At 58.7% G+C, this 56,866-nt stretch carries 52 protein-coding genes and 1 pseudogene (1 of these 53 cut by a window edge); 24 read left to right on the plus strand and 29 right to left on the minus strand.

The annotated features are described in order from the left end of the window. Positions 1-113: 113 nt before the first annotated feature. The gene (locus ACVWVQ_RS06325; RefSeq protein ID WP_457507475.1) at positions 114-2,447 is read right to left on the minus strand and encodes a transglycosylase domain-containing protein; all 2,334 of its coding nucleotides are present in this window, start codon (positions 2,445-2,447) and stop codon (positions 114-116) included. Between the two features lie 3 nt (positions 2,448-2,450). Further along, positions 2,451-4,340, minus strand: coding sequence for a serine/threonine-protein kinase (locus ACVWVQ_RS06330; RefSeq protein ID WP_457507477.1), 1,890 nt, complete (start codon positions 4,338-4,340; stop codon positions 2,451-2,453). Between the two features lie 131 nt (positions 4,341-4,471). On the opposite strand from ACVWVQ_RS06330, the gene ACVWVQ_RS06335 reads away from it, so the two are divergent. Then, a complete protein-coding gene (locus ACVWVQ_RS06335; RefSeq protein WP_457507479.1) occupies positions 4,472-5,389 on the plus strand; it encodes a histone deacetylase family protein in 918 nt (305 codons plus the stop codon). Between the two features lie 11 nt (positions 5,390-5,400). Here ACVWVQ_RS06335 and ACVWVQ_RS06340 read toward each other — a convergent pair whose 3' ends face one another. The 12 genes from ACVWVQ_RS06340 to ACVWVQ_RS06395 form a co-directional block, all read right to left on the minus strand. After that, complete coding sequence (locus tag ACVWVQ_RS06340) at positions 5,401-6,120, minus strand: PP2C family protein-serine/threonine phosphatase (RefSeq protein ID WP_414389052.1); 720 nt, start codon at positions 6,118-6,120, stop codon at positions 5,401-5,403. Further along, complete coding sequence (locus ACVWVQ_RS06345) at positions 6,120-7,862, minus strand: ABC1 kinase family protein (RefSeq protein WP_457507481.1); 1,743 nt, start codon at positions 7,860-7,862, stop codon at positions 6,120-6,122. Before ACVWVQ_RS06345 ends, ACVWVQ_RS06340 begins: the two co-directional genes overlap by 1 nt. After that, positions 7,859-8,170 carry a DUF6825 family protein gene (locus ACVWVQ_RS06350; protein WP_414329408.1) on the minus strand — a complete coding sequence of 104 codons (312 nt, stop codon included), beginning with the start codon at positions 8,168-8,170 and terminating at the stop codon, positions 7,859-7,861. Before ACVWVQ_RS06350 ends, ACVWVQ_RS06345 begins: the two co-directional genes overlap by 4 nt. Positions 8,171-8,312: 142 nt before the next feature. Then, positions 8,313-9,038, minus strand: coding sequence for a phycobilisome rod-core linker polypeptide (locus ACVWVQ_RS06355; protein WP_414406383.1), 726 nt, complete (start codon positions 9,036-9,038; stop codon positions 8,313-8,315). Between the two features lie 57 nt (positions 9,039-9,095). Then, positions 9,096-9,737 carry a HEAT repeat domain-containing protein gene (locus tag ACVWVQ_RS06360; RefSeq protein WP_071818190.1) on the minus strand — a complete coding sequence of 214 codons (642 nt, stop codon included), beginning with the start codon at positions 9,735-9,737 and terminating at the stop codon, positions 9,096-9,098. A 64-nt stretch (positions 9,738-9,801) separates the two neighbouring features. Further along, entirely contained in the window at positions 9,802-10,572 is a 771-nt protein-coding gene (locus tag ACVWVQ_RS06365) for a HEAT repeat domain-containing protein (protein WP_414329024.1), read from the minus strand. 73 nt (positions 10,573-10,645) lie between these two features. Next, positions 10,646-10,915 (minus strand): phycobilisome linker polypeptide, encoded by a 270-nt coding sequence (locus tag ACVWVQ_RS06370; RefSeq protein ID WP_011432575.1) that lies wholly within the window; start codon positions 10,913-10,915, stop codon positions 10,646-10,648. A 315-nt stretch (positions 10,916-11,230) separates the two neighbouring features. Then, on the minus strand, positions 11,231-11,719 hold the full coding sequence (locus ACVWVQ_RS06375; protein ID WP_011432574.1) for a globin family protein: 489 nt from the start codon (positions 11,717-11,719) through the stop codon (positions 11,231-11,233). A 145-nt stretch (positions 11,720-11,864) separates the two neighbouring features. Further along, positions 11,865-12,383, minus strand: a complete 519-nt coding sequence (locus ACVWVQ_RS06380; RefSeq protein WP_011432573.1) for a phycocyanin subunit beta — start codon at positions 12,381-12,383, stop codon at positions 11,865-11,867. 459 nt (positions 12,384-12,842) lie between these two features. After that, on the minus strand, positions 12,843-13,658 hold the full coding sequence (gene trpA, locus ACVWVQ_RS06385) for a tryptophan synthase subunit alpha (protein WP_457507484.1): 816 nt from the start codon (positions 13,656-13,658) through the stop codon (positions 12,843-12,845). A gap of 61 nt (positions 13,659-13,719) precedes the next feature. Then, on the minus strand, positions 13,720-15,135 hold the full coding sequence (locus tag ACVWVQ_RS06390; RefSeq protein WP_457507486.1) for an ABC transporter substrate-binding protein: 1,416 nt from the start codon (positions 15,133-15,135) through the stop codon (positions 13,720-13,722). Between the two features lie 138 nt (positions 15,136-15,273). Next, positions 15,274-15,489, minus strand: coding sequence for a hypothetical protein (locus ACVWVQ_RS06395; protein ID WP_011430147.1), 216 nt, complete (start codon positions 15,487-15,489; stop codon positions 15,274-15,276). 28 nt (positions 15,490-15,517) lie between these two features. On the opposite strand from ACVWVQ_RS06395, the gene ACVWVQ_RS06400 reads away from it, so the two are divergent. Then, a complete protein-coding gene (locus tag ACVWVQ_RS06400; RefSeq protein WP_011432568.1) occupies positions 15,518-16,366 on the plus strand; it encodes a class I SAM-dependent methyltransferase in 849 nt (282 codons plus the stop codon). An 8-nt stretch (positions 16,367-16,374) separates the two neighbouring features. Here the strand turns inward: ACVWVQ_RS06400 and ACVWVQ_RS06405 are convergent, their stop codons facing one another. Next, positions 16,375-17,163 carry an amino acid ABC transporter ATP-binding protein gene (locus ACVWVQ_RS06405; RefSeq protein ID WP_011432567.1) on the minus strand — a complete coding sequence of 263 codons (789 nt, stop codon included), beginning with the start codon at positions 17,161-17,163 and terminating at the stop codon, positions 16,375-16,377. 256 nt (positions 17,164-17,419) lie between these two features. Between ACVWVQ_RS06405 and ACVWVQ_RS06410 the strand changes: the two genes are divergently transcribed. The 9 genes from ACVWVQ_RS06410 (at position 17,420) to ACVWVQ_RS06450 (ending at position 27,710) form a co-directional block, all read left to right on the plus strand. Beyond that, a complete protein-coding gene (locus ACVWVQ_RS06410; protein WP_457393176.1) occupies positions 17,420-18,457 on the plus strand; it encodes an amino acid ABC transporter substrate-binding protein in 1,038 nt (345 codons plus the stop codon). Between the two features lie 98 nt (positions 18,458-18,555). Then, positions 18,556-19,728: an amino acid ABC transporter permease gene (locus tag ACVWVQ_RS06415; protein ID WP_457507489.1), complete on the plus strand. Its 1,173-nt coding sequence runs from the start codon at positions 18,556-18,558 to the stop codon at positions 19,726-19,728. Between the two features lie 3 nt (positions 19,729-19,731). Beyond that, positions 19,732-20,937: an amino acid ABC transporter permease gene (locus tag ACVWVQ_RS06420; RefSeq protein ID WP_457507491.1), complete on the plus strand. Its 1,206-nt coding sequence runs from the start codon at positions 19,732-19,734 to the stop codon at positions 20,935-20,937. A 162-nt stretch (positions 20,938-21,099) separates the two neighbouring features. After that, entirely contained in the window at positions 21,100-21,882 is a 783-nt protein-coding gene (tatC, locus tag ACVWVQ_RS06425) for a twin-arginine translocase subunit TatC (protein WP_011432564.1), read from the plus strand. A 22-nt stretch (positions 21,883-21,904) separates the two neighbouring features. Then, entirely contained in the window at positions 21,905-22,486 is a 582-nt protein-coding gene (locus ACVWVQ_RS06430) for a nucleotidyltransferase family protein (protein WP_457507543.1), read from the plus strand. Beyond that, positions 22,440-23,921 (plus strand): NAD(P)/FAD-dependent oxidoreductase, encoded by a 1,482-nt coding sequence (locus ACVWVQ_RS06435; protein WP_457507493.1) that lies wholly within the window; start codon positions 22,440-22,442, stop codon positions 23,919-23,921. Before ACVWVQ_RS06430 ends, ACVWVQ_RS06435 begins: the two co-directional genes overlap by 47 nt. Positions 23,922-24,004: 83 nt before the next feature. Next, complete coding sequence (locus tag ACVWVQ_RS06440; RefSeq protein ID WP_457507495.1) at positions 24,005-24,895, plus strand: LmeA family phospholipid-binding protein; 891 nt, start codon at positions 24,005-24,007, stop codon at positions 24,893-24,895. Between the two features lie 224 nt (positions 24,896-25,119). Continuing rightward, positions 25,120-26,715 carry a hypothetical protein gene (locus tag ACVWVQ_RS06445; RefSeq protein WP_457507497.1) on the plus strand — a complete coding sequence of 532 codons (1,596 nt, stop codon included), beginning with the start codon at positions 25,120-25,122 and terminating at the stop codon, positions 26,713-26,715. Positions 26,716-26,792: 77 nt separating this feature from the next. Continuing rightward, positions 26,793-27,710 carry a methylenetetrahydrofolate reductase gene (locus ACVWVQ_RS06450; RefSeq protein WP_457387718.1) on the plus strand — a complete coding sequence of 306 codons (918 nt, stop codon included), beginning with the start codon at positions 26,793-26,795 and terminating at the stop codon, positions 27,708-27,710. Here the strand turns inward: ACVWVQ_RS06450 and dapB are convergent. The 6 genes from dapB to rpsL form a co-directional block, all read right to left on the minus strand. Further along, positions 27,707-28,567 carry a 4-hydroxy-tetrahydrodipicolinate reductase gene (gene dapB, locus ACVWVQ_RS06455; RefSeq protein ID WP_457507545.1) on the minus strand — a complete coding sequence of 287 codons (861 nt, stop codon included), beginning with the start codon at positions 28,565-28,567 and terminating at the stop codon, positions 27,707-27,709. The two genes, ACVWVQ_RS06450 and dapB, sit on opposite strands and share 4 nt — an antisense overlap. A 121-nt stretch (positions 28,568-28,688) precedes the next feature. Then, on the minus strand, positions 28,689-29,006 hold the full coding sequence (gene rpsJ, locus ACVWVQ_RS06460; RefSeq protein WP_011432557.1) for a 30S ribosomal protein S10: 318 nt from the start codon (positions 29,004-29,006) through the stop codon (positions 28,689-28,691). A 124-nt stretch (positions 29,007-29,130) separates the two neighbouring features. Further along, the gene (gene tuf / locus ACVWVQ_RS06465; RefSeq protein WP_457507499.1) at positions 29,131-30,360 is read right to left on the minus strand and encodes an elongation factor Tu; all 1,230 of its coding nucleotides are present in this window, start codon (positions 30,358-30,360) and stop codon (positions 29,131-29,133) included. A gap of 31 nt (positions 30,361-30,391) precedes the next feature. Further along, positions 30,392-32,515, minus strand: a complete 2,124-nt coding sequence (gene fusA, locus ACVWVQ_RS06470; protein WP_011432555.1) for an elongation factor G — start codon at positions 32,513-32,515, stop codon at positions 30,392-30,394. A 151-nt stretch (positions 32,516-32,666) separates the two neighbouring features. Next, the gene (gene rpsG / locus ACVWVQ_RS06475; RefSeq protein ID WP_011432554.1) at positions 32,667-33,137 is read right to left on the minus strand and encodes a 30S ribosomal protein S7; all 471 of its coding nucleotides are present in this window, start codon (positions 33,135-33,137) and stop codon (positions 32,667-32,669) included. 83 nt (positions 33,138-33,220) lie between these two features. Further along, positions 33,221-33,628, minus strand: coding sequence for a 30S ribosomal protein S12 (rpsL, locus tag ACVWVQ_RS06480; RefSeq protein ID WP_011432553.1), 408 nt, complete (start codon positions 33,626-33,628; stop codon positions 33,221-33,223). Between the two features lie 209 nt (positions 33,629-33,837). On the opposite strand from rpsL, the gene ACVWVQ_RS06485 reads away from it, so the two are divergent. Next, complete coding sequence (locus ACVWVQ_RS06485; RefSeq protein ID WP_457507501.1) at positions 33,838-34,530, plus strand: ComF family protein; 693 nt, start codon at positions 33,838-33,840, stop codon at positions 34,528-34,530. Here ACVWVQ_RS06485 and ACVWVQ_RS06490 read toward each other — a convergent pair. The 3 genes from ACVWVQ_RS06490 to ACVWVQ_RS06500 form a co-directional block, all read right to left on the minus strand. After that, complete coding sequence (locus tag ACVWVQ_RS06490) at positions 34,508-35,533, minus strand: HD-GYP domain-containing protein (protein ID WP_457507503.1); 1,026 nt, start codon at positions 35,531-35,533, stop codon at positions 34,508-34,510. The genes ACVWVQ_RS06485 and ACVWVQ_RS06490 overlap by 23 nt on opposite strands. Before the next feature lie 194 nt (positions 35,534-35,727). After that, positions 35,728-36,666: a prohibitin family protein gene (locus ACVWVQ_RS06495; RefSeq protein ID WP_457507505.1), complete on the minus strand. Its 939-nt coding sequence runs from the start codon at positions 36,664-36,666 to the stop codon at positions 35,728-35,730. A gap of 40 nt (positions 36,667-36,706) precedes the next feature. After that, entirely contained in the window at positions 36,707-37,510 is an 804-nt protein-coding gene (locus ACVWVQ_RS06500) for a prohibitin family protein (protein WP_457507507.1), read from the minus strand. A gap of 236 nt (positions 37,511-37,746) precedes the next feature. Here ACVWVQ_RS06500 and ACVWVQ_RS06505 point away from each other — a divergent pair, with 236 nt between their 5' ends. Beyond that, entirely contained in the window at positions 37,747-38,022 is a 276-nt protein-coding gene (locus ACVWVQ_RS06505; protein ID WP_457387723.1) for a hypothetical protein, read from the plus strand. Positions 38,023-38,041: 19 nt separating this feature from the next. On the opposite strand, the gene ACVWVQ_RS06510 is transcribed toward ACVWVQ_RS06505, so the two are convergent. Then, complete coding sequence (locus ACVWVQ_RS06510) at positions 38,042-38,674, minus strand: 4Fe-4S single cluster domain-containing protein (RefSeq protein WP_457387724.1); 633 nt, start codon at positions 38,672-38,674, stop codon at positions 38,042-38,044. Positions 38,675-38,844: 170 nt separating this feature from the next. Next, entirely contained in the window at positions 38,845-41,121 is a 2,277-nt protein-coding gene (locus ACVWVQ_RS06515; RefSeq protein WP_457507510.1) for a ComEC/Rec2 family competence protein, read from the minus strand. A gap of 246 nt (positions 41,122-41,367) precedes the next feature. On the opposite strand from ACVWVQ_RS06515, the gene cphA reads away from it, so the two are divergent. The 3 genes from cphA (at position 41,368) to ACVWVQ_RS06530 (ending at position 45,564) form a co-directional block, all read left to right on the plus strand. Continuing rightward, positions 41,368-44,064, plus strand: coding sequence for a cyanophycin synthetase (gene cphA / locus ACVWVQ_RS06520; protein WP_011432546.1), 2,697 nt, complete (start codon positions 41,368-41,370; stop codon positions 44,062-44,064). Positions 44,065-44,386: 322 nt separating this feature from the next. Then, positions 44,387-44,587 (plus strand): hypothetical protein, encoded by a 201-nt coding sequence (locus tag ACVWVQ_RS06525; protein ID WP_011432545.1) that lies wholly within the window; start codon positions 44,387-44,389, stop codon positions 44,585-44,587. Positions 44,588-44,709: 122 nt separating this feature from the next. Continuing rightward, positions 44,710-45,564: a prepilin peptidase gene (locus tag ACVWVQ_RS06530; RefSeq protein ID WP_457507512.1), complete on the plus strand. Its 855-nt coding sequence runs from the start codon at positions 44,710-44,712 to the stop codon at positions 45,562-45,564. Between the two features lie 269 nt (positions 45,565-45,833). Here the strand turns inward: ACVWVQ_RS06530 and ACVWVQ_RS06535 are convergent, their stop codons facing one another. From ACVWVQ_RS06535 to ACVWVQ_RS06545, 3 genes and pseudogenes are all read right to left on the minus strand, one after another. Beyond that, on the minus strand, positions 45,834-46,208 hold the full coding sequence (locus ACVWVQ_RS06535; protein ID WP_457507514.1) for a DUF6883 domain-containing protein: 375 nt from the start codon (positions 46,206-46,208) through the stop codon (positions 45,834-45,836). Positions 46,209-46,310: 102 nt separating this feature from the next. Further along, on the minus strand, positions 46,311-50,297 hold the full coding sequence (locus tag ACVWVQ_RS06540) for a magnesium chelatase subunit H (RefSeq protein WP_457507516.1): 3,987 nt from the start codon (positions 50,295-50,297) through the stop codon (positions 46,311-46,313). Positions 50,298-50,562: 265 nt separating this feature from the next. Next, positions 50,563-50,730, minus strand: a pseudogene (locus ACVWVQ_RS06545) (tyrosine-type recombinase/integrase); the annotation flags it as partial. A gap of 491 nt (positions 50,731-51,221) precedes the next feature. Between ACVWVQ_RS06545 and ACVWVQ_RS06550 the strand changes: the two are divergent. The 8 genes from ACVWVQ_RS06550 to uvrC form a co-directional block, all read left to right on the plus strand. After that, entirely contained in the window at positions 51,222-51,530 is a 309-nt protein-coding gene (locus ACVWVQ_RS06550; RefSeq protein WP_457507518.1) for a hypothetical protein, read from the plus strand. 12 nt (positions 51,531-51,542) lie between these two features. Continuing rightward, the gene (locus ACVWVQ_RS06555; protein ID WP_457402124.1) at positions 51,543-52,382 is read left to right on the plus strand and encodes a VWA domain-containing protein; all 840 of its coding nucleotides are present in this window, start codon (positions 51,543-51,545) and stop codon (positions 52,380-52,382) included. An 11-nt stretch (positions 52,383-52,393) separates the two neighbouring features. Next, positions 52,394-53,158, plus strand: coding sequence for a protein phosphatase 2C domain-containing protein (locus ACVWVQ_RS06560; protein WP_414388693.1), 765 nt, complete (start codon positions 52,394-52,396; stop codon positions 53,156-53,158). Positions 53,159-53,165: 7 nt separating this feature from the next. Further along, complete coding sequence (locus ACVWVQ_RS06565; protein WP_457507520.1) at positions 53,166-54,818, plus strand: hypothetical protein; 1,653 nt, start codon at positions 53,166-53,168, stop codon at positions 54,816-54,818. Between the two features lie 258 nt (positions 54,819-55,076). After that, positions 55,077-55,301 (plus strand): hypothetical protein, encoded by a 225-nt coding sequence (locus tag ACVWVQ_RS06570; protein ID WP_414418970.1) that lies wholly within the window; start codon positions 55,077-55,079, stop codon positions 55,299-55,301. Next, a complete protein-coding gene (locus ACVWVQ_RS06575; RefSeq protein ID WP_414329508.1) occupies positions 55,291-55,626 on the plus strand; it encodes a putative toxin-antitoxin system toxin component, PIN family in 336 nt (111 codons plus the stop codon). Before ACVWVQ_RS06570 ends, ACVWVQ_RS06575 begins: the two co-directional genes overlap by 11 nt. A 203-nt stretch (positions 55,627-55,829) precedes the next feature. After that, a complete protein-coding gene (locus ACVWVQ_RS06580) occupies positions 55,830-56,120 on the plus strand; it encodes a nucleotidyltransferase family protein (RefSeq protein ID WP_414329506.1) in 291 nt (96 codons plus the stop codon). Positions 56,121-56,437: 317 nt separating this feature from the next. Next, positions 56,438-56,866, plus strand: partial view of an excinuclease ABC subunit UvrC gene (gene uvrC, locus ACVWVQ_RS06585; RefSeq protein WP_457507522.1) — the start only. 1,443 nt of this gene lie beyond the right edge of the window; the window shows 429 of its 1,872 coding nt (coding positions 1-429); it begins with the start codon at positions 56,438-56,440; the stop codon falls past the right edge of the window.

A 56,866-nucleotide genomic window follows, 5' to 3' on the forward strand; every position in this document is an offset into this window, starting at 1 on the left:
CCAATATCTTCTGCCATTTGTTTTCATCTAAAAAAACCAACTTCATCCTCTTTCCTCTATAAATTATTCTCTCTATCCTAACATAAGATCAACACAACATAGCCATTTTCGAACTATTGAATGACTTGTCTCATGTAATTTCCCCAAGTTTGAGCGGCTATGCTGCTGCTTCCTCGTGTTGGGCTAGAGTCATCATTGCCCAGCCAAATGCCGGTCACCAGGGGAGGGTTGGGCGTGTAGCCGATAAAGAGCAGATCCTTGTTGGCGGTGGTGGTGCCGGTTTTACCGGCTTCTCCAATGCCGAGCCGGGCAGTAGTACCGGTGCCGGAGCTGATCACCCCTTGCAGTACGGTTGTCATCTGTTGGGCGACGGTTTCTGGTAAGACAAGTCGCTGAGAACGGGGATCCTCCCGACCAGGGTAAATCTCACGGCAGGTGCGAAAGTCGTTGGGGTTGGCGCAATCGCTGCTATCCAAGATGCGGCGGATGGTGTGGGGCCTTGACCAAAGGCCACGATTGGCAAAAGGAGTGAAGGCTGCTGTCAACTCCAGCAAGTTCACCTCCATGGTGCCAATCACCATAGAAGGATAGGGTTGCAACGGCGATTGGATGCCCATTTGCCGGGCCGTCGCCACCACTTGCTCTAGACCTACTTGTTGGGCCAACCGCAGGGCAATCACGTTTTCGGAGAGGATCAGGCCGCGGGCCAAATCCATAGGGGCCGATCCCGAGCGACAGCCCCGAAAGGTGAGGTTGCCCCAGGTGAGGGGCTCGCAAGACAACACTTGGGAGAGAGGGATCCCCTGGGTGAGGGCAGCCGCATACGTGAACACTTTGAAGGTGGAGCCCGGCTGCCTTTGAGCTTGGGTAGCCCGGTTGAAGGGGCTGGCGTTGTAGTCGATCCCGCCCACCAAAGCCAGCACTTCACCGTTGCGGCTGTCGAGACTGACCAAAGCGCCTTGGCTGAAGCCCAAGCGGGATCCGGACTCGCGCACCGTTTGGGCCAGGACTTGCTCTGCCAAACGCTGGTAGGGCAAATGCACCGTGGTTTCGATGATGAAGTTGCCCTCTGCCGAGAGGTCTTGGCCCAAGAGCTGCCGCAGCTCCTGGAAGACGGCACTGTAAAAGTAGGGAGCAACTGTCGAGGTTTGGGAGCGCAAATTGGGGTTGAGGGTGAGGCGACTGCGCCGGGCCCGCCGAATCTCCTCTTCGGGGAAGACTTTCAGCTCGCTCAGGCGATCCAACACCCGATCCCGGCCCCGAACGGCGGCATCATAGTTGGCGACAGGGTTAAAGGCATTGGGCGCGGGCAAAATGGCCGCCAGAGTCGCAGCTTCGGAAAGGCTGAGCTGGCGGCTTGGGATCCCGAAATAGAACTGGGCAGCAGTTTCAAAGCCGTAGATGCCGTTGCCCAGGTAAACATTGTTGAGGTAGAGAGCGAGGATTTCGTCTTTGCTGTAGCGCTGTTCCAGCTTCAGGGCGGCGACGGCCTCCCGCAGCTTGCGCCCGAAGGTGTTGCCGGAGCCGGTGTAGTCCCGCAGCACGGTGCGGGCCAGTTGTTGGCTGATGGAGCTGCCCCCCTGCTGCACTTCCCCCGAGCGCAGGTTCACCCAAAAGGCGCGGGCAATGCCCAGCAGATCCACCCCAAAGTGGGAGTAAAAGCGGTGATCTTCAGCGGCGACCACCACCTTGGGCAAAATCGGCCCAAAAGCTTCCAGGTCGGGCAGCTCCCGGTAGGTGTCCCCCTGATGGCGGCGCAGCTCCGTCTGCTGATCCCCGGCCAGGACGATCAGGGGGTTGCGATCTGCGGAGAGGGGCGGTTCCACTGAGAACTTGCTCCACTCATGGCCGATCCAAATCCTTGCCCCCAGCCCCAAGACTACCATCAGGATGAGGCAGCCACGCACCCCATACACCTGTGGTGGGGGTGGATCCAGCACTTGAATCCAGACGCTCTCCGGATCCCGAGGCGGGCCAAGGCTCAGTTGCTGGCCATGCCGCAAGATCACCCGGCGCACCCGCTCGACACCACCGAAGGGTTTGAGGCGGAAAACGCCGTTGGTCGAGTCTTGATCTTCTAGCTGGTAGCGACCGGCATTCCACCCCAGCCAGTAGAGAATAGGGGGCAACGGGATCCGCCAACCCAGACCGGGCAGGCGCCAATCCGGGCGGGGACGGATGTGGGCGTGGAGATGGCTCACCGCGGGGGCAGGGATGCGAATGGTGGCCACCGTCTGGCTGCGACCGAGAATGTCGGATCCCTTCAGGGCAACCACCTGGGGGGGCTCTCCTGGGCAGGTAATCCGCAGGCGCACCGGGCGCTTGGGGGGAGGAGGTTCGGGGGGTTTGAGGAGAGCCGTAGGCCCGACAGGGAAGGGCCTGGCCAGGGTTTTGAAGAAGCGAGCGACGGTGCCCAACAGCGGCTTTTTGTCTTCAGAAGCAGACATGGCTCAGTCCCCCCGCAATTCGCGCGCACGGCGCAGCAGCTCCTGCATGGTCTGGCCGGGACGAGGGCCGCCTGCTGCTGAATTGAGGTTACGGGCCTTGGGAGGCCGGGCAACGGGGGCAGCCGGGGGTAGGGTGGGAGGGGAGACAGGAGAAGGGGGTGGAGCACCGCTGGGCAGCGTGGGATCCCAGAGGGCCATGTAAAGGTGACCTTGGGCGTTGCGTTCGATCCTGCCGGCCCAGGGGCCAACGCGGAATTGCACTCGCCCAGAACGTCCCTCGCGCACAGCCTGCAGTTCTCGCTGCAGTTGAGCAGGCAAGGGGGCTTGCAGCATATCCTCCAAGAGTCCTTCCACTTGAGGGGTGGGTACGCCATCGGTGACGGTGGCTTCGGTTTGCCGCAGGGCCAGACTGGATGCGTCGTAGAGCAGGCCCAGGTTCACCCCGCCAAGGCGATACAGGTCATACACGGTGTTGGGCCAAGCACCATGCCCCTGCTGGTTGGGGGATCCCAGGCTGGCTCGTACCGTCTCGCGGGAAGTCTCCAGGGGAAAGGCGCGAAACACCGGCTCGCTCCTGTTGTAGGGTTCCAGCTCCGGCGCGGGATCCCGCCGTCCGTTCTGCTCTGAAGCCAAAACAAGGGGCTCAGGGACAAGCTCCCCAGGCATAGGATGGGCATTCTCTGGGGCAATGGGATCTTCCACTGCCGGACGAGATCCTGGCCCGGAAACACGGGGGGCCGAGGGGCGCTGCAGCAACTGTCCCCATTGCCAACTCACCAAAACCCAGCCCAGCAGCCCGCCCATCAGAAAGGGAATCAGGCGCACCCAAAGCAGGGATCCCCCGTTCTCGACCTCCGTGGCCGCCGTCAGGGGCCTGAGCCGCAGAGTACCGGCTGTAACCAAGGACGGCGCAGCGGCAGGGAGACCTCCAGAAAGTGGGCCAGAGGCAGCCTCTTCCGACGAGGCGACTGGGACCTGAGGGGCAATAGATCCCTGTGCTCTGGCTTGAATGTGCTCCAGCTCCGCCAACACATTGGCCACCGACTGCGGGCGGGCGGCAGGATCTTTGGCCAGGCAACCGAGAATCAAGTCAGACAAACCGGCGGGCAGCGCGAACTTCAATCCCAGGTCTTCCAGAGGAATGGGGCGGTGCTTGTGGTGGGCCTGGTACCAGCCCGGGAAAGATTCGGTGGTGGGCTTGAGGGGCATCTGGCCAGACACCATCTGGTACAGCATGATCCCGAAGCTGTAGATGTCGGAACGGGCGTCCAGCGGCAACCCTTCCAGCTGTTCCGGGGAAGAATAGGCCAGCGTTCCCAGGTAGGCATGGGTAAAGCTCAAAGATTCATGGCTGTTGAGCAGCTTGGCAATGCCGAAATCCACCAGCTTCGCCAGTTCCCCAAAACTGCTATCAGGCACTACAATCACGTTGGCCGGCTTCAAATCGCGGTGGATCACCTGCACCCGTTGCCCTTCCATGAGGATCCCCTCGTGGGCTGCTTTCAACCCCAAGCCGATTTGACGGGCCAGCCGGAAGAAGCGCTCCAAAGGCAAAGCCCCTGCGGCCAGAATATCCTTGAGGGTTTGGCCGTTCAGGTATTCCATCACATAGAAAGGCACCTCATCGGGGGTAAGGCCATAGTCATTGACTTTGACAATGTTCAGGCTTTTTTGGCCCAAAGCCGCGCAGGCTTTCGCTTCCCGTTCAAAGCGCAGGCGGGTGCGCCGATCCATTGCCGGCTGGGAAAGCAGCTTGACAGCCACTTCCACCCCACCAAAGAGCAAATCTTGAGCCAAATAGACTCGCCCCATGCCCCCCTGTCCCAGCAGATGTACAAGTCGATAACGCTGAGCCAAGAGGCGACCCAAAAAGGGATCCGACGCAGTAAACATAGGGAATCGCGGCGGTACGGAGAACAGGTTTGCAAGAGTCTCGAAGGGATCCGGCAGGAGCGGGCTACCTCTACCATAAGCACTGGAGCCGTTATAGGCCATGCTCACCGCCGTCAATTCGATTGCCCTTGATGTCTTTGCCAATTGTTTACCACCCCGACTACAGTGCCCCCCTGCCGCCGGGCCATCGCTTTCCCATGCCGAAATTTCGCCTCTTGCAAGAGCTGCTGCTGCGGGAAGGGGTGATCCGCCCCCAGCAAGTGCACCACCCTGAGCTGCCCCCTCTCGCCTGGATTGAGTCGGTACATACCCCTGAGTACGTCAGGGCCTACTGTGAGGGATCCCTGGAAGCCAAATTGCAGCGGCGTATCGGCCTGCCCTGGAGCCCAGAGCTGGTACAGCGCACCTGTCGAGCGGTGGGCGGCACCATCCTGACTGCCCAATTGGCCCTGCGCCATGGCTTGGCCTGCAACACCGCCGGCGGCACCCACCATGCCTTCCCCGCCTACGGCTCCGGCTTTTGTATCTTCAACGACCTGGCCATTGCCGCCCAAGTCTTGCTGCAGCAAGGGCTAGTGCAAAGGCTCTTGATCGTGGATTTGGATGTCCACCAGGGAGACGGCACTGCTTGGATCTTTCGCTCCGAGCCGCGGGTGTTCACCTTTTCCATGCACTGCGAGGCCAACTTCCCCGCCACCAAGCAGCAGAGCGACCTGGACGTGGCCCTGCCGGTAGGCATGGAAGATGAAGCCTATCTCCAGACCTTGGCCGACCACTTGCCCGATCTGTTGGCTCAGGTGCGCCCTGACCTGGTGCTCTACGATGCCGGTGTGGATCCCCACGAGGAAGATCTCCTGGGCAAGCTGGCCCTTAGCGACCAGGGCCTGTTTCGGCGGGACATGCAAGTGCTGAACACTTGTCTAAAGCAGGGCTATCCTGTCGCCTGCGTCATCGGCGGCGGCTACGGCAAAGACCTCAACCGCCTCGTGTATCGCCACTCCCTGCTGCACCGGGCTGCCAGCGAAGTGTACCGCCAATACCGTCTTTAGCCGGGCGCAAACTAGGCGTATTCGGCAATCACTACTGTGATGTTGTCTCGCCCGCCCCGCTCTTTGGCCGCCTCGATGAGCTTTAGGGGAAGTTGCTCCAAATCTTCCACCTGCAGGCAATACTCGATGATCACTTCGTCGTCTAACTCCTCCGTCAGGCCGTCGCTACACAACAGCAGGCGATCCCCTGGGTAAACTGTAATCGGCTGCACAGAAGGCGGCCCCGCATCGGGTCGGCCCAGGCAGCGCTCGAGAATATGTCGCCAGGGGTGAATCCGGGCCTGCTCGTAGGTCAACTCCCCCAGTCGAATGGAGCGGGCCACCAAGGTGTGATCCTCGGTCATTTGCTGCATTTCGGATCCCCGTAGGCGATAGAGGCGAGAATCACCGATGTGAGCGCTCCAGCAGTTGCCCTTGGGATCCACCATGGCCACCACCACCGTAGTGCCCATGTCTGCCCGCTCTGGATTTTCCCGCTGATCCTTGAGGATGGCACTGTTGGCTGCTTCTACGGCTTCGCTGAGCAACCGGGGTGCCGGCACGTTTTTCCAGCCTCGATCCAGATATTCTCGGATGGTCTCGACGGCCAACAGGCTGGCTGTAGCCCCGGCAGCATGTCCTCCCATACCATCGGCAACAATAAAATAGCGCCCCTCCGGATCGCAGTAGCAGGCATCTTGATTGCTGCTGCGGATCTTGCCGGGATCCGTAGCGCAGGCATATCGTCGCATCACATCAATCGCTCTGACCGATTCAACCTTAAGAGTACTCTGAGTAAAGCAAGAGCAGCGAGGGCAGCCAAAACCAAAGTGATAACCGTTAAGGTAGCATGTCCGGCCAAAAAGAGCTGAGTTGCGCTCAAAAAAAAGGCCCCAAACAACACCCCGTAAATGACTCCCAGCCCGGTATTGTTCAGCTTGCGCAGCAAGCGCTCCGTCTCGCTGGATCGCACCCGCAGGCGCAGCTCCCCTTGTTCCAACTTGCTCAAGGTCAATTCGATCCGGCGGGGCAAACTGAGACTGCTGCTGGTGAACTCAGCCGCTTGACGGCCAACCTGGGCCAAGAGGGTCTCGGTCTCGCTTCCGTTCAAACTCATCAGCTCCTCCGCAAAGGGTTTGGCCACTTCCATAAAGTCGAACTCCGGATCCAGCCCCTTCCCCAGCCCCTCCAGCGTGGTCAGGGCCCGCATCACAAAGGTGAAGGTAGCCGGAAAGCGAAACGGCTGATCGTAGGCCAGCTCGTAAAGGTCTTCGCTAATGGCCGCCACCGAGATTTCTCCTGAGTTGCCGGAAAAGGGTTTGTCCATAAAGTGATCCAGCATGTACTGCACCGAGCGGCGCACGGGAGCCAGATCGGCGGTGGGCACCAGCACCCCCAGTTCCACCAGCGAGGCCACCACCCGATCGGCATTTTTGGAGACCACACCTGCCAGCGTGCCCATCAGCTTTTCTTTCACATCGGAGCGCAGGCGGCCCATCATGCCGAAGTCGTAGAAGATCAACGTGCCATCGGGCTTCACGGCAATGTTGCCGGGGTGGGGATCGGCGTGAAAAAAGCCATCCTTGAGCAGTTGCCGCAGATAAGCCTCTGCCCCCAGACGAGCCAAAACCTTGCGATCCAGCCCCGCCGCGCTCAGGGCTTCGTAATCGCTGATTTTGATCCCCGGCAGGTATTCCAATGTCAACAGGCGAGGAGAGGTGTAACGCCAATACACTTTGGGAACAGCAATTTGCGGCATATCCCGAAAGTTGCGACGGAAGGTATCGGCATTGCGGCCCTCATTGAGGTAATCCACCTCTTCCCAGAGGGTGCGCCGACACTCTTCGTAGATGCCGATCCAGTCGCGGCCCGGCCCGCCCCAAGAGGTGCGATACTGAAAGAACTCGGCAATCCCACGGCAGATCTCCAAATCGATGGTGAACAAGCGGGTCAGCCCCGGACGCTGCACCTTCACCACCACCTCTTCCCCGGTTTTCAGCTTGGCGCGATGCACCTGCCCTAAGCTGGCAGCGGCCAAAGGGGTGGGATCAAAATAGCTGTAGATTTGGGTGATCGGCCTGCCCAGTTCCTGCTGCACAATTGCCGCCACCTGTTCGTAGCTGAAAGCAGGCACCCGATCCTGCAGCTTGGAGAGCTCCTCGACATATTCCGAGGGGAAGAGATCGGCGCGGGTGGAGAAAAACTGCCCCACTTTAATAAAAGTAGGGCCTAAGTTAAGCAGCGTTTCGCGGATCCAAACGGCTCTGGCCCGGCGGCGCTGGGCCTTTCGCTCGGGCGTGGGTTGTCCCCCATAGCTCCAAGCCTGCTGATCCAGCCAAAGGTAAAACAGCCAGGTGAGCACAAATCGCCAAATGTCCAGCATGCGGCCCTGGCGAGTATAGTTCTCCCGGGCCCAGCGGTAGGCGGTATAGGGCTTGACGGGTTTTGATCCCAAAGAGGTTGAAGCCTGGGATCCCAGTGTGCTGGCACTCAAGCGTTTCGACTCCGGTACTTCTGCAACTCGGAGCGCAGCTGCGCCACTTCTGCCCGCAAGTCGTCCAGAGTTGCCTGCAAATCTTCTGTCTGGAAAGGAGGCGGCACCCTTTCCTGGGCGGCCACGGATGCTTCTGCCTCAGCTCGGGTCATGACATCCTGGGCAAAGGTTTGCCAGCCCTCCTGCAGCTCGGCCCACACCTTGCCCACTTCTCCGGCAATATCGGTGAGGGCGCTTTCCAAACGCTCCCGTAGGACATCCGCCACAGCCTTGCCGACAAAAAAAGCCCGCACAACCGGATTCTTCATGCGACCCAAGTGTTAAGAAGCATCACCAGGATTATAACGAATCTTGCCCCAGGCACAGCGGCAGGCCGACCCACCCGAACAGCCGCGGATCGATCGGCCCGGCAGAGCCCGCAAAGGGTTGTCCCCGGAAGCTTGCCCAGTCCTAGCGGCGGTTGGTGGTCATGTCCGGGATCTTCAGATCGAAGACGCTGATGTTTTGCCGCGCTGCCGGCTTGGGATTGAGCATGCGGGCCATGTTGAGGAAGTTTTCTGGATCCCCGGGTTTGGGAGGACGGGTGAGACGATAGGTGCGCACCACTTCCCGCGTCGAGCGCTTCACGCCGGAGACATCGCGCCAACGAGCTCCATAGCGGGGGGTTACCAGGTTGGCGGGCTTTTCCGACAGGCGACGGCGTTGGTAAGGCACCACATCGTCCCCAAAGGCGGCATTGTACTCTTCGCTATCCACCACAGCGTCGATGAAGCCATCTAGCCCCTTGGTGGCAACGATGATGGAGTACTTGATGCGCTCCTGTTGGCTGTAGGTGGGCCGACCCAAAAAGCGCTGGAAGGTGACCTCGATGAAGCGGTAGTTGTCGTTGGGAACCATGACCAGATCCCGGTACACCTCCGACTTGCCCAGGCCGCGCACAAACTCTTTGACCGAGATTGCCCCGTTGCGCAATTGGGACTCCAGAGCTTTTTGCCGATAACTCTCCAGCATCAGATGCTCGCTGAAGATCTGGCGATAGGCGGCGCGAATGATGTTGTCAATTCCTGTCGGGTCGTCAGGACGGTAGACCGGCGGGGTTTCGTCGCTGGGCACAAAGTAGCGAGGCACCCGCTCATTTTGGGTGGTGGGGCGATCGGCAAGCAACGGAAGAGACATAGGTGGTGCTCCTGAAAAAACGAGAAAAACCGAGAAAGACACACTAGAGCAGAGAAGCTAAGGCTCGGCAGCCAACTCCTGCCAGCTCATCTGGGCGCGGAGAGGGATCAGAGGATCGGCATCTTCCAGGGCCATCTGGAGCGCAGCCTCGACTGAGGGGCGCAGAGATTGTTCACCCTGGCGAGCCAAGTCCGTCAGGGATCCAACGGCGGCGTAGCGGACTCCCCAATCGGCATCGGCAAGACATTGCCGCAACAGTTGCAAGGCTCGCTCTTGATCGGGCAAGGGCCGCTTGGCCGCCACTCGTCCTAGCCCACGGGTCGCCGCCCGTCGCACACTGGGGGCAAAGTCCGCTACAATGGCTTCCGCCAAAAAGGGGTAGGCATCCCCATGGCCAATACGGGCCAGAGCCCGCACCGAATAGGCACGCGCCCCGTAATCGAAACCGTCAATATGGCTCAGCAAGGGCTGCACCGCCGCCTCCCCAAAGCGCAGCACTTCCTCCAGGGCGGCTTCCCCCACTGCAGGGCGATTGAACCCAAAGGCGCGAATTAAGATGGGGATCCCTTCCACTTGGCCCAAAGCGCCCAGCGCCCTCACCACCCGCAACAATTCCTCAGGCGACGTGGCCTGCTCCAATTCTGCTGCCAGTTGAGCCACAGCAATGGGAAACGCTTGAGCAGCCGAGGCGGAGGACATAGGCAACGAATAGTCAAAGGTACACTTGAAACCGCTGATCAAAGGCACTGAGCGCCCCAGGATCCTAGAAGAGCTTCTCCAATTGCGGCAGGATCACCGCCGTCACCTGAGCCAGCGGCACCCACCCCAACTGAAGCGCCACATCGAACAGCCGCTTCAGAGCATTGATGCGCAGGTTGAGAGCCACGTCGGCTGTGGCCAGCAGCGGCGCCCCCGCCACCCATCCCGATTCGGCCAGGTCGAACAAAGCGGCCTGTCGTAGGCTGGAGTTGGAGTGGGCCAGTAGCGCCACCAGGATTTGGGTCAGCTCCTCGGCTTGCGTAAAGCGATAGAGCACCCAAGCCGCTGCCGAACGCACCCGCTCAGAGGGATGGTTCAAAAAGGGCCGGATCGCTGCCTCAGCCTCGGTGGCCTGAAGCTGACCCAAGGCCTCGATAAGGGCTTCCCAGGGCTGCTCCTGCTCGCGGGACTGCAACAGTGCCAGCAAGGGATCCACTGCTCGCTTGTCCCCCAATTGAGCCAAGGCATAGGCAGCCTCTTCCCGCACGTGGAAGTCAGTACAGGTGAGGGCCTCGATCAAACCGGGCACGGCCCGCACGTCCCCGATTTGCCCCAGGGCCTTGGCAGCATTGCGGCGCAGAGGATAGCCCCCCAAGGCGGTGCGATCCCGCTCATCCTGCAACGCCAAAAGCAGCGGCTCTACCCCCCTTGGATCCCGAACTGTGCCCAGGTACCAGGCAGCATAGTACCGATCTTGCAAGTCATCCCCCTGCAGCCGGGCTATCGCCTGCTCCCAAGTGAGCTGCTGCGGCAGCACCGCCGTGTTGGATGCCATACGAACCGTTGCAGAGCTGTTCATGACACCTGGGCAACCTTGCCGGTAACTTCAGTCGGCCGTCGGGCCTCCCTCACTCAGCAGCGCCGTTGCCCTGAGCGGGAGAGGCATTGGCTCCCGACAAGGCAGTGACCTGCACGATTTTGCCACCCATCCGCAGAATGCGCTGCATCTCGGCAGACAACCGACTGTAGGGAACGGTGGTGCTCAGGGTGCTGCGGCGAACTTTGGCAGAGGTGGCCAGAGCATCGGGCGGGTTGAGCAGACCGGTGTACTCAACTCGGTAAACCCGGCTGCCGGCTTCTGTCAGGGCTTCAGGGCTGGTGGTGCTTTGACCAAACATCGCTTTCCCCAGGTATCTATGAGACTTCGTTTGGAAGACAGGCAAACTGACCAGCGAACAAGCCGTACCGGCTATTCTCGCGAACCAGCACGCTGCCGTTGGGCAATGCCTACAATCCAAAGGCTAACTACCCCAGACTGGAGAGCAGGCGACCAACCCAACCGGCTTAAGAGAAGCCAAGGCGCCAAACCAACCTGGAAACAGGTGGAATAGACCTCTTTGGAGCCGTCGCCTGCTCTGGAGAGACACACAATTGGAAGACAAAGAAAGAGATCGTCCACTCCCAACAAGCAGGGATCTCTGCCCTGGGATCCCCTAGCTGAGGGCGTTGATGGCGTAATCGAAGTAGATGGCAGCTTCGTTGGCCGCTTGGCCGCTCAGCATGCCCAGAGCGCGGCTCTTCATGTACTGCAGAGCCACGATGTACCAGCTGGGAGAGAGGTTAAAGGAGCGGTTCACTTCCCGCAGTCCGGCCACCAGGTATTCATCGAGGGGGCCGGTGCCACCTGCAACCAGAGAATAGGTAATGAAGCGGAGGTAGTAGCCGATGTCGCGGGCACACTTGGCTTGAAACACATCGCCGTGGCCCATTTCACCCGGCTGAGTCAGGTAAGGGAACCTCTTGAACACTTCCTGCACCGCTTCCCGCACCAGAGTTTGCTGGTTGTTGGTTAGGACACGGGCCGCTTCCAGAGAAGCAGCAGCACGCTGGTAACGACCATTCACGGCCTGCAGTTCGCTGGCATTCAGAAAACGCCCTTGATTGTCAGCGGCAGCAATCGCTTCAGTGATGACAGTTTTCACCTTGCAGCTCCTAAATTCATCGATTGTGTTGTTAATGGAGGTTCTGTAGGAAAGGCGGACTGGATTTCCACCTGCCTATCAGAAATGAGGGATCTAACGGATCTCAATTCTGAAAGGAACGACCAAGCTGGCTTCGACCCAAAGCTCAAACGATGGCGGCAGCCGCCTTATCGAAGTAGCTGGCCACTTCGCTTTGCAGCGCCGAGCAGTCCCCAGGAGTGATGCCCTTCGGATCCATGATCTTGGCCAGCGCTTCCTTCTTCATAGCAGCAATGCCGTTGGCCACAGAAGTGGTGGGCACCCCCAGAGCAATGTAGGTTTCCCGCAGGCCGTTCAGGCAGCGATCTTCCAGCACAGAGCTATCCCCGGCCAAGGTGGCATAGGTGATGTAGCGCAGGATGATCTCCATGTCCCGTAGGCAGGCAGCCATGCGGCGGTTGGTGTAGGCATTGCCGCCGGGAGCGATCAGATCTGGCTCTTGAGCAAACAAAGAGCGAGCTGCATTGGTTACGATTTGGGCGGCATTGCTGGTCATGCGGTTGACAGCATCTAGGCGCTTGTTGCCCTCTGCCACCAAAGCCGCCAAACGGTCAAAGTCTTGGTCACTTAAAAAGGCACCGCGTGCATCTGCCTGAGCGATCACCCGGGTAAAAGCATCTTGCATGATGGATCTCCTTCTGGTCTTTCCAAAAAGTGGTGAGCGACTGGCTGAACCTCCCAAAAGCCGAATCCCAAGCTTTTTTGCGGGATCCTCTTTGACCCCCAAAAATCAAGGATTCCGTGGCAGCAGACCCCCCACCGAACCCCTAAATTTTTAGATAGGTCAAGAACCTCTGCGACTTTCAGACAGCCGAGCATCCAGCCTAATTTTATATCGCGGGATGGATGAGTGTTTTGTGAAGATTTACAAACCCATCGATACCAAAATGTCTGCTTAGCCTGGGATCCCCCGACTGTGGGGCGCAGCAGGGGGGAAATGGGTCTACAGGCTGGCTTACGGAATGTAAACATTTGTTTTGAGATGGAAGCAACCTGAGTTGGCGCCCTCCTGAACAGAACTGACGTTCTCCCCACGGCTAAAGCCGGGGGATTTTTCCGCCGCTCCACGCTCCTCGCGCTTCGGTCAGCGCTCTGGAGGGGTCACCTCTTGCAGAGCCGCTTTGAGGGCTCGACAAAAGTGGGCTATTTGCTGCAGTCCTTCTTCAGGCGTGGGGGCTTTGGCCAGCCGTTGCACAAATGCGCTGCCCACAATCGCCGCATCTGCTCCCCAGAGAGCGATCTGGCGGGCCTGGTCGGGAGTGGAGATGCCGAAGCCCACCCCAATCGGCAGGGGGGTTTGTTGGCGCAGTTGCTGCAGCAAAGCCGGGATCCGCTTTTCCAGGGTGGCCCGTTCGCCGGTAACGCCGGTGGTGCTGACCAAGTAGACAAAGCCACTGGACTGCTGGGCAATGCGGCGCATGCGCTCCGGGGGGCTGGTGGGGGCCACTAGCAGGATGAGGTCGATCTCTTCGGCCTGGGCTGCTTGTCGCAGGGATCCCGCCTCTTCCAGAGGCAGATCGGGGACGACCAAGCCGGCACAGCCGGCCTGCCGCAGTTGATGCAGAAAGTTGGGGATGCCGAGCTGGTGGATGGGGTTGTAGTAGGTGAACAGGATCAGGGGGGCCTGCAGCGAGAGACAGCGCAAGCCTTGTAGAATGGCGCCCAAAGTGACTCCCCGACTGAGGGCGCGGGTGGCTGCTGCTTGGATCACCGGCCCATCCGCCAAGGGATCCGAGTAGGGTACCCCCAGCTCGATAAGATCGGCGCCGCTCTGATCCAGAACCTGCAAAGCCTCAAAGGTGGTTTCCAAGTTGGGATCCCCAGCGGTGAGGTAGGGGATGAGGGCTTTTTCACCACGGCTGCGCAGCGCTTGAAAGCAGGCTGTGATCCGAGTGGGCATGGGATCCATTCGATTCTGAGGAGATTGAGAGCATCCCCCACTGTAGCGTCTGCCGGGATCCCTAGGGGAGAGGCACAAAATCGTAGCCGGTACCGGAGCGGTTGCCGGGCTCAACCCGCACCAGCACATGGGGAGCATTGCGGTCGCCGGAGGGCAAGAAGCGCACTTCTCCGGAAGCGCCGTCCGGCAAGCGGAAGTTCGGGTCGCCCAGGGCGGCGAGAACAGCGCTGCGGCTGGTGGCTCCTTGGCTGAAAGCTTGCAAGAAAACCCGGGTGGCATCATAAGCCAGAGCGGTGCGCCAGCTCACCTGCCCTCCCCAGAGCTGGGCTGCCTTCTGGGCAAACTCGCGGTTGCGCGGCACCTGGGGATGCCAGGGTACCGCCACCACCAAGCCCTCTACCGCTGCTCCCCCTTCTTGCAATGTGGTGAGGCTGAAGAGCACATCGCCGCCCAGAAGAGCAAGGGGCTTACCAGCTACAGCGTTCTCGCGGGCTACGGCCAGCGCTTTTTCGGCTACGGAAGCCGTGGGAGCTAAAAAAGCTACCTGGGCTCCTTGGCCGACGGCCCTTTGCAGGCTGGCCTGGGGGTTGAAGTCCGACGCCGATAAGTCGAACTCCGCCAGCACGATGCCCCCTTCGCTGGTCAGGGTGGAGGCAAAGGCATCGCGCAAGCTGGAGCTGTAGGCGCTGTTGGGGTTGTAGAAGATGGCCACCCTTTGCAACCGCAACGTGTTGAGAGCATAACGGGCCAGTTGCGTGCCGGCCACTTGATCCGAGGGCACGGTGCGAAAAATGGCATCCCCCAGCATGCTGATGCGAGTGCTGGTGGAGGTGGAGGAGATCATCGCCAAGCCGGCAGGCTGATAAACCTCGGCTGCAGCCAGGGTGGCGTCGCTGGTGTTATGGCCGATCACGCCCAAGATCTCGGGCTGGCTCACCAGAGCCTTGGCCACCGCTGCTGCTCGCTCAGGGTTGTCGCCATCGTCGGCAATCACTACCCGCAGCAGCCGTCCTCCGATTCCCCCCTGTTGGAAAAGCTCCTCCTGAGCTTGCGCCACCCCGCGCAGGGTCTCTTTGGCGCGGTTGGGGTTGCTGGAGATGGGCACCACCACCGCCAGGCTCAAGGGACTGCCCTGCTGCTGGGCACGGGCATTGTTCAAGAAAATGCGAGCTTCCGGGTCGTTGCGGTTGCTTTGCAGACCCATTTCCAACATCGAGATGGCCGCGCTGAGGTTACCTTGGCGCAACAGCTCTGCAGCGGCAACGGCAGCGGGACTGCTATCGGCAAACAAGGTGCGCTCGCCGCTGGTCAGGAGCAGATCTTGTGCTCCACCCCCCAACCCTGGCAGCGATACTGGCGGTAGAGAAATGCCTTCCGGCCAGCGAACATAGCCCGCCCGCCAAGCACGATGACCGCCCCAGAGTAGCAATAGCCCCAAGGCAATGTAGACAATGGGTGGTGGAGACTTGGCAACCATATATAGAGTATAGAGAGAGAAAACGCTAGCTTTTGGCCAGCAAAGACACTGCTTGTATCCTCAGGAATCCTCAAAAGTCATCTTTCCAAGGATCTCTAAGGATCTCCGACTATGCATCAGCATGAGTGCGGGAGTATGTCACGGATCGGGACGGTAGGAAGGGCTGTTGCGGTATTGGCGCTCTAGCTGCTCCACAATGGAAATGGGAACGGATGAGGTCTCGGAGGGCTCTTCTGGCGAGGTGCCGATCTGCGTCTCGGTCTCCACATTGAACTGCCGAGATGTTGCCCAAACCACTGCTGCAATCAGCAAAAGGACGATAGCGGCACCGTAAAGAAAGGCGACGATGGCCATCGGGTCAATGGTTTAGCTTTCCCCTTCCATGATAAAGGCTGTCGAGAATTACCCACTTCAGGATCCCTTAGAGCAAGCCCTATGGGACTGGCACCGAGGAGAGGCCAAGGGATCCCTGCTCTTGCATGCCTACGGCCTGGAGGGGATCCCGTTGGCGGAAGAGCCCCAGGTGGTCTCCCCAGAGGTGTTCTTCACCCAGGAGCTGCCGGAGGTGGAGGCCATGGCTTTGGATCTATGCCGCGGTCGGGTGCTGGACATCGGCGCCGGCACGGGCCGCCACAGCCTGCTGCTGCAGGAGGAAGGATTGGCCGTGGCTGCCTTGGATCGCTCCCCGGTGGCTTTGCAGATCATGGCAGAGCGGGGGGTGCGTTGCCGCATTGCCGCCGATCTTTTCCACTGGGCGGGGCCAGGAGAGCCCTTCGATACCCTACTCCTGCTGATGAACGGCGTCGGCTTGGCGGGATCCCTGTCGGGCTTGGAGCGTTTTTTGCGCCTGGCTCGCCACTGGGTTCAGCCCACTGGCCAGTTGCTCCTGGATTCCACCGATTTGAGCGATGCCAGCGACCTCGCAGATCTGCGGAATCTGCCGGCAGAAGAGGGAGGGCGTTTAGAAAACTTGGAAGATCCCTCTGGCAAGCTGGCCGCTCCTGCCCACCTCGAAGCAGGTGGCTCAGAAGATTGGCAGGAAGGGAGCGAGGCAAAAGCCAAGGTAGTGAACTTTGTAGCCGAGTACAACGGCCAGCGGGGGGATCCCTTTCCCTGGCTATTTGTAGATCCGGAAACCCTGCTGCAGTGTGCCCACGCCAACGGCTGGCAGGGGCAGATTGTCTATCAAGAGCCGGAGGGGGCTTTTCTGGCACGCCTCACCCCCTTCTGAAGGACTCGCTAGTGGGAAAGGATCTGGGATAAAAACAGGCGGGAGCGCTCTTCTTTCGGATTGCTGAAAAACTCTTGGGGGGTGTTTTCCTCCACGATCTTGCCGCGGTCGAAGAAGATAATCCGATCCGCCACCTCGCGGGCAAAGCCCATCTCGTGGGTTACACACACCATGGTCATCCCCGAGCGGGCCAACTCCCGCATCACGTCCAGCACCTCCTTGATCATCTCTGGATCCAAGGCCGAGGTGGGCTCATCGAAGAGCATCACCGCCGGATTCATGGCCAAGGCGCGGGCAATCGCCACCCGCTGCTGCTGCCCCCCCGAAAGTTGCCCCGGGTATTTTTCTGCTTGCTCGGCGATCCCCACGCGGCTTAGCAGTTCCATAGCCCGCTCTATCGCCTCACTTTTTTTCATCTTTTTCACGTGGATTGGGCCAAGGGTTACATTTTGCAAAACCGTGAGATGGGGAAACAGGTTGAACTGTTGAAAAACCATGCCCACCTCGCGGCGAATGGCATCGATGTTGCGCAGGTCGCTGGTTAGCTCAATGCCATCTACCACAATGCGCCCTCTCTGGTGTTCTTCTAAGCGGTTCAACGTGCGAATAAACGTTGACTTGCCTGAACCTGAAGGCCCACAGACCACCACCACCTCTCCGCGGCGGATGCGGGTGGTAATGCCCTTGAGGACGTGGAAATCGCCGTACCATTTGTGAACATCTTCGCATTGGATAATGTCAGCGCTGGCTGCACTTTGCGGAGAGAGTGAAGACCTTATGTGCGGGGATCCTTGCATGGGTGGGTGACTCCCTAAGTTTCACCAAAGCAGGCATGGGTACCATGGCAGAACTGGCCGAGCCACAACCGTAGCCTCTGCAACATTTCCATACGCCCTGACATGTAAGGCTTTGAGAAAATCGTAGGCGCCTATGGCAAACCATTCTATGGGGTGTGGCAGGAGTGTAACCCAATGGCACGGTATCTCGGTTGAAGTGCCGTGTATGAACGACTGTTGACGACGAAGATCTTGAGGATTGACATGGGGTAATTTTATGAACTGGATAAAGCATTTGAACGGATTGGCTCCCTTGGCCGGGGCACTGGCGTTGTCTATGGGCCTGCAGTCCCTTCCCGCTTGGGCGCAGCTGGGGCCGCTCACCGACCGCATCAAGGCTCGGGGCGAGTTGATCTGTGGGGTAAACAACCAACTGCCCGGATTCGGCAACCTGGATGACCAAGGCAAGTATGTGGGTTTTGATATCGACATCTGCCGGGCAGTAGCTGCCGCTCTCTTTGGAGATCCGGACAAGGTTCGATACGTCTACCTGACGGCGGCCAATCGCCAGTCTGCGATTCAGGCGGGCGAGGTCGATATGATTAGCCGCAACACCACCTGGACCCTCACCCGGGATCGCGAGTGGGCGGTGACCTTCGGCCCCACCACCTACTACGACGGCCAAGGATTTATGGTGCGGAAGTCGCTGGGGGTGGAAAAGCTGGAAGACCTGAACGGGGCCACCATCTGTGTGATTGCCGGCACCACCACCGAGCTGAACTTGGCGGATACCTTCCGCGCCCGTGGCATTGCCTTTACGCCAGTAACCTTCGACGGCGATGATTCCTCTTTCAACGCCTACGAAGAGGGCCGTTGCGATGCCATCACCAGCGACCAAAGCGCCCTCATCTCCCGCCGGGCCAGCTTGGCTTCTCCCGACGACCACGTGATCTTGCCGGAGGTGATCTCCAAAGAGCCCTTGGGGCCGCTGGTTCCCCACGGAGATGAGAGTTTCTCCGACATTATGAACTGGACGGTCTACGCCCTCTTCTATGCAGAAGAAAAGGGGATCACCAGCGCCAATGTGGACGAGTTCCTCAAGTCCGAGGATCCCGACATTCGCCGCTTCTTGGGCCAGGAAGGCAACCTGGGAGAGCTGCTGGGCCTGAAGCCGGATTGGGTGGTCAATGTCATCAAGGCGGTGGGCAACTACGGCGAGATCTTCGACCGCCACCTGACCCCCTTGGGCGTGCCGCGGGGCTTGAACCAGCCCTACACCAAAGGCGGGATCCAGTACGCGCCGCCTTTCCGCTGATCGGCTGATTCGGAATCCGGGCCTAGGGATCCCGGTTGGTCAGTACCGGCCAGGGATCCCCTATTCTCTGCTGTGCTCTGAATTTTTGCTTGCCCCGCATGACTTCTCTGTCCGACCAGCCCCACCTTCGCCCCCCCTGGTGGCGGAATGAGCGCATCCTAAAAGTTCTGCTGCAGGTGGCCTTTGTCGTGGCCGTGCTGCTGGTGTTCGGGATCCTTGCTCAGAACCTCCTCGCCAGCCTGCGCCGCCTGGGCATCAGTTTGGGCTTTCGCTTTCTGGGCAACTCCGCCAACTTTGGGATCACCGAGGGGCTGATCCCCTACGACCCCTCCGAGAGCTACCTGAAGGCTCTGGCGGTGGGAGCGGTGAACACCCTCTGGCTGTCGGCAGTCAGCATTGTGTTGGCGACGGCGATGGGCTTTGTCCTGGGGATGGCTCGCCTCTCCAGCAACTGGCTGGCCCGCCAGCTGGCCACCGTTGTTACCGAGATCTTTCGCAATGTCCCGGTGCTGCTGATCGTGATCTTCTGGTACCAGGGGGTGATCCTCACCCTGCCGGGGGTGCGCAACAGTCTCTCCATCGGCGGGCTTGTCTTTATCAACCAGCGGGGAGTGAAGCTGCCCGGGTTGGATCCCAGCGGCTGGCTGGTTCCCGCGCTGGCCATTGTAATCGCGGCTGGGTGGGGGATCCGCAAGCTGCTCCTAGTCTGCCGACCCGAGCTGGGATCCCGGCAGCGGAACCTGTGGGTGGCTGCGGGGGTGGCGCTGCTGGCGGTGGCCTGCTGGGTGCTCTTCCCAGAGCCGCCGGTGCGGCTGGATGTCCCGGTACTGGAGCGCTTTAACTTCCGGGGTGGGATCCAGCTTTCGGCGGAGTTTACCGCCATGATGCTGGGCTTGGTGACCTACACCGGCTGCTACATTGCCGAAGTGGTGCGGGGATCCTTTTTGGCGGTGCCGCGGGGGCAGTGGGAGGCGGCCCGGGCCATCGGCCTGTCGGAGCTGCAAACCTTTCGCTTGGTGATTGTGCCGCAGGCCCTGCGGATCATGATCCCCTCCTTGAACACTCAGTATCTCACCTTGATTAAAAACTCCAGCTTGGCCATTGCCGTTGGCTTCTCCGATCTGTTCAACATCAGCAGCACCATCATCAACCAGTCGGGACGTTCGGTGGAGATGTTCGCCATCCTCATGGCCACCTACCTGACCTTTAACCTGGTGGTTTCCTACGGCATGAACTGGCTCAATGCCCGCGTCAAATTGGTGGAGCGCTAACCCATGCCCAGCAGTCTCTCCTCTCCCCTTGTAGAAGAAAAGGTACTCCCCCCCAGGGAGAAACAAAGTCCTCTGGCTTGGGTGCGCCGCAACCTGTTCGACTCCTGGTTGAGCACCTTGCTCACCTTGGTCTCTGCCTTGGTGTTGGCCTGGGCAATTTCCCTGTTCTGGAACTGGGCGTTCACCCAAGCCCGCTGGGAGGTGATCCCGGCCAACCTGAAAATCTTTGCCAGCGGCACCTACCCCAGCAGCCAACTGTGGCGGGTGTGGGCGGTGTTGGGAATTGTGCTGGCCACCTTGGGGGTAGCGGGGGGGACTTGGGGCGGTGTGCTGCTGCACTACCTCATTCTCTTGGGAGCTGCTATGGGCTTAGCCGCGTTCCTGCCTTTGGGAACCCAGTCGCAGGGGTGGCTGGCGGTTTGCTCTGGCGTCACTTTTGCCGCTATTGCCCTCAGTCGCGGACGGGAATCCTGGCGGCTGGCTTCCATCTGGGTTTGGGCCTTGATCTTGCCCCTCTGTCTGCAGCTGCTGCTGGGCGACCTGGGCCCCAATTGGCCGGCAGTGCGAACCGAGCAACTGTCTGGACTGCTGCTGACCTTGATCTTGGCGGCAGCCGCCATGATCATCGGCTTCCCCATTGGGGTGTTGCTGGCATTGGGCCGAGCCAATCGGGCGTTGCCGGTGATCCGGATCTTCTGCACGCTGGTGATCGAGCTGGTGCGGGGGGTGCCCCTGACCACCATTCTGTTTGCCGCCTGGCTGTTGGTGCCCTTCTTTCTGGGGGGGATCAGCGTCAACCTGATCATCAGGGCGGAGGTGGCCTTCATCTTGTTTACAGCCGTGTACGTGGCCGAGGACGTGCGGGGCGGCCTGCAGTCAATCCCGCTGGGCCAGCTAGAAGCGGCACGGGCACTCGGCTTGAACCCCTTTCAAGTGACGGCTCTGGTGATTTTGCCCCAGGCGTTGCGGGCAGCTGTTCCGGCGCTGGTGAACGAGTTCCTCACCCTCTTCAAAGACACGTCACTGGTGTTCATTGTCGGCCTCATCGACCTGCTGCAGGCGGGGCGGGTGGTGTTCACCAACCCCAACTGGCTAGGCACCCAGCGGGAAGTGCTGTTTTTTATCGGCCTGATCTACTTTATCTGCTGCTTTGCCATGGCTTACGCCGCCCAGCAGGTGGAAAAGGCGCTGGGCTTGGGCAAGCGCTAAAAACTGCAACCGCTCCCCTTCCCAGTTTCATCTGCTCAGGCCCCGGGATCCCCTTAACGGGCTTGGGCCACCGCCCAATGGCGAGGAGTGTTGGGCAAGTGCTTTTCCCTGGAGAGGGGGCAGCGCTAAGATAGCGGGGAACGTCTCGTTACACCTTGGCCCATGACCCTTGCCTCTGAGACCGAGTCCCCGGAGCAAGCCGCGGCGGCCCCTGAGCCTGGTCGGGTGCGGGATCCGGAGTTTCCCTACGAGGTCGAGATGACCTTGATGGAGCACTTGGAAGAGCTGCGCAGCCGCCTGTTGGCCAGCGTGATCGCGGTGGCGATCTGCATCATCGCCTGCTTTGCCGTGGTGAATCGCATTGTCGCCCTGCTGGAGGTGCCCGCTCGGGGGGTTACCTTTTTGCAACTGGCGCCGGGGGAGTATTTTTTCGTTTCTGTGAAGGTGGCGGCCTACTCGGGGCTATTGCTGGCCACACCCTTTTTGCTCTACCAAATTGCCCGCTTCGTCTTGCCGGGGCTGAGCGTGAAGGAGCGCAAGCTGCTGGGGCCGGTGGTGCTGGGATCCAGCCTTCTCTTTGTGGCCGGCTTGGTCTTTGCCTACTATCTCCTCATTCCGGCGGCGCTTAACTTTTTCATCCGCTACGGCGAAGGGGTGGTGGATCAGGCTTGGTCCATCGACCGCTACTTTGAGTTTGTGCTGCTGCTGCTGTTCAGCACCGGCCTGGCCTTTCAGGTGCCGATTTTGCAGGCGCTGCTGGGGGCGCTGGGGCTGGTGACTGCCGAGCAGATGTTCAAGGGCTGGCGCTACGTGGTTCTGGGCGCGGTGGTGGCGGGGGCCATTCTCACCCCCTCGACGGATCCCCTTACCCAGAGCCTGTTGGCCGGGGCTGTGACGTTTCTATATTTGTTTGGCATTCTGCTGGTGAAGCTCCTTGGCAAATGAGCCGAAGCTGCATGCGCTGATCTTGGCGGCTGGGTTTTCCACAAGGATGGGAGAGCCGAAAGCCTTTCTGCCCTGGAAAGACGGGCAAACCCTGCTCTCTTACCAGATTTTTCAGTGGCGACAGGCGGGGTTTCAACCCTGGGTGGTGCTGGGATCCCAGCATTTGGCGGCAGCCCAACCCCACTTGGCAGGGGCAGAGGTGCTGGTCAATCCGGCTCCTGAGCTGGGCAAGACCCACTCCATTCGGGTAGGGGTGGAAGGGATCCCTGCCGATTTTCAGGTGCTGGCCATTTCGGCGGTGGATCAGCCCCGCCCGGCGTGGATCTACCACAGCTTGCTGGAGTACCATCTGCGCCATCGCGCTTGGGTTACTGTGCCGGTGCATCGAGGGCGACGGGGGCACCCTACCCTGATCGACAGGCGCTTGCGGGAAAAGCTGTTGGATCTCCGAGAAGAAACCCTGGGCCTGCGCCGGTTGTTGCAGGATCTGGGCAGGCGGGTACAGGAGGTGGAGCTCTACACTCCTGAGATCTTCCTGGACTGCAATACCCCTGCCGATGTGGAGGCCGCTGCTGCCGGTTGCGACAGCGTTGCCCAGGAGTGAGGGGATCCCCTTCAGCACTTGTCCTGCGACCGGTCGCCTCAGCGGTACCGAGCACTTCGGCGTTGCCCAGCAAGATGTTCTTCCCATTGCTCGTATGAGAAAGGGCCTTTATCCTGCCAGCACCTACGATCCTGCCTGCCCGGTCGGCAGCTACTGGGACAGCACGATAGCAGATCCCGGTTGGCGGCATCCGGCACCTTTGCAAGCGCAGGTGGGCGCGGAGGTGGTCATTGTGGGGGGAGGATTGACGGGGCTATCGACGGCTCTGCACCTGGCCCGCGACCATGGCATTTCTGCCTGCTTGCTGGAGGCAGGATCCCTGGGTTGGGGGGCCTCGGGGCGCAATGGCGGCTTTTGCGGGGTGGGGGCGAGCCACCTCACCCACGCCCAGATGGTGCGGCGGGTGGGCCTGGCAGAGACAGAGCGCTACTACCGGGATCAATGGCAGGCAGTGGAAACCGTTCAGGAGCTGGCGGCCAGCGAGGGCTTCTCCCTAGAGGCTCAGGGACAGGGCTGCTATGCAGTGGCCCATCGTCCACAGGCATGGTCGGAGTTAGAGGCCGAGTACCAGATCTGTACTCAGGTGGCGGGCTACCCGGCCCAGCTCCTCAACCCCAAAGAGCTGCGGGAACGCGGCTTCGACAGCCAAGAGAACCACGGTGCTTTGCACATCGGGGTGGGGTTTGGCCTCAACCCCCTCAAGCTCACCCAAGGGCTGGCCCAAGCAGCCCACCGGTGGGGGGCAAAACTGTACAGCGGCAGTCCGGTCATGGCCTGGGAAAAGGTGGGATCCCACCACTGCTGCCACACGCCAGGGGGAACGGTGCGTGCTCGACACTTGGTCATCGCCACCAATGGCTACACCCCAGAGGCCCTGTATCCCCAACTGGCGGGATCCCTGTTGCCGGCACTGTCCAACATCCTGGTCACCCGACCTCTAACGCCTCAGGAGCAGAAAGCGCAGGGGTGGTGGGATCCGACGCCGCTCTACGACATGCGGCGGCTGCTGTTCTATTACCGTCTGCTGCCGGATGGGCGCCTGCTGTTTGGGGGACGGGGTGGCACCCGCGATACCCCGACGGAGCGACAGCAGTTGCGCACTTGGATGACCCGACAGCTCTATCGTCTTTTCCCTGCTTGGGAAGGGGTGGAGATCGAGTACGCCTGGAATGGACTGGTCTGCCTTTCTCGGCAGTTTCACCCCCATATTGGCCCTTCGCCGGCGGATCCCAGCCTGTGGTACGGCTTGGCCTATCACGGCAGCGGTGTGGCCACAGCAGTGTGGGCGGGCAAAATGCTGGCCCAGGAGATCGCCGGGATCCCTTCTCAGATGAGCGCTCTGTTTCGCCAGCCGCCCCGCTCTTTCCCTTTGCCCTGGCTACGGCTTCACTACCTGCGGCTGGGGTATCTTTGGTGGCAGTTGACGGATGGATAGCCTCTCCAAGTGTGCGGGGGATCCCTCTGTTCGGCAGAGAAGTCCTGCCCTAGTCTGGTTGTAGTTCGGGTGGAAACCATCGCTTGTCGTTGCTCCTGAGGTATCCAGTGCTGCTCACGTCTTGCCATCGGCCCAGTCCAGATCCGTCTCCTCTCGAAGCCCAATCGGCAGCCTGTCGCCGCCAACGGCTCTCGCAAGCGGGGCAGCGGCTAGGGTTTGCATTGCTGCTCAGCCTACCCACCATGTTTTGGCCTTGGCCCGGATTTGCCCAAATTGCCGGATCCCTTCTCAGCCCCTTGGTGGCGGCTTGGATCCGTTCTGAGGTTCAGAGGGTCGATAACCTGCAAGTGCAAATTGTCGGCTCTGACGCCCAGATTTTGAATGGGCAGATCCCTCAAGCCCAGGTGTCGGGAGACAACCTCAGCTATCAAGGCTTTCAGATCAGTCATCTGCGGCTGCAGGGCCAGGATATTCGCCTCAATGTGGGCGAAGCCATCCAAGGACGGAGCCCGCTGCGGCTATTGGCCCCTGTGCCGGTGCAGGTGAGCTTGCGCCTTACCGAGGAAGACCTGAACCGCACCCTCCAGGCTCCCCTCATCCAAGCCCAACTGGCTCAGGCCCAGGTGCAGTTGCCTGTTGGGGGCCAAGTGGTGCCTTTTCTTATCCGCCAGCCTCAGGTCACGCTGGAACAGGGTCGGCTGCGCATCCAGGCCAACCTGACCACTCCGGAAGGGGTGGAAGCGCCGGTGACGGTGCTGACCGGCCTAGAAGCCCAAGGCCCCAACCGGTTGCGGCTGGTCAATCCCCTTTGGGTGAGCGAAGGCCAAGAGATCCCCATCCCCGGCCTGGCCGATTTCCCCATTCAGTTGGATCCCGGCGTGCGCATCGACCGCTTGGAGTTGCAGCCCGGCCAAATCCTCTACGAAGGGATCCTGACCATTTACCCAGAAGTCGCAACCGTGCCGCAGGGATAGTTCGCCTGGGCAGGACGGAGACCTTTCCCGTTCAGCAACGGGTGTGATCGGGATCAATCTCAAAGGGTGTGCCTCTGGGCGAGGATCCCTCTAGCAACCGGAGGGAAAGGGATCTTGCTGGCCGTTTGCGTTGGTGCCCCGTCGGGAACCGCACCGTCCACAAGACGAGAGCGGCATCGACTCCCTTCGGTAGCCGGGCAGGAGTGGTGTATTGAGGTGAGATCATGATCCAGCCATCCAACTGCAAACTCGACCCCTGGGTCGCGGTAGCGGTGCGGAGCACTTGCGGCTGGGCGCTGCTGCTGATTTTGTCGGTCGTTTTTTTGGGGGGCTGTGCTGGCGACCCAGTTTCCACGGTGCCTCTGGACGGCACGGCTGCCGGCACCCGCACGGCCACTCCTGAGGGCCGAACCTTCTCCGATATCTCGCCCGGTCGGGATCCCCGTCTGAAGCATCTTTGGGCCAGTTTTGTCATCACCCCCCAGCAATTGCAATCCGCCCGCGAGGCTTCTGTCTCTCTCCATCCGCAGGCCATTTTTCCCTGCACCGACTGCGAAAGCCTGCCGGGATCCCCGCCCCCCACTGCTTCCCCCGCTCCAGGCACCTACCGATCTGACCAGCTCACCTTCTCCTTCCGGGTTGAGCCCAATGAGACGTCCACCCGCCTCAGGGGTAGCTTTCACCTGGATACCACCACGCCTCTGATCCACCCCGGCGCAGGGGTGCGCTTGGTAATCCAACGGGCTTTCTGGGGGGAAAACCCGCTGGAACCGCTGCCACCTCCCCAGGACTTTCACCCTCAGCAGATCATCCGAGGCCAGTTCCAGGAGCGCAGTTGGATCCTCCCTTTCTCCCTGCCGCATCCCCCTGCCGGTGAGGTCTTGCCGCCGCTGCGGCTGGAGGTTGTTCTCACCTCGCCAATCCCACCTGACTCTGCCCCCTTTCAACGGGGTAGGCCGCTGCCGCCGCCTCCGGGCCGGCTGTATCACGGGGTCGCTTGGCCGGGCATTCCCACTTGGGATCAACTCCTCGCCTATCGCCAGGCCATCGGTCAACCCCCCGCCTGGGCAGCCGTGGATCACCTCTGGGATCCCCGCCAGGACTTTCCACAGCAGTTGGCCAGTCGCCTGCGGGAAAGCGGCTCAGTCCCCTACCTGCGCCTGCGGCTGGATCCGGCCCAACTTTCTGCCTTGGCCAATGGGGATCACGATGAGACCTTGCGCTCTTGGGCCCGCGGGATCCAGCGCTTTGCCACCCCCATCATCCTGGCCGTCGTCGTTGGCGACGGGGATCCCGAACGCGCTCGCGGTAGCGGTGGGGAGCCCTTTGGTGGGACGGAGTCCTCCCTGCAACAACGGGCCTACCAACACCTGATGCAAACCCTGCGCTCTGTTCGCGTTAGCGGGACGGAGTCCCCGGCCAATTTGCTCTGGGTGGTGGAGCTGGACGGAGAAGATGCAGAGGCCGTGTCCGCCTGGGCTAACTTCCCTGGGATGGACTGGCTGAGCCTACAGGTAACGGGGGATCCCGCCGCTTTTGAACCGCTGTACCGCCGCCTTGAGGCCCTCAACCCGGAAGTGCCTGTGGTGATCCGCGGGCCGGCTCCGGGCTCAGCAACCTCTCAACCGCTGCTGGAAGGTCTGGAGGCGCAGCGCTGGCCTCAGGTGATCGGCTGGAGCTGGACTTTAAGCCCGGACGGGATCCCTCCTGCAGCCGCACAGGATTGGCGGCAGCATCTGCAACAGGGGGATCCCAAGATATGGCTGGGGGAAATGCGGGTGCAACTCCCGCCCAGCCCCCTTCCCTCGCCCAAGCTCTGAGAAAGGGCGCCCTGTCTGGAAAAACCTCCCGGAAAAGTCGATAATAAGCCAGCCGTTTTACCTTTCCTTCAGGAATTGTGGCCCTGATCCCCTCATCACCTCCCCTGTCCCGCTTCGCCCAGGCCATCCAGCGGGGGGAATTTCTGCTCACCGCCGAGATCACCCCCCCCAAGGGATCCGACACCAGCACCCTGCTGTCTTTGGCCCAGCAGCTCAAGGGGCGGGTGCATGCCATCAACATCACGGACTCCAACCGAGCCATGGCCCGCATGAGCCCGTTGGCGGCCTCGGTGCTGTTGCATCAGGCGGGTGTTGAACCGATCCTGCAGTTGGCCTGTCGGGATCGCAACCGCCTGGCCCTCCAGGGGGATCTGTTGGGGGCCTCAGCTCTCGGCCTGCGCAATGTGTTGGCCCTCACCGGGGATCCCATCCACATCGGCGATTGCCCCGATGCCCGCCCCGTATTCGATCTGGAGTCGGTGCGCTTGCTGCAGCTTATCCAACGGCTGAATAATGGCCTCGATTGCAACGGCAAACCTCTCCCGGATGGGGGCACCCATCTGTTGGCAGGGGCAGCGGTAGAACCCCAATCGGGCAGCTTTTCCGGCCTGGAGCGGCGCTTCCACCGCAAGCTGGAAAACGGGGCCCAATTTTTCCAGAGCCAGATGGTTACCGACTTTGAGCAACTGGAGCGCTTCATGGATAAGTTGGGCCGTCCCGCCGGCAAGCCCATTTTGGCCGGCATCTTTTTGCTCAAATCGGCCAAAAATGCCGAGTTTATCAACCGCAACCTGCCAGGAGTGAAGATCCCAGACGGGATTATCCAGCGGCTGGCCAACGCCGCCCACCCCCTCGAAGAAGGGATCCGCATTGCCGCCGAACAGGTGCGTCAGGCCCGCCAGATCTGCCATGGGGTGCATCTGATGGCCGTCAAAGCCGAGCACCTCATCCCCCGCATTCTGGATGAGGCCGGGATCCCTCCCCTGACCCACTAGCTCAAGACCTGCTCCAGCCCGTAGACCAAACCTTGAAGCTGCAGCACCTTGCGGATCCCCAGGATCACCCCCGGCATAAAAGCTATCCGATCGGTGGTGTCGTGTCTCAAGGTGAGGGTTTGCCCCATCCCACCAAAAATGACCTCCTGATGGGCGATCAACCCCGGCAGACGAACGCTGTGAATGGGAATGTTGGGGCCAGAGAGCCCTCCCCGCGCACCGGGGATCAGCTCTTTTTCTTCCACTGAGGACTCCGTCCCGCTGTCGCGAACGGGCGGGTTAAAGGCCTTGCCCAATTGCCCCAGCCGTTGGGCCGTCTGCAGAGCCGTGCCGCTGGGGGCATCCGCTTTGCGGTTGTGGTGCAGCTCGATGATCTCAACGTGGTCAAAATACTGCGCCGCCTGCAGAGCCATCTGCTGCAGCAAAATCATGCCGATGGCAAAATTGGGCGCGATTAAACAGCCCACACCCGACTTGTCCGCCAGATCCCGCAGCCGCTCCACCTGCTCCGGCGTCAGGCCCGTCGTCCCCACCACCGGGCGTACGCCAAAGGCAATGGCCGAGCGAACATGTTCAAAGGCCGACCGAGGATGGGTAAAGTCCACCATCACGCCGCGGTTGCTCCGCTGCGACAACCTCAGCAACTGCCCCGACAAGTCATCGGTAATCTCCACCCCCAGGGATCCCAGGCCCAGCACCTCGCCAATATCCGAGCCCAGTTGAGAGCGGGCCACCGCCCCCACCAACCTCATGTCGGGCGTCTGGGCAACGGCTCGCACCACCTCTCGCCCCATTTTGCCCAAGGCCCCCACCACCAAAACCGGAATGGGGGATGTAGCCGCTTCTGGAGCTGTCAACTCCTGAAAGTGTTCCCCACCGCTATCGTGGTCAACTGGATCAACCGATGTCGTCACCCGCTGCCACCCTCATCCAAGCTCTACGAAATGACTGCGAAAGCGGGGGATCCCTGCAGATCCATCACAGCTTCACCTCAATATCTACTCCTGCCGGCAGATCCAGCTTCATGAGAGCATCGATGGTTTTGGAAGAGGGGGAATAGATGTCGATAATGCGCCGGTGGGTGCGGGTTTCAAAATGTTCCCGCGAGTCCTTGTCGATGTGGGGGGAACGCAGCACACAGTAGATGCGGCGCCGAGTAGGCAAAGGAATCGGGCCAACCGGCACGGCGTCGGTACGACGAGCCGTATCCACGATTTTGTCGCAGGAAGTATCCAGCAGCCGATGATCGTAAGCCTTCAGGCGGATACGAATTTTCTGTTGAGTCAAGGTAGGCATGGCCGGAGAGCAATCCAGAAAAAGGGGGACTCAAAAAAGCTGGCAGGGAAAGTGCTCCGCGCCACTATCGCAACTGAGTTGGTCTGGGGCCGCCAGCACTCAATCCCTGCCGAGAAAAAGCAGCTTACTTCAGGATCTTGGAGACAACACCCGCTCCGACGGTACGGCCACCCTCGCGAATGGCAAAGCGCATCCCCTGCTCAATGGCGATGGGCTGGATCAGCTCCACCGTCATCTTAACGCGGTCACCAGGCATCACCATCTCCGGCTGGGATCCGTCATCAGCCGTGAAGGAAGAGATGGTGCCGGTTACATCGGTGGTGCGCACATAGAACTGAGGACGATAGCCGGCAAAGAAGGGCGTGTGGCGACCTCCCTCCTCTTTCTTGAGGACATACACCTCAGACTCGAAGCTGGTGTGAGGAGTAATGGTCTTGGGCTTGGCCAGCACCATGCCGCGCTCCACTTCGTTCTTCTGAATGCCCCGCAACAGCACACCAACGTTGTCGCCGGCGATCCCCTCATCGAGGGTTTTTTGGAACATTTCCAGGCCAGTAACAGTGGTGGAGCGAGTTTCCCGCAGGCCCACCAGTTCCACCGTTTCGCCCACTTTGATGCGGCCCCGCTCGATCCGGCCCGTAGCCACCGTGCCCCGACCAGTAATCGAGAAGACATCCTCCACAGCCATCAGGAAGGGCTTGTCCACATCCCGCTCAGGCGTGGGAATGTAGGAGTCCACCGCATCCATCAGCTCATAAATTTTGTCCACCCAAGGATCTTCGCCCCGCTGGGTTTTGGGGTTGGCGGTCATTCTTTCTAGGGCTTTCAGCGCCGATCCTCTGATGATGGGAACGTCGTCGCCGGGGAAGTCGTATTTGGAGAGAAGCTCCCGCACTTCCAGCTCCACCAAATCCAGCAGCTCTGGATCGTCCACCATATCTGCCTTGTTCAGAAAGACCACCAAGCTGGGCACCCCTACCTGACGGGCCAACAGGATGTGCTCCCGTGTTTGGGGCATGGGACCATCAGCTGCAGACACCACCAAGATGGCCCCATCCATCTGAGCCGCGCCTGTGATCATGTTCTTCACGTAGTCGGCGTGGCCGGGACAATCCACGTGGGCGTAGTGACGGTTGGCAGTCTGATACTCGACGTGGGCGGTGTTGATGGTAATGCCGCGAGCTTTTTCCTCTGGCGCTGCGTCGATCTCATCGTACCTTTTGGCTGTGGCCTGACCCAAAGCGGCCAAGGTGGTGGTGATGGCAGCCGTCAGGGTGGTCTTGCCGTGGTCAACATGGCCGATGGTGCCAACGTTGACATGGGGTTTGGTGCGTTCAAACTTAGCGCGTGCCATGAATCATCACTTCCTTTTTGGTTTCAGTCAGCTACTCATTTCCTTTGTTTTTGGCAATGATGGCTTCGGCGATACTGCGAGGAACTTCCTCGTAGTGGCTGAACTCCATCGTGAAGGTGCCTCGACCCTGGGTCTTGGAGCGAATGTCGGTGGCATAGCCAAACATCTCCGCCAAGGGAACTTTGGCATTGACTTTGGTAATGCCGCCTTCTGTATTCATCCCCTCCATCTGGCCGCGGCGGGCGTTGATGTCCCCGATGACATCCCCCACAAAGGCTTCAGGGACTTCCACCTCGACCTTCATCATCGGCTCCAGCAGGGTAGGGCTTGCCCTGCGAGCGGCCTCCTTCAGAGCCATCGAACCGGCGATCTTGAAGGCCATTTCGCTGGAGTCCACCTCGTGGTAGGAGCCATCCACCAGGGTGGCGCGGATGTCAATCAGGGGATAGCCCGCCAGCACACCGGATTCGCAGGCTTCTCGGATCCCTTGCTCGGCTGGCCCAATGTATTCTTTGGGCACAACGCCACCCACAATCTTGGAAACGAACTCAAATCCTGTACCCGGCTCCGCCGGCTCTAGGTCGATAACCACATGGCCGTACTGGCCTCGGCCACCACTCTGGCGAACAAACTTGCCTTCCACGCGGCTAACCGGCTTGCGAATGGTTTCGCGGTAGGCCACCTGTGGGTTACCAACATTGGCTTCTACGTTGAACTCCCGCAGCATCCGATCCACCAAGATCTCCAGGTGCAGCTCGCCCATCCCAGAGATGATGGTTTGATTGGTCTCGGGATCCACAGACACGCGGAAGGTGGGATCCTCCTTGGCCAGGGCCTGCAGGGCCTTGGAGAGCTTATCGATATCGGCTTTGGTTTTGGGTTCTACCGCTACTGAGATCACCGGCTCTGGGATAAACAGAGACTCCAGGATCACCGGCGCATTTTCGTCGCAGAGGGTGTCTCCGGTGGTGGTGTCCTTGAGGCCCACCACAGCTCCCAGATCTCCTGCCCGCAGCTCATCCACGTCCAAGCGTTCATCGGCCTTCAGCACCACCAACCGCGAAATTCGCTCCTTCTTGTTCTTGGTGGAGTTGAGCACATAAGTACCTTTGGTCAACACCCCCGAGTAGACGCGAATGAAGGTGAGATCCCCGTACTTATCGCTCATCAACTTGAAGGCCAGGGCGGAGAAGGGCTCATCGTCGCTGGCGCGGCGGGACACTTCTGATCCATCCGGCAGCACCCCCTTGATGGCCGGAATATCCACAGGCGAGGGTAGGTAATCCACCACCGCATCCAGCAGCATCTGGACTCCCTTGTTCTTGAAGGCAGAGCCACACAGCATGGGCACAATTTGGCCGCTGATCGTGCCTTTGCGCAGACCCGCCATCAAGTCGGCTTCGCTCAGATCTTCTTCGGCAAAGTACTTCTCCATCAGAGCTTCGTCCGTCTCGGCCACTGCTTCCACCAGCTTGGCCCGATACTCTGCCACGAGATCTTTCATCTCCTCAGGGATGGGGGCCGGACGAATGTCTTTGCCGATCTCATCCATATAAATGCGGGCTTGCATCCGCACCAAGTCAACAATGCCGCAAAACCCGTCTTCGGCACCGATGGGCAGTTGGATGGGCACAGCATTGGCCTTGAGGCGCTCCCGGATCTGGTTGTAAACCTTGAGGAAATTGGCCCCCATGCGATCCATTTTGTTGACGAAGGCAATGCGGGGCACGTTGTAACGATTGGCTTGCCGCCAGACGGTCTCAGACTGAGGCTGCACGCCGCCCACCGAGTCAAAGACGGCGATCACCCCATCCAGCACCCGCATGGAGCGCTCAACTTCAATGGTGAAATCGACGTGCCCAGGAGTATCGATGATGTTGATGGTGTACTCCGGTGCGCCGGAGAGGGGCTGGGAAGGATTTGCGGGATCCCGCTTAGTCCAACGGGTGGTGATGGCCGCAGCGGTGATGGTGATGCCCCGCTCCCGCTCCTGGGCCATCCAATCGGTGACCGCAGTTCCGTCGTGAACTTCGCCAATTTTGTGCACCAGACCGGAGTAGAAGAGAATCCGCTCTGTGGTCGTGGTCTTGCCAGCATCGATGTGAGCCGCGATGCCGATGTTTCGGACTCGTTCTAGGGGAACTGTGCGTGCCACGTCAACCTCCCAATTCTCGTCGCCCTGCGACTTGGGCAAACTAAAAAATCCTTTACAATTCTAATCTTTTTTGCCGATTTTCTCCACCTCACTCGAACTCTGGGTGGGCAGAACAGGGATCCTAAAAGCCCTCCTGCTCCGCCAGGCTAATTCAGTAGCGGTAGTGGGCAAAGGCCTTGTTGGCCTCGGCCATGCGATGCACCTCTTCCCGCCGTCGAATGGCGCTGCCGGTTTCGTTGGCTGCATCGATCAGCTCATTGGCCAACTTGGCGGCCATGGTGCGACCTGGACGAGTGCGCGAAAAGGTCACCAACCAGCGCAGCGCTAGGGAAGTGCCCCGCTCTCCTCTCACCTCCACAGGCACCTGATAAGTGGCTCCGCCCACCCGGCGGGCTTTCACCTCCACCAGTGGGGTGGCGTTGCGAACAGCATTTTCCAGCAAGGGCAGTGGGTCTTGGCCAGTGCGCTCCCGCACAATGTCCAGAGCTTCATAGAGGATCCTGGCAGCCAGGGATGCCTTACCCCTCATCATCAACTTGCGGATCAGCATGGTAACCAGACGGCTCCCATACTTGGGATCCGGGGGCACATCACGACGAGGGGCACGGTTGCGGCGAGACATAGGAGCTGGGTTGCTTGTTCAGATGGGGATGGCAGAAAGAAAGATGACGAGTGGGATATGGAGGGTTGAGGGTGAGGGCAAAGCTATTTTTTCTTGCCAGCGGCGGCTGGAGCTTGGCCCGGCTTGGGCCGTTTCGCCCCGTATTTGGAGCGGCCTTGTTTGCGGTCTTTGACCCCTGCAGCGTCGAGGGTGCCCCGGATAATGTGGTAACGCACGCCGGGCAAATCCTTAACCCGCCCACCGCGAATCATGACCACAGAGTGCTCTTGTAGGTTGTGGCCGATGCCGGGAATGTAAGCGGTGACCTCAAAGCCGGAAGTGAGGCGAACGCGAGCCACTTTTCTCAGGGCCGAGTTGGGCTTTTTGGGCGTTGTCGTGTACACTCGGGTGCAAACCCCCCGCCGCTGTGGACAAGCCTTCAGGGCAGGAGACTTGGTCTTGCGAGCGGCAACGCTGCGCTCCTCACGGATCAGTTGCTGAATGGTGGGCATGGGCTGGCAGAGAAGGTCACGGCTCAAATTTTAAATTATCCGGTTGAATTATCCGGCGATATTGAATCCTAGCAAGGCGGGATCCCAGCGTCAACTTGGGGATGGACTGCTGGGCTGTTAGCCTGGCCGAGTCTGAATTTCGGCCTCGTTCCCCCCTTGCCTCAGCTTTTTAGGAGACTCTGCACACCAGAAAGGATCCCTAGCAGACGATGGGCTGGTTAGATTGGTGGATTGTGCCTCCATGTCCGCTTTGCCGGCGCCCTGCCAAGGCCGTGTTCTGTCAAGACTGTCAAAGGCGGTTGCAGGCGGAGCGCCTTGCCACTTGGCCAGTCACCACCTCGCCTTGGCCACTTTACGCCTGGGGGATCCACCGGGGGGCGCTGCGCAGGGCCATCTATTGCCTGAAGTACGAAGGACAACGGCGCATTGGCTCGGTTTTGGGAGAATGGCTGGGATCCCGCTGGGTCGAAAGCCAGTCCACCTCTTTAGGCTCCCCTGGGGCCTACACGGTGGTGCCCATCCCGCTTCATGCGGAGCGCCTGCGGCAACGGGGCTACAACCAAGCCGCCTTGATCAGCCAAGCCTTTTGCCAGCGGACAGGTCTGAGACATTGGCCTGAGGCTCTGGTGCGGGTGCGGGCCACAGCGGCTCAACATGAGCTCAACCCGCTGCAACGACAGCACAACTTGGCCGGGGCCTTTGCCCTGAAACAAGTTCCGGCCACACCGGTGTTGCTGGTGGATGACATCTACACCACCGGCTCTACTGTGCAAGCCGCCCAGCAGGTATTGGCCGCTGCCGGGATCCCGGTGGCCGGAGTAGTTGTCGTCGCCCAAACCCCAAAAGCTGCCTGTCCAGCCTGGCCCGGAACCCTAGCCCCTATCCCGCCTCCAGCAAATTAAAGGCCGTAACAAACATAAAGTCACAAAACTCACGCACCAAGTTCGGATCCCGCCAGCCCTTGCGGGTTTCCTCCCGCAGCACTTCCAGGGCCTGTTCGGCGGTCAGGGCCGGTTTGTAGGGGCGAGAGGAGATCAGAGCGTCGAAGATGTCGATCACCTGAAAGACGCGGGCCAACAGGGGAATCTCTTCGCCTGCCAGCCCATCCGGGTAGCCGCTGCCATCCCAACGCTCGTGGTGGTGGCGGATGATCGGCAGCACATCCTGCAGGGTGCGCAAGCCCCGACAAATGTCTTCGCCAATCAAGACGTGGGACTTCATGATCTCCCATTCTTCCGGGGTATGCTTGCCCTGCTTACACAAAATTGCATCCGGGATCCCGACTTTGCCGATGTCGTGCAGGTAGCCGCCCCAGCGCAGGGCCTTGATCTGTTGACGAGACAGCCCCAAGTAACGACCAAACTGTTCCCCCATGACCACCAAGCGTTCGCAATGGTCACCCGTGATGGGATCCCGGCTCTCCACAGCGCGGGCAATGGCAAACAACACCTTGGCGGCGTGATCCAGATCTTCGTTCAAACGCTTTTGGTGGATGGATGAGCGTACCCGCGCCAGCAGCTCCACGTGATCGAAGGGCTTGGTCAAAATGTCGTCGGCCCCCACCTGCATCCCCATCAGGCGATTGGAGCGGTCGGTCAGGGCAGTGATCAGCACAACGGGGATCAGGCGGGTCAGCTCATTGGCCTTCAGTTGCCGGCAGACATCGAACCCGCTCATGTTCGGCATCAGCACATCCAACAGCACCAAGTCTGGCCGAAGCCGCTCCACAGCCTCCAAAGCCTCTTCGCCGTTGGTGGCCTCGCTCACGCGGAAGTGGGCCGACCGCAACAGCTCACCGATGTAGAGGCGGCTGCTGGCCTGATCGTCCACCACCAAAACATGATCCGCCTCCGCCAGCTTCGGGTTTAGACGGGGAAAGGGGGTGTGAGTCAGGCGGGAGTTCATGGCGGCCAAAATCTAGTCTTGCATCGAGTACGAGCTTTCCCCCTCAGCCGGATTCGGCGCAACCCCACAGGGGATCCCAGTCCAAACACTTGGCGGTAGGATGCCAACAAACTCAAACGGCATCCCTCAGCCCTCGTATCTAGACACACTCTACACCCAGGTTTTTAAGACTGTACTCCGCAACTTCGCTGAACCTACTGCCCTCTTTGCAGGGCTGCCTGATGGGGATCCACATTGAGAAACACGGTGGCATCTCCCTCGACGCGGATGATGCGCAAAGGGGGCAGCGAGTCCGTCGGGTTTTGGATGCGCTCTTGCAGCTTCTCGTAGAACAGCAGATCCGCCAGTTGCGCGTTCTGCGCTGCCGCTTGTCCTTTCAGCTCAATGGCCCGCTGGTTGGCCGCCGCCAAGATCAGTAGCCGCTCGGTCTCTTTTTCCTGAATTTGCGCCCGCACTGCCGCCGTTTGTGCTGTAATCGAGGCCACCTGTTTGCGTTCAATCGAGTCTCTTAAGGCTTGTGGGAAATCGGGGTTGCCCAGAAACAGGCCCTCCACCTGCACCAGAGGCAGGGTTTGGCCATCGCGGTTGACAGTAGGCATCTCTTGGCGGATCAAGTCCAGCGCTCGTTGTTCGATGGCAGCCCGCTGGCTTTTCCGGTAGAAGTCTTCCGAATCGAAAGAGGCGGAGATATCCCGAATTTTGGAGCGCACCACCGGCACCACCACCGTGGAAAGATAGTTCTCGCCGATGTTGGCGTGCAGCTCGTCCAAAGTGGCGAGGTTGGGCTTGAGGGCAATGGCCACATCGATGGCAAAGGCTTGTCCATCGGCGGTGTTCACGGTGATGGCGTTGCTGATGGCATTGGCCGAGGCGGGGTCGTTGGTAAACTCCCAAACGCGGGTGAGCACGGTGTAGGTGATCGGCGTTTCGATCCCTGGGATCCGGAAGATGACCCCCGGCAATTCTACCCGCCCCTTTTGCAGCCCGGAAAAGGTATTGAACACTACAGTGGCATGTCCGGGCAAAGTGACGTACAGGCAAGAGCGGAACATCCCCAGAGCTGCCAAGAGGGCGATCCCTCCTACGGTTAACCAACCCACTCTGCTTTGGGGTGCTTCTCCTGTTGGATACATGGCGGCTCCTCGTGGAAAGAGGATGAAAAAGTGCTGGTTGCTATTTGGTAACCAGAGTTTCCAGGCGGGATCCCAGTACCGCAGCTTTCACCACCTCTAAGTACTGCGGATTTTGAGTGAGGGCCTGTGCTTTGGCTCGCAATTGACCGGCTTCCGCCTCAGCTTGAGAAATGATGGCGCGGGCATCTTGGCGGGCCTGCTCGATCTCAAATTGCTTTTGCGCCAGTTGATTTTCAGCAATGGTTTTTGCCTCAATGGCCGCTACGAAATCAGGATCGAAATCCACATCCCGCAGCAGAAAATCCAAAACCTCGATGCCGTATTCCTTCAGCAGAAGAGCCACCCGTTCGCGGATTTGGCCCTGGAGCAGCGGACGCTCGGTAGAATACAGAGCCTGGGCAGAAAAGCCGCTGGTCTCATTCAGAATGACCGACCGGACGATGGGGGCGATGCGATCCAGGTAATTTTCCCCCAGTTGCGTATAGACCTTGGGGGCGTCCACAATGCGAAACTGCAGCGTCGCCTCAGCTGCAATCTGCTGCCCATCCTGAGAAAGGGCCACCAGCCGCGGCGCGTAGGCAGTCGGGTCGTTGTCCTTCCAGGTGAGGGCCTGCGTTTTTACATCGAAGGTAACCGTGCGCGAGACAAAAGGCGGCACCCAATGGAGACCAGGCTGCAAAGCCACCGGCCTTACCCCCCCTCTCCAGGTGAACACCACCATATTTTCTCCATTGCCCACCAGTCGCAGCGGCCTGCCCATCGCCACTAGGATCAATACGGCTCCGGCAAGGGTGGCCTTGGGCAACAAGCGACCAACCCGCCTCTCCCAACCTTCTGCCCGCATCTCCCCATCTCCTGCGCATGCAGCCATTCTCGCGGCTGTGGGGAAATGAGGCTGAGAAATCGCCGCTATCTTTTAAGCCTTCTACAGGGATCCCTGTCTTTCTCTCCCACTATTCGCAACGATGTCGAGAACTCTACAAAGTTCACAAAAGATCACTTCATACTTTGCAAAGACCCGTGACGGACAGGCGAAAAGGGAAGAAGATTAAGACATAATAAAGATTTGGGTTGCCGTTCATGCTGTCCATTCCCGATTACGAGCGGCGGGACATCCAAGTGCCACTCTCGTGCATCCCCGTTGCCGCCCGGGCCTTGATCCGGCAGGGGGTATCCGTCTGCTGGCGGGAAGAAAGCCTGTCTGCCTTGATTCGTCTGGGATCCAAAGGAGCCGCCGACCGAGCCGCCATTCTGCTGGTGGAAATGAGCCTCATGGGCCAACCTGAGGAGCTAAAAAGCTGGCTGGAGATGTGCTGGCGACTGCCCGCTTGTTTCAGGGAACCCCTGCAGGTGTAGGATAAAGGATCACTGCAGTTCAAGAGCCTGCCTCGTCGAGGAGAAACTGGCTGCCGTAGCCGGTAACGATGCGGGTTCCATCTTTGAGGATATGAATTTCCACCTGGTCACTGGCCCAATTAAGCTGGTTTTGCAAGGCGGGGTTGAAGACGTGCACCCGCTGGTTGCGGGAAGAGACCAGCGAGTGGGGGGAGTGAATGGCCTGAGATTGGAGATAGGGGCCGTCCACTAAAATATCCAGCTCTTGCAGCAGCTCCTGGGCGCCGGGAGGAGCTTGGGGGGAGTGCAACTGTTCTAGGGTAAAGCCGGTAAAAGACATCACTGTCAGCCCTTTGGCCTTGAGAAGCCGCGCCAAGCTGGCCAGGGCAGGAGCCTGCCAGAAGGGTTCCCCGTCGGAGAAGGTTACCCCTTGATTTTTGGGGTTGCTTAGGATTTGGGCTGCTAGGTCGGTCACGCTCACCAGTTGATGGATGACAAACGGCCAGGAAGCCGGGTTGAAACAGCCTGGGCACTCCCGCAAGCAGCCCTGCACCCACACCACCGCACGGCAGCCCGGCCCATTCACTTCCGACTCGTCCACATACCCCATCAGGTTGAGATAGCCGGGAGGAATCTGGGCCAGAAAGCTCAGCGCCATCTCTGCCTTGGACATGGATCACCCGCTGCAAAACCTCTTGAGGCTATTCTTAGCCTAATTGGCAGCTATGCTCATAAGGCAGTCATGAATCAATAATTAACGCTTGAGAACGATTGAGGCTCGTAGTTGCAAAAACAGGATAACTGGGAGGCTGCTGAGAAAGCTGCCTGGTCTGGAAACCGGCCCTACTCCAATTGCGCCCTCAGGGTTTGCACTCCCCGCCGCGACCAGCTTACCGCTCCAGACCAATCGGCTACGTAGAGGGGTCGTTGTTTCTGCCGGAACCAGGTGACCACCGTCTCGCCGACAGAGCCAGAGCTAATGCCCGCCTGCACCTGAAAGCGCTCCAGGAGATCCAAAATCAGGGATCCCCCGTCCCACCACAGCCAGTCGATCTGGGCCGGCATCAGCGGGGATCCGGTTAGCTCGGCTTGCACATGGGTGCCGGCAGAGCCCAGCAGCAGCCAATGGAATCCCTCTGTTTCTAAAGTCAACACCAGGGGGTTGGTGTGGATGGCCTGTAGGCTCAACCGCTGCGACACCGGGATCCGGTCGGCAGGCTGCAACACTCGATAGGGGATCCCGGCAGCTTGCACAGCACTGAGGGAGCGCAGGTAACTTTCGGAAGCAGCATTGGCCCCTCCCCCATCCCAAAATTGCCCAATCGCGCTGGCGGGACGTACTCCTTTGGAGAAAGCCGACAGCAGGATCTCCCAGCCGCCATTGGCAGAGCCGACAGAGGTCATGGCCACCGCTCCATCCAGACGGCGCAGGCCCCGCTGCCGCAAAAAGGGCACTACTGTGCGTTCTGCCAGGCGGGGATCCCCGCTGTTGAGCAAGAGGTGGCGTCCTTCCGCTTGAATGGCCAGGATGGGGATTCGCCCACTGGCCAGGGCGGTGATCTGAACGGCTGGCCCCGGCCACAACCCCGGCCCCAACAGGATCCCGACCAGGATCAAGGCAGTGCCCTGCCAGCGGAAAGCCCGTTGCCACCGTGGCCAAAAGGTTAGGGCCACCAGCGCGCCGTAGAGGAGCAAGCACTGGAGCAGAGAAACTCCGCCGGTGTAGTAGGAGCTGAAGGGCCAACCGGCTATCCAGCTCACCCAGTTGATCAAAGGCGTGAGAAGCAGCTCTAGGGGCCTTGCCAGCAGGGATCCCAGCCCTGGAGAGAGTAAAGCCACAAAGGCCACCCCGAACCCTGCCACCAGCAGCGGCACCAGCAGAATCAGCAGCAGCGGGTTGGCCAGCAGTGAATAGGTGGGGATGCGGCCAAAGATGGCCACCTGCAGCGGCAAAGTCCAGATCTGGGTGGCCAGAGGAACGGCCAAGGCGGTGGCCACTGCCGGGGGCAAAAAGTCCAAGCGGGAAACGATGGGAGCTGTCCCCACCAGCAGGCCCAGGGTGGCGGCGAAGCTGAGCTGGAACCCCAAATCCGTAATCCACATGGGCTGATAGATTAGCAACACCACCGCCACCACCAGCAACGTGCCCAGCGGATTGAGCCTAACTTTTCCCTGCAGGCGCGGCTCCGTCAGCACCACCATGGCTGCTGCCCCCATCAGTGCTGCCCGCAACACCGAAGGGCTGAACCCCGTCAGAGCAATGTAAAGCCCCAGCACTGCCAGAATGATCCCCTGCTGCAGGCGCACCGCCAACCGCCGTGTCAGGACAAACACCACCCCCACCAACAGCGACACATGGAACCCAGAGGCGGCCAGCGCATGGGCCATGCCGATTTCCCGGAAGGCATCCTGCAAGTCGAAATCCAATTGGGCGGTCCGGGATCCCAGCACCAAGGAAGCCAACAGATTTCCCTGCCGCTCTCCTAGCCCGGCGATGAACGCTTCCCGCACCCGCCGCCGCAACACCCAGCCCCCCCAACCTCTTCCCCCCGGCTGCAGGATCACCTCACGGGCGCTGAAGCCGGCAAAAGCCCCCTGGCGCTGCAGGTAGGCTTGAAAATCAAAGCTGCCCGGGTTCAAGGCCGGACTGGGCAGGTACAGGGATCCCGTCAGGCGCACCCGTTGGTTGGGGTGGAGATCCTTGTCCTGGAGGGCCTCAGGGCCGGTGGTGACGTAGAGCTTGCCGCTGACCTGGCGGGCCGTGGAGTCGGCGTTGAGCACCTGCTCTGCTCTCAGCCAAAATTGCCGCCGTTCGCTGCGGGTGGGACGGGGTTCCGAGAGGACGGTGCCCACCAAGTTCATCTGCTGCTGGGGGGCCAACAGACTGATATCCGTCGGGCCGGGAAAAGGCTGCCGCCAACCCAGGTAATTCCAAGCCAGACACCCCACCAGCCCCATCGCCAGCCAAGTGCGGGCCAAACGCAGTCGCCGCCGACACAGCAGGGATCCCGCCAGCCCCAATCCCAGCAGGATCCCCCAGCCCCACCCGGCAGCCTGGGGCCAAGCCCGCACCAGCAGGCCCAAGATCCAGCCCAACCCCAGCAGATAGGTTCTTTCCATGTGCCGCAGACCCGTCTGCTCCCCACTGTACCGATGTGGTCAAGCGGGATCCATTGCGTTGTCTTAACCTTGCTCGCCTGCCGAAAGAATTGTATTAAAGGATACTCTTTCTCGACCTTGGCAAAGGGAGTGTAGATTAGGGCTGGTCGCGCCAGCGGGATGTAGTCCTTGGCAGTTTCCTGCGCCGGCATCCTGAAAACGACCCTAAGTTATCTGTCCCCTTCCCCGCTGTTTCCCCTAGACCCTATGCGCATCCGATCCATCCGCGTTCTCAGTGGCCCCAACTACTGGAGCATCCGTCGTCATAAGCTGATTCAAATGCGGCTTGATCTGGAAGACTTGCAGGAGCGACCCACCAACACCATCCCGGGTTTCAAAGAAAGGTTGGAGGCCCTGTTGCCGGGACTGTGGGAACACCAGTGCTCCCGCGGCTGCTATGGGGGATTCTTGCAACGGGTGGAAGAGGGCACCCTCATGGGCCATGTGGTGGAGCATGTGGCCTTGGAACTGCAGACTCTGGCCGGCATGAAAGTGGATTTTGGCCGCACCCGCGAAACCTCCACCCCCGGCACCTACAACGTCGTGTTCGAGTATCAAGAGGCAGAGGCCGGGCGCTTTGCAGCCAAAGCTGCAGTCTACCTCTGTCAGGCTTTGGTGGATGGAGAAGACTACCGCCGCGACCTAGAACTGGACATTCAAGAGTTGCGAGAGATCCGAGAGAACGTCCGCTTCGGCCCCAGCACCCAAGCTTTGCTGGACGAGGCCGCCCTGCGCGGGATCCCCTATCTGCGCCTCAACAAGGGATCCCTGGTGCAACTGGGGTACGGCGTCTACCAAAAGCGCATCGAAGCCACCACCACTGAAAAAACCAGCATCATTGCCGCCGACCTGGCCGCCGACAAGCGGGCCACCAAAGAACTGCTGCAGGACATGGGGATCCCGGTGCCCAAGGGCTATACGGTGCGTCGCCGCAGCGAGTTGGCAGCCACCATCGAGGATGTGGGGGGCTTTCCGGTGGTGATCAAGCCCCTTAACGCCAACCACGGCAAGGGCATCACCGTCAACATCACCAGCCTGGAAGCCGCCGAGATCGCCTACGATGCCGCCAGCCAATACTCCGATGTGGTGTTGGTGGAAAAGCACCTGGTGGGGGATGACTACCGACTGCTGGTGATCAACAACAAGCTGGTGGCTGTGGCCAAGCGGATCCCAGCCTATGTGGTGGGAGATGGCCGCTCCACCATTCAAGAGCTGATCGACGAAGTCAACAGGGATCCGCGGCGGGGGTTTGGCCACGAAAACGTGCTGACCCAAATTAGCGTTGATGACATGACCCTGCGTATCCTCGAAAGCAAAGGCTACACCCTGGATACGGTGCTGCCCAAAGGAGAACATTGCACCCTCAAATCCACCGCCAACCTGAGCACCGGAGGCATCGCCGTCGATTGCACCGATATCATCCATCCCTACAACGCCTTCATTGCCGAACGGGCAGCTCAGATCATCGGCCTGGATGTGGCGGGCATCGACCTCATCTGCCCGGACATTGCCCAGCCCGTCAACGAAACCGGTGGCGGCATTGTCGAGGTGAACGCTTCTCCCGGCCTGCGCATGCACCTGGCCCCCAGCGAAGGGATCCCGCGCAATGTGGCTGAGCCCATCATCGACATGCTCTTTCCCCCCGGCAGCCACACCCGCATCCCCATCCTGGCCGTCACCGGCACCAACGGCAAAACCACCACCACCCGCCTGATCGCCCACATCCTCAAAGGCATCGGCAAGCGGGTCGGCTTCACCACCACCGACGGCGTTTACATCCAAAACCATCAAATTGCCAAGGGAGACATGACCGGCCCCCACAGCGCCCGCCTGGTGCTCAGGGATCCCACCGTAGAAGTGGCGGTGCTGGAAACGGCGCGAGGCGGCATTTTGCGAGAGGGGCTGGGGTTTCCGGAATGCGATATTGGCGTGGTGCTCAACGTAACCTCAGATCACCTGGGGTTGGGGGATATCGAAACCCTAGAAGACATGGCCCGCGTCAAATCCGTCTTGGTGGAAGCGGTACACGAGCGGGGCTACGCCGTCCTGAATGCCGATGATGGTCTGGTGGCCGCCATGGCCGCCAATGTCAAGGCGACAGTGGCCTATTTCAGCATGAACCCGGAAAATCCCCTCATTCAAAAGCACATTGCTTCCGGGGGCATAGCAGCTGTCTATGAAGAGGGCCACATCTCCATTTTGAAACGGGGCTGGAAACTGCGCATAGAAGATGTAACCAAAATTCCCCTCACCCTCTCTGGCAAGGCCAGCTTCATGATCCAAAATGTGCTGGCCGCTACTTTGGCAGCCTTCCTGCACGGGGTTTCCATCGACGACATCCGCATGGCACTGGGCACCTTCACCAGTTCTGTAGCCCAGACCCCCGGTCGCCTCAACTTGTTTGATGTAGGGGGCTACCAGGTGTTGGTGGACTATGCCCACAACCCAGCAGGTTACGAAGCCATTCAAAGTACCCTGGAGCGCTGGGATTGCCAACGAAAAATTGGGGTCATCGGCGGGCCTGGGGATCGGCGCAACAGCGACCTACGAGAGCTGGGAGTCTTGGCAGCGCGCATGTTCGACCGAGCCATTGTCAAAGAAGATGATGACCGGCGAGGACGGGAACCAGGCGAGGTGGCCGCCCTGATCCGGCAGGGTTGGGAACAGGAAAAGGCAGGGGATCGCCTGCAGGAAATCTTGGATGAGGCAACTGCCATCGAAACCGCTCTGGAGAAAGCCGAACCCGGAGACCTGGTGGTGATCTTTCCGGCGGATGTACAGCGCACCATCCAGATCATCACCCGCTTTCAAGACAAGCTCAATCCCAAACCCAGTTACCGTGGCTCCTCCTACAGCATCGGCCCAGATTTGATCTCCCCCAGCCCTGACGTCAAACTGTCTTAGGCTGGCTGCCGACAACTCCAGAGTGCTCTATGGCCTCCATTCCTGGACAGACATCGAGAATTGAGTGGGCGGAGGTGACCCATAAGTCCTCGGCGGCGATATCCTAAGTTTAGGCTGGCGGGGGCGGGTGACTTGTCTTTTGGGAAGCAGCAGGTGTTCGGCTCAGGGGATCCTCGGCTTTTCAGAAGCCTTAACCGTTCTAAAAAAGTCTGAGGGATGGCAGACAGAACTTTGGGGATCCCAAAAGGTCTAAAGACTCCGTCCCGCCGACGCGATGGGAATGTCGTTAGGGTAGTTGTGAATTTGGCAAGGAAAACAGCTCATGGACAGCGCTCTGCTTCAAGCGGCTCGCCAGATTTATCAATTTCATCTGCAGTATCGACCGGAAGTGCTGGAGCAACCTCCGCGGGGGGTAGTTATTCACCGCCGTACCCTGCGAGGGGATCTGATCTTTTCCGAGTTTCCCATTCTCTTGCCCCAGGAAACTTTTATTCCGCTGCAGCAATTGGAGCCGCTGCGGTGAGGCACAAGGAGCTACGCTGACAGAGCAGATCCTTCCTTTTTCTGCCTTTAGGGACTCCGTCCTGCCGACGCGATGGGAATGGCTGCCATGCTCGAGATTCTCCCCTACTGCACAACGCTCGCATGATGTGGCTGAGCAACGCTGATGCGAACGGCACCTGGGAGCTGCGCCTACTGGGCTGGGTGCTGGTGCTGGTGTTGGGGGCCTGTGTGGGCAGCTTCTTGAACGTGGTGGTCTATCGCCTGCCGCAGGGTCTTTCTCTGCTCCATCCCGGATCCCATTGTCCAAGCTGCAAGACGCCGCTGGGCCCCACGGAGAACATTCCCATCCTGGGCTGGTTGTTGCTGCGCGGTCGCTGCCGCCATTGTGGGGCGCAGATTAGCTGGCGCTACCCTGCCGTTGAGGCGTTGACAATGGGCCTGTTTGCCCTCAGCATCGGCGCTTTGGGGTTTTCTGCCCAAGGGATCCTCACCTGCATCTTGTTGAGCTGGCTGTTGGCCCTAGCGCTCATCGATCTGGATACCTTTTTGCTGCCGGAGGAGCTGACCCGTTCAGGCCTGGTAGTGGGGCTTTTGGCCCGCCTGGCTCTGCCGTGGCTCCAGGGATCCGGATCCCTGGCCGCTACAGGCCTGTCACTGGTGGCAGGGATTGCAGGAGCTGTGCTGGGCCTCTGGCTGCTGGAGGGCATTGGCCTCTTGGCCCGTTGGGTCTTGGGGCGGGAGGCTATGGGCAGGGGAGATGGCAAGCTGTTGGCCCTGATCGGCATGTGGTTGGGGTGGCAGGGGGTGGTGGTGGCCCTTCTTTTGGGTTCCGGGTTTGGCCTGCTGGCTAGCTTGCTGGCCATGACCAAGGGGCGGGCCCGCCTGGGAAAGCCCATCCCCTTCGGCCCCTACTTGGCTATGGGTGGAGGGGTGGCGGCTCTGGCCGGATCCCAACTGGTGGAGGGCTACCTGCGCTGGGCCGGATTGGTGGGGTAGAGGGAACGTCCATTCAACATTGGATACTTCATGTTTCGGGATCTATGACTTCAAACTGATCGGGAAAAAGAATGAGATTAAAATATCGAAAACCTCCTACCAAGCTCAAATCCGGAACCGCTAAATCAACCGCATAGCCTTCAGTGGGATCTGAGTAACATTCCACAATGGATCCCTGAGTTCCAGCAGGAATAGTGGTCTCGCTGAAATACTCCTTGACATCTGCCACAGTTTTGACTCTACTGTATGGCTTGATTCTAGAAGTGGTTTTACTCATCATTGTGTACCTCTAGCCAATTGGTGACCAAACGAGGGATTAAACTTTCCTTATCAACCTGCCACACGGTCACTAAAGTGCCTTTTTTCTGATTGAGGCCCAAAATTTCAATCTTGACTCGATAGCGGCTTCCATAGGGTGTTGGAAACGGATCCCCGGCTAAGGCGCAAGGCAGAGCAGCAGTAACCTGTTGCAGAATGTGAGCAAATCCCACCCTTCTTCCCTCTGGTGTACTGACATCATAGCCAAGCTCTGCAAAGGCAATCCACTTGCCTTGATTTCCAGGATTAGCTGGATTCATAGAGTAATCAACGAACTTGGCAGGATCCACTGCTGCTTTAGAAGCCCTGGGCAAGGATCCGGCCATGGTTGCAGCTTTTGCCGACTTCACGTAAGGTCTAAGGACTCCGTCCCGCTGGCGCGAACAGTAGCCCAGACGTCTCACGCTAACCTGAAACAACCATATTAATTACTCCACCCCTTCGATTCTGTCCTCGATCTCCTGATACAGCTCCTGCAGACGCTCGATATTGGCCTGGGAAGTCTGCCAATAGCCACGCCCATGCACCTCTAGCAGGGATCCGACAATGCGCCGGAAGGAGTGGGGATTGAGGTTCATCAAGCGCTGCCGCATCGCCTCGTCCTTGATGAAAGTCTCGTTGGTTTCCTCGTAGATCCAGTTGTCCACCGCGCCTGCCGTAGCTGACCAGCCGGAGGTGTTGACCAGCCGCTTGGCGATCTCCCGTACCCCTTCGTAGCCGTGCTTGAGCATCCCCTCATACCACTTGGGGTTGAGGAGCTTGGTGCGGGCGTCCAGACGGATGGTTTCGCTCAGGGTGCGGATCTGGGCGTTGGGCGTGGTGGTATCTGCCATGTAGGCCGAGGGGGCCTTGCCGTCGGGGCGCAGGCTTTGCACCAGCTTGGTGGGATCCGCGTCGAAGTAGTGGCTGACATCGGTCAGGCTGATCTCCGAGGAGTCCAGGTTCTGGAAGGTCACATCCACCGTCTTCAAGCTGGCTTCAAAAAGCTGCCGCATCTGCTGGTTAGGCAGATTCGAGCCAAAGGCAAAGGACTTGCGGGATAGGTACATCTCCCGCAGCTCGCTTTCATCTTCCCAAGAGCTGTTTTCCACCGCCAGGTTGATGTTGGCCGAGTAGGAGCCAGACGCATTGGAAAAGACCCGCGTCGCCGCCTGTTCCAGGGTTAGCCCCAGCTCTTCTGCCTGCTGCAGGGCGTGCTTGCGCACGAAGTTCAGCTCCAGGGGCTCGTTGGCCGTGGCCGCCAGCTTTACCGCCCGGTCGATCAGGTCCATCTGGTTAACAAACAGATCCCGGAACACCCCCGAGCAGTTCACCACCACATCAATGCGGGGCCGGCCCAGTTCCTCTAAGGGGATTAACTCCACCTTGTTCACCCGCCCCAGGGCATCGGGTTTGGGTCGCACCCCCAGCAAACACAGCACCTGCGCCAGGGATTCCCCATAGGTCTTGATGTTGTCGGTGCCCCAGAGCACCACCGAGATGGTTTCCGGGTACCGGCCACCGTTACTGCTCATCTCGCGAGCCAGCAGCCGTTCCACCACCATCTCCGCCGACTGGATGGCGGCTGCCGTGGGGATGGACTGGGGATCCAAAGCGTGGATGTTGCGCCCTGTCGGCAACACATTGGGGTTGCGGATGGGATCCCCTCCTGGCCCCGGCAAAATGTACTCCCCTTCCAAGGCCCGCAGCAGGGATCCCAGCTCATAATCTGCCGTAATTTGCTTGAGGCACTCCTCCAGAAATTCAAACAAGGGCTTCAAAAGATCCGGATCCACCTGGGGGTAGCCCGCTTCTTTTAGGACTGCCAACCAGGGGGCTTGCCGGCCCATGTTGAAAAAGTTGAGCTTGGCCACCCGCGCGACCCGGCCCTGGGCGTCGGTCTGCTCCTGCACCAGCGCCGCCACCGCCTTCTGGCAGGCCTTGTTGATGCGATCCAGCAGCTCCGTATCCGCCAGGTGTCCCCGATCCCGGTTGCGGTAGATCTCGTCGATGTCCCGGCCCAGGCTTTGGGCGAGAATGCGGGGCAGGCCGAGGATCCCTTCTTCCGGGCGGTCAATGCTGGCAATGCTCACCAGGGTGGCAATCGCCTCTTCGGCGGTGGGGGGCGCTCCAATGACGTGCAGACCACAGGGCAACAGCCGCGACTCGATCTCCATCAGCTGGGCGTAGAGCTTGCCCACCACCCTGTCCCGCTCTTCCAAGCTCAACTGGGCGGCGTCCCCCTGGGGCAACTCCACATCCTTGTCCAGGTTCACCAGCCGCGCCTTGTCGCAGATGGCGTTGACGATGGCAATGCCCCGCGCCCCCTCCCGCAGGGTTTGGTAGGAGCCGATCATCTCCCGCAGCTCTTGCAGCCCCTTGTAGAGGCCGGCGTTTTCCGCCGGCGGCGTCAGGTAGCTGATGGTGCAGGCATAACCGCGTCGCTTGGCGATGGTGGCCTCACTGGGGTTGTTGGCGGCGTAGTAGTACAGGTTGGGCAGGGATCCAATTAGATTATCCGGATAGCACTCGCCCGACATGCCGATCTGCTTGCCCGGCATAAACTCCAGGGATCCATGGGTGCCAAAGTGCAACACCGCATCCGCCCCCCAAACTTTCTCCAGGTAGGTGTAGTAGGCAGCAAAGCCGTGGTGGGGGCTGGCTGACCTGGAAAAAAGCAGCCGCATGGGATCCCCTTCATAGCCGAAGGTGGGCTGCACCCCGATGAACACATTGCCAAAGTGCTTGCCGTAGATGAGCAGGTTTTGCCCATCGGTGTTCAGGTGCCCCGGTGCTGGCCCCCAGTACTGCTCGATGGCTTTCACATAAGGCGTCAGGGCCTCGTATTCCCGCACCGACAGTTTGGCGGCCACATTCAGCTCCGGGCTGGCGTACTGGGCCTGGGGATCGTGCAGGATGGACTCCATCAGCTCCTGCGGGGTTTTGGGCAGCAAGGACTCCGTCCCGCTGTCGCGAACAGGGCCGAGGTCATAGCCGTTGTTGGCCAGGGCCTGCATCACCCGGTGAATAGAGGCAAACACATCCAAGTAGGCCGCCGTCCCCACATTGCCCTTGTCCGGCGGGAAGCTGAAAACGGTGATGGCGATCTTCTTCTCCAGCTTGGGCTTGCGCCGCAAATTGGCCCATTTAATGGCCCGCGCCGCGATCAGCTCGATCCGATCCTGCATTGCGTGAGCTTTGCCGGTGGCCGCGTCCCGCCCTGAGAGGATGATGGGATCAATGGCCCCGTCCAGCTCGGGAATGGCAATCTGCAAAGCCACCTGCACCGGGTGTAGGCCCAGATCGCTGCTGGCCCATTCCTCCGTCGATTGAAACACCAAGGGCAGCGCCACCATGTAGGGGCGATTCAGCCGTTGCAGCGCTTCCACTGCTTTGGGGTGATCCTGCCGCGCCGGCCCTCCCACCAGGGCAAATCCCGTCAGCGACACGACCACATCCACAATGGGCGCTGTCTTCTGCGCGTTCCAGAAAAACTCGTTCACTGGCTTGGAGAAATCTAGACCCCCGGCAAACACCGGCACCACTCGCGCCCCGCGCGACTCCAGCTCTTGCACCATGGCCACATAGTGGGCATCATCCCCCGTCACCAAGTGGGTGCGCTGCAGCACCAATCCCACGCAGGGAGCCAAGGGATCCTTCACGTCCTGCGGCAGATCCTCGCGGGCGTTGTACCAATCCAAATACTCCGCCAGACTGGCAAACATCTGCGGCGCCAAGGGGTGCCAAATGCCCATCTCCAAGTAGGTGACCGGCTCGGCAAACTGCACCTGATCCCGCATCCCCGGCAGGTAGCGATCCGCCAGCATCAGCAAAAAGTTCTCCAGGTTCTCGCGGGATCCCCCCAGCCAGTACTGGAAGCTGAGCATGAAGTTGCGGGCATCCTGCGCCTTGTCGAAGGGCAGATACTTCAGCACCTTGGGCAGCGTCTGCAGCAGCTTCAGCATCCCCTCCTGGAAGTTGGATCCCTGCTGGCGCTTGCGCATGAACTGGGCAATGGCGCTCTTGGACTGTCCCAGCTGCGCCATAGAAAAGGATCCCATCTTGTTCAGGCGCATCACCTCCGGCATGGAGGGAAACACCACCACCGCATCCAGCCGTTCCCGCAGGGGCTCTACCGCCTGCACCACCTTCTGGGCAATGTCCTCGATGAAGATCAAGGATCCAATAAAGACATTGGCCGTTTCCAGATCCCGCCGAAAAGCCTCATAGCCCGCGGGATCCCGCAGCTCCTCCACCAGATAGCCGGACAGCTCCACCGCCAGCTTGGAGTTGTGGGCGTTGATGTGCTGCACTGCTGCGGTCAGGGCACTCTGATATTGCGGCTCCAACACCACATACACCACCTTCATCAAGCGGCGATCCCCTACCTCGGCAGGGGTAACGTGGCGGGTGATGGGCTTAACCAGAGTAAACATGCGGTCGCTCTCCGTCGTGCAATGCAAAAGATGAGTGAACCGGGGAAAGGATTCTGTCCTGCCAACGCGAAAGGACTCCGTCCCGCTGACGCGAAAGGACTCCGTCCCGCTGACGCGATAGGCAGGATCCCCTATTGTCTGTTTCCCGTTCTACCAGAGAAACGGATCCCTGCTGGGGGCATGGCGGCAAGGTCGTAACAATTCGCAATGATCGCTGAGGTACTGTAAAGGGGAAGAGGATCCCTTCCCCAGAGAGCGTCCCCTTCTAAGGATCCAATGGACTTCTCACCCCGCGCCCGCCTTTATTCAGCACATGGGTGTAAATCATGGTGGTTTTGACATCTTTGTGGCCCAACAATTCTTGGACGGTGCGGATGTCGTAGCCGTTTTGCAGGAGATGAGTGGCAAAACTATGGCGGAAGGTGTGGCAAGTAAACTACCCGACTCCGTACCGCTTTAGCGATACAGAGTAGGCTTTTAGTAGCCCCGGGCCTGCTCTGCTCTACCAGAGAACAAAACAGGCCCGAACCTCTAGGCTGGTTTACAGCAGCCCCAATCGACCGTTACCAGTGCCTTAAATAACCGTTTCTGGTGCCCGCAATGTTATTATAGCACAAGGCAAGTGAAGTCGCACATTCCTCCCGACACTGACTTTATGAGTACAGTGCGAGGCTCCTGCGATTTCTAGCTGACTTGCTCCAGGAGCTTTCTGGGTCTAGGTATAGGTGTGTTAATGCTCATTCAGCCAGATAAAAACCCTTTGGAGGTAATTATCGCTCAAAATGTTGACTATACAGACAAATTAGGGCAGCATTACACTAGGTGATGGAAAAGTCTGCTTCTTAGGTGATTAAAAGTCTGCTTCTTAGGTGATTATCAGTCGTCTAGCTGCAGAAACACATGTTAGGCGACAGGGAGCTTTTAATGACGACCGAGTTGCTCTATCACCAACCAGTGGCACTGATCGCCATCGCGCTGCTTGCATGCATGGTGATCGCTGCGGGCTCGGGGTACAAACTCGGTCGCAGAGGACGCCAAGCACAAAACGAGCTGACGCGAATTCAGATCGGGAGCATTCAAGCGGCAACCCTGGGACTGCTTGCCCTTCTTCTTGGATTCACCTTCGCCATGGCGCTGTCCCGATTCGAGTACCGGAAGCAAATGGTGGTCAATGAGTCAAACGCGGTCGGTTCTGCATTCTACAAGTCAACAATTAATAATGTAATAATCTGAAAGGAAATCGCAATGCCATATCAAGCCGAAATTAGTCGAGCCAATCCGAGTTGTTTCTTGTTCCTCATTGACCAGTCGGGATCGATGTCAGACCCGTTCGGTGGTAGTGGGCCAAACAAAAGAAAAGCGGATGGTGTCTCCGATGCAATCAACAAGCTGCTTCAAAACTTAGTCATCAAGTGTGCCAAGAGCGATGGAGTTCGAGACTATTACTATGTTGGCGTAATTGGTTATGGTGCTTCAGTCGGTTCAGCCTTTATGGGCTCTCTCGCTGGCAAGGATTTATCACCCATTAGCCAAATCGCAAATTCACCGGCTCGAATCGAGGAGCGTAGCAAGAAAGTGGATGATGGAGCCGGCGGGCTCGTGGAACAGACTATCAAGTTCCCAATTTGGTTTGATCCCGTCGCTAACGGAGGAACTCCAATGTGCCAAGCATTAACGCAGGCCAAGACGATCGTTCAAGACTGGATTGCCCAGCACCCTTCCTGCTTTCCTCCCATTGTGATAAACATAACAGACGGTGAGGCGACAGATGGAAACCCTTCTGATGCTGCAAACGAAATCAAATCATTAGCGAGCTCTGATGGTAACGTTTTGCTATTCAATGTTCACTTGTCTTCTCAGAAGGCTAATCCTATTGAATTTCCAGACTCCGATAGCGGACTGCCCGATGAGTTTGCCCGCTTACTCTTCAGTATGTCGAGCATACTGCCAACACACATCCAGAATGCAGCAAAACAGGAAGGATATCATATCTCGGAGGCAAGCCGTGGGTTTGTTTTCAACGCTGATATCGTTTCGGTAATTCGTTTCTTGGATATTGGAACGCGTCCAAGCAATCTGCGCTAGTTTTGGAACCTATGAGACTCTCACTACACCATTTCTGGCTGCAAAAGCTTGGCAATGAAGAAGCCGATTACGAGGACGCTTTCGCCCCCAAAATAGATGGCATAATCGATCAGGAGACTTTTGCAATAGCTATTGCCGACGGTGCAACTGAGAGTTCTTTTGCATCCGATTGGGCTAAGATGCTCACTCGTGCTTTTGTCAAAGAACGCTTCACGAACATCCAGGCTCTGCAGGCCCGCACGGAAATATTATCGAAGCGATGGCACACTTTTGTAAACCGTAGACCATTGCCTTGGTTTGCAGAAGAAAAGGTTCGCCTTGGAGCCTTCGCAACGCTGCTCGGCGTCGAACTCACCTCAAACTCAAACGATTCAAACGAATCGGGATCTTGGTCAGCAATAGCAGTCGGTGACAGTTGTCTCTTTCAAGTCCGCAATGATGATCTTGTCCTCTCTTTTCCCATTTCCAGCGCAAGCGAATTTGGAAGTTCTCCGACTTTGCTTTCCACCAATTTGGCCCGCAATTCGCAACTCTGGGAGAAAGTCAAGCGCCAAACTGCAGAATGGCAATCAGGCGATCTCTTGCTACTTGCCACAGATGCCCTCGCGTGTTGGTTCCTCACCGAGCATGAGAACAATGAAAAGCCCTGGAACATTCTCTACGGTTTTACCGAGAATTCGTCGCCTCAGGAATCATTCAAAGCGTGGGCGAATGATGCGCGTCGTTCTACCCGCCTGAAAAATGATGACATCACCTTACTCTTAGTGAGGCTCTGAATTTGTTATGCCATTACCAAGAGGCGATGAATACTTAGCTGCAGTTCAAAACCCCAGCACAGCTTTCAGCGATCCGGAATTAAAGGTTTCCATCCCAGAACCTGATCAGTTCGGAATTCCTAAGCCTTACTCCGGAGGGTTCACAACCACATTTCATCTCCAAAATCATTCGCAACATTGGGCAGTCCGCTGTTTCACCAGATCCATTCCAGATTTGCAGAGACGCTATGAAGCTATTGGGCGGTTCCTGCAAACCTGTACAGACGGTTTTTTTGTAAAGGCCATTTGTCTTAATCAAGGAATTAGAGTTGGCAGCCAGTGGCATCCCATCATAAAGATGCAGTGGCTCGATGGCGAAACTCTGAACACCTTCATCGACCGCAATATCTCTAAGCCTGGAGAGATTTCTAAGCTCATTCAAGAGTTTGTCGATTTGGTGGAACGTCTTGAAAGCCTCAAAGTAGCTCACGGGGATCTCCAGCACGGTAATATTCTCGTCAAGCAAGGGAAGCTCTACCTTATCGATTACGATGGATTCTACCTCCCCGAACTCTCCAGCCTTAAGACAAATGAGATCGGACATCTTAACTATCAGCATCCTTCAAGAACCGCTGCTCATTACAATTCAACGATTGACCGGTTTTCGGCCATCGTGATATATCTCGGTCTTTCAGCGGTCGCCGCTTCGCCCCCTCTCTGGCACAAGTACAACAACAGCGAGAATATCCTATTTTGCTCAAATGACTTTGCAGATGTCGAGTCATCTCCACTTCTCATTGACATTTCTAGAATCTCCCAACTTGCCCCTCTTGTGGAGAGATTCAGGGGTGTTTGCAGGCTCGAATTCGATAAAGTTCCGTCTCTTGATCAGTTCATTTCTGGCAACTTCACCTTTCCAAAGATCACAGCCCGCCCTCCCGCTCCAGCCGTTACTGTTCCCCAAAGGCGCAGCCAGTATCCAGTCATTGACGCTTCTCTTTCTGGCTCACTCTCAGAACATATCGGCGACCGGGTGGAAGTAATCGGACTGATTACCGATTACCATTCTGCACTAACTAAGCACGGACAACCTTACATATTCCTCAACTTCGGTTCTTACCCACACCAAACCTTTACACTTGTTTTGTGGTCGACTTCCCTGGCTGCGTTCCACCGTGATAATGTTGATCCTCATTCTCTCGTTGGCAAGTGGGTCAAAGTTACTGGCGTAATTGGTAGCTATCGGCACAGACCACAGATGACAATCGAACTTCCGTCTCAAGTTCAAATATTGTCAGGCGAGGAAGAAGCTCGCCAATGGCTAGGAGTCAAGCCGTCTGTATCGCCATCTCCACAGATTCGACGCCCAATTTCACAACCTGACGAATCAGTTTTTAATACTATCTATTCGGGCAAACGTGCTACTCCTAGTGGTACTCAGTCATCGACCACATCTCCGTCAAAGAAATTTGATTCTTCACTTTTTAATACTATCTATTCGGGCAAACGTGCTACTCCTGGTGGTACTCCGTCATCGACCACATCTCCGTCAAAGAAATTTGATTCTTCCCACGGCATCCTTGGCGGATTAATACTCGGAATCGTCGGTGCATTAGTTTTGGGTTTCTGGGGTTTCGTGGCAGGCGCCGTGCTCGGTTACCAAATTGGCAAGCGATTATGAAAGGACAACACACTCTATGAGCTGGCGATTCAGAAAAATCTTCCGTTGGGGTCCATTCCGCACCACTTGGACAAAACGAGGCTGGGGATCCTGATGCTTTTGGGGCTGATGGGTTACCCAACATAACAAGTCACTGCACCCGACTTGATGCTAATCTTTGAACAGTACCCAAACCTACTGGCGGCGGGTGAGTTTAGCCGTTAGCCAGCGCGACTTAATCTCAAGTGTAATAATATCCAACATCGAGGAGTTGGAAAGATGAACACAGTGATTACCATTCCTCTGGATGCAGATACAGCGAGACTTTACAGTCAAATTCCTGCTGACCTGCAAAGAAAGTTTCAGTTGTTACTTAACCTTTGGCTGCGCGACCTCATCGTACCACCGCGTCCCCTTCAGGTTGTCATAGATGAAATCAGCCAAAAAGCACAGGAGTGTGGCTTAACTCCTGAGATACTGGAATCTCTGCTGAATGTCGAATGAACCATGCTTTGTTTTTGATACCAATGTTGTTATCAGTGCGCTCCTGTTGAGATGTTCTGTCACTCGTCAAGTCTTTGACAGGGCAACACAGAGAGGCAAATTGCTTATCTCACGTGTGACCGTTGAAGAATTGAGCGATGTCCTGCGGCGCAAAGGATTTGAAAGGTATATAACCGAGGAAGAACGGATGGAGTTCTTGAGCACTTTTGTTAGAGATGGCGTCTTGGTGGAGATTGTAGAGCGCGTGGCGACGTGTCGTGATCCCAAAGACGACAAGTTTCTTGAACTGGCTGTTAATGGCAAGGCAAGATGTGCGTGCCGTTAGATGTACCCAGAGACAAGATGATGAGCAAGCTCAAATGCCCTCATTGCGGGAACCCAGGGATCCCTGTCCTCTGCAAGGTGTGCCTCGGCTCAACTGTGCCTGCGACCTGCAAAGCGTTATGAATCTTTGTTTGAGTCGTAATTGAGAGGAAATAGGTGAGCTATAATTCCTAATGGACTTTTCTTTTCATTGCAGGTTGGGTAATGCAAAAACAGGAAGTCCTTACATTACTGGCAAATCACCAGAACACTCTGAAGGACTTTGGCGTAAAGTCTCTAATGCTCTTTGGTTCAGTAGCAAGGGATGAAGCGCAAACAGACAGTGATATCGATCTGCTAGTAGAGTTTGACCGTCCAGTTGGATTGTTCACTTTTGTACGCTTGAAACGATATCTAGAGGAAATTTTAGAGAGTCCGGTTGATCTAGGTACGCCTGACTCCCTCAAGCCCTATCTGCAAGAATCCGTTCTCCGGGAGGTGGTTCGTGCCTTCTAGAGATTGGCAGAACAGAGTAAGATCGGAAATAGAGGCAATTAAGTTAGATGAGGATCCCTCTGGGCCAGGATATATGGTTGTTTCAGACTGCAGGAAAGCAACTTGGGGATCCCAGGTTCCCCTAGTCTGCTTTGGGAGACAGATAAGGGGTATGTTTGTGTTGGCCGGTTAGAGATCGAAGGCAGGGCAAATGTCCCAGACTTATTCGGAATGACTATACCTCTACAGGGGCTGAAGTCGGTGTTGCCAGGGAAAGTCGTATCATTGCTATATTGAAGTCATGGGATCCCTGACTCTACCCGGTAGAACTGAACTTTATGACCGTCCCTCTGATTCACAACCGTGACGTTCTAGAGAGCCGTCTCAAGGAGATTCCTGCTGAACCTGGCGTATATTTAATGCGAGATGCCACGGATCAGATTCTCTATGTGGGCAAGTCCAAGAAATTGCGCTCTCGAGTGCGATCTTATTTCCGCTTCACCGGCGACCTGTCCCCTCGCATTCAGCGCATGGTAGCTCAGGTTTGCGAGATCGAGTTTATCGTAACCGACAATGAAAGTGAAGCCCTAGCCCTAGAAGACAATCTGATTAAGACCCATCAGCCCCCTTATAATGTTCTCCTTAAGGACGATAAAAAGTATCCCTATTTGTGTATTACCTGGTCGGAGCCTTATCCCCAGCTTTACATCACCCGCCATCGTCGCCTTGATCGGAATCAAGACAAATACTATGGCCCCTACACCGAT

The sequence above is a fragment of the Thermostichus sp. MS-CIW-36 genome (assembly GCF_054059035.1).

Excerpts from the sequence above, each read along its gene's own strand:
- ACVWVQ_RS06580 (WP_414329506.1), top strand. The coding sequence starts at position 55,830 with ATGCAAAAACAGGAAGTCCTTACATTACTGGCAAATCACCAGAACACT.
- ACVWVQ_RS06360 (WP_071818190.1), bottom strand. The coding sequence starts at position 9,737 with ATGTCCTCCGCCTCGGCTGCTCAAGCGTTTCCCATTGCTGTGGCTCAA.
- ACVWVQ_RS06510 (WP_457387724.1), bottom strand. The coding sequence starts at position 38,674 with ATGTCCAAGGCAGAGATGGCGCTGAGCTTTCTGGCCCAGATTCCTCCC.
- ACVWVQ_RS06495 (WP_457507505.1), bottom strand. The coding sequence starts at position 36,666 with ATGTATCCAACAGGAGAAGCACCCCAAAGCAGAGTGGGTTGGTTAACC.
- ACVWVQ_RS06400 (WP_011432568.1), top strand. The coding sequence starts at position 15,518 with ATGATAAAGGCTGTCGAGAATTACCCACTTCAGGATCCCTTAGAGCAA.
- ACVWVQ_RS06530 (WP_457507512.1), top strand. The coding sequence starts at position 44,710 with ATGATGTGGCTGAGCAACGCTGATGCGAACGGCACCTGGGAGCTGCGC.
- ACVWVQ_RS06415 (WP_457507489.1), top strand. The coding sequence starts at position 18,556 with ATGACTTCTCTGTCCGACCAGCCCCACCTTCGCCCCCCCTGGTGGCGG.
- ACVWVQ_RS06365 (WP_414329024.1), bottom strand. The coding sequence starts at position 10,572 with ATGGCATCCAACACGGCGGTGCTGCCGCAGCAGCTCACTTGGGAGCAG.
- tuf (WP_457507499.1), bottom strand. The coding sequence starts at position 30,360 with ATGGCACGCGCTAAGTTTGAACGCACCAAACCCCATGTCAACGTTGGC.
- ACVWVQ_RS06525 (WP_011432545.1), top strand. The coding sequence starts at position 44,387 with ATGGACAGCGCTCTGCTTCAAGCGGCTCGCCAGATTTATCAATTTCAT.
- ACVWVQ_RS06490 (WP_457507503.1), bottom strand. The coding sequence starts at position 35,533 with ATGAACTCCCGCCTGACTCACACCCCCTTTCCCCGTCTAAACCCGAAG.
- ACVWVQ_RS06330 (WP_457507477.1), bottom strand. The coding sequence starts at position 4,340 with ATGTTTACTGCGTCGGATCCCTTTTTGGGTCGCCTCTTGGCTCAGCGT.
- ACVWVQ_RS06355 (WP_414406383.1), bottom strand. The coding sequence starts at position 9,038 with ATGTCTCTTCCGTTGCTTGCCGATCGCCCCACCACCCAAAATGAGCGG.
- ACVWVQ_RS06505 (WP_457387723.1), top strand. The coding sequence starts at position 37,747 with ATGCTGTCCATTCCCGATTACGAGCGGCGGGACATCCAAGTGCCACTC.
- ACVWVQ_RS06560 (WP_414388693.1), top strand. The coding sequence starts at position 52,394 with ATGAGACTCTCACTACACCATTTCTGGCTGCAAAAGCTTGGCAATGAA.
- ACVWVQ_RS06395 (WP_011430147.1), bottom strand. The coding sequence starts at position 15,489 with ATGGCCATCGTCGCCTTTCTTTACGGTGCCGCTATCGTCCTTTTGCTG.
- ACVWVQ_RS06420 (WP_457507491.1), top strand. The coding sequence starts at position 19,732 with ATGCCCAGCAGTCTCTCCTCTCCCCTTGTAGAAGAAAAGGTACTCCCC.
- ACVWVQ_RS06410 (WP_457393176.1), top strand. The coding sequence starts at position 17,420 with ATGAACTGGATAAAGCATTTGAACGGATTGGCTCCCTTGGCCGGGGCA.
- ACVWVQ_RS06325 (WP_457507475.1), bottom strand. The coding sequence starts at position 2,447 with ATGTCTGCTTCTGAAGACAAAAAGCCGCTGTTGGGCACCGTCGCTCGC.
- ACVWVQ_RS06515 (WP_457507510.1), bottom strand. The coding sequence starts at position 41,121 with ATGGAAAGAACCTATCTGCTGGGGTTGGGCTGGATCTTGGGCCTGCTG.
- ACVWVQ_RS06380 (WP_011432573.1), bottom strand. The coding sequence starts at position 12,383 with ATGCAAGATGCTTTTACCCGGGTGATCGCTCAGGCAGATGCACGCGGT.
- ACVWVQ_RS06535 (WP_457507514.1), bottom strand. The coding sequence starts at position 46,208 with ATGGCCGGATCCTTGCCCAGGGCTTCTAAAGCAGCAGTGGATCCTGCC.
- rpsJ (WP_011432557.1), bottom strand. The coding sequence starts at position 29,006 with ATGCCTACCTTGACTCAACAGAAAATTCGTATCCGCCTGAAGGCTTAC.
- ACVWVQ_RS06540 (WP_457507516.1), bottom strand. The coding sequence starts at position 50,297 with ATGTTTACTCTGGTTAAGCCCATCACCCGCCACGTTACCCCTGCCGAG.
- trpA (WP_457507484.1), bottom strand. The coding sequence starts at position 13,658 with ATGCCCACTCGGATCACAGCCTGCTTTCAAGCGCTGCGCAGCCGTGGT.
- rpsG (WP_011432554.1), bottom strand. The coding sequence starts at position 33,137 with ATGTCTCGCCGCAACCGTGCCCCTCGTCGTGATGTGCCCCCGGATCCC.
- ACVWVQ_RS06445 (WP_457507497.1), top strand. The coding sequence starts at position 25,120 with ATGATCCAGCCATCCAACTGCAAACTCGACCCCTGGGTCGCGGTAGCG.
- ACVWVQ_RS06570 (WP_414418970.1), top strand. The coding sequence starts at position 55,077 with ATGAACACAGTGATTACCATTCCTCTGGATGCAGATACAGCGAGACTT.
- ACVWVQ_RS06550 (WP_457507518.1), top strand. The coding sequence starts at position 51,222 with ATGACGACCGAGTTGCTCTATCACCAACCAGTGGCACTGATCGCCATC.
- ACVWVQ_RS06500 (WP_457507507.1), bottom strand. The coding sequence starts at position 37,510 with ATGCGGGCAGAAGGTTGGGAGAGGCGGGTTGGTCGCTTGTTGCCCAAG.
- tatC (WP_011432564.1), top strand. The coding sequence starts at position 21,100 with ATGACCCTTGCCTCTGAGACCGAGTCCCCGGAGCAAGCCGCGGCGGCC.
- ACVWVQ_RS06340 (WP_414389052.1), bottom strand. The coding sequence starts at position 6,120 with ATGCGACGATATGCCTGCGCTACGGATCCCGGCAAGATCCGCAGCAGC.
- ACVWVQ_RS06565 (WP_457507520.1), top strand. The coding sequence starts at position 53,166 with ATGCCATTACCAAGAGGCGATGAATACTTAGCTGCAGTTCAAAACCCC.
- ACVWVQ_RS06405 (WP_011432567.1), bottom strand. The coding sequence starts at position 17,163 with ATGCAAGGATCCCCGCACATAAGGTCTTCACTCTCTCCGCAAAGTGCA.
- ACVWVQ_RS06370 (WP_011432575.1), bottom strand. The coding sequence starts at position 10,915 with ATGTTTGGTCAAAGCACCACCAGCCCTGAAGCCCTGACAGAAGCCGGC.
- ACVWVQ_RS06485 (WP_457507501.1), top strand. The coding sequence starts at position 33,838 with ATGGGCTGGTTAGATTGGTGGATTGTGCCTCCATGTCCGCTTTGCCGG.
- ACVWVQ_RS06555 (WP_457402124.1), top strand. The coding sequence starts at position 51,543 with ATGCCATATCAAGCCGAAATTAGTCGAGCCAATCCGAGTTGTTTCTTG.
- ACVWVQ_RS06390 (WP_457507486.1), bottom strand. The coding sequence starts at position 15,135 with ATGGTTGCCAAGTCTCCACCACCCATTGTCTACATTGCCTTGGGGCTA.
- ACVWVQ_RS06350 (WP_414329408.1), bottom strand. The coding sequence starts at position 8,170 with ATGAAGAATCCGGTTGTGCGGGCTTTTTTTGTCGGCAAGGCTGTGGCG.
- rpsL (WP_011432553.1), bottom strand. The coding sequence starts at position 33,628 with ATGCCCACCATTCAGCAACTGATCCGTGAGGAGCGCAGCGTTGCCGCT.
- ACVWVQ_RS06335 (WP_457507479.1), top strand. The coding sequence starts at position 4,472 with ATGTCTTTGCCAATTGTTTACCACCCCGACTACAGTGCCCCCCTGCCG.
- ACVWVQ_RS06575 (WP_414329508.1), top strand. The coding sequence starts at position 55,291 with ATGTCGAATGAACCATGCTTTGTTTTTGATACCAATGTTGTTATCAGT.
- ACVWVQ_RS06435 (WP_457507493.1), top strand. The coding sequence starts at position 22,440 with ATGTGGAGGCCGCTGCTGCCGGTTGCGACAGCGTTGCCCAGGAGTGAG.
- cphA (WP_011432546.1), top strand. The coding sequence starts at position 41,368 with ATGCGCATCCGATCCATCCGCGTTCTCAGTGGCCCCAACTACTGGAGC.